Genomic DNA, 57,671 nt, shown 5'->3' on the forward strand with positions numbered 1-57,671 from the left:
ATCTGACGCATAAAGGCATCAGCAGTGCAAGCATTGGCAAACCTGGTGCTTCTTTAAATATTGGCAAAAAAGGCACCCGAACCAGCGTTGGTATTCCAGGCACAGGCCTATCCTATTCCAAGCACCACACCTATAAGAACAGAGCTGGCAACCAAGAGAATCCTATTCAGGAGCAACAACCGTTCTATACATCAGATACCGAGCAACCCAAATCGAATGTCTGGATTTGGGTAATTTTTGGATTATTTTGTTTTATTGTCGGAGCAATTATTTTTTGAATTTAGCCATTCTTTGTATCCCATAATATCCACTGCTAGGCAAAATTTAATTCATTCATTACTATGGACGGATGTTAAATACAATAAAGGCTGCCGCTAATGTCTGATAATGACAATACTCTGGAATATGATGAAAATGATTTAATCGATTCTCCCTTATCTCAAATTTTACAAGAGGATAATGAGCAAATTGAAGTTCTAATTTATCGATTACCTGATAGTGACTGGACACTGGAAGTGGTAAACCAAAATGGTACTTCTACGGTATGGGATGAAACATTCCTGTCAGATCAGGAAGCTCTATCTGTCGCTTTAGATGGAATTAAAGCCGCAGGCGGTATTCAGGCCTTTTCAGAGCTCAGTGACCTTGAAGCAAAGAACAATATTTTTCCTGAATTCCTTACTCGCCATTAAAAATGAAGCTGCTGGCTTGGATCTGAGTCAGTATTTTCTGGATTCTTAGAACCTGTCGCGATGATAGGTTCACTTCAACCCAAACCCATCTAGTGTTGAAGGGTCAAAATTTTCATCAAACATAAACTCATCTGCTCGCTCTTTTATTAATGTCGCCAAGGCATAAAAGAAACATTTCTCACATAACTGCAATTCATATCTTTCCCCGTCATGCTTGGAACCATAGCCTCAATGCGCCGATAAAGTTCCAAACTCCAGTTTCGTTGATTGGTTGCATACATCACATACAACATCTGTAACGACTTCTACCTGTTTCAGTTGTTTAATTTCCATATACGGCTCCCGATATCAATCATGTTAAATTTGTCTACATACTTATCAAAAATTGACTCCTGTTGGGTTTTAATTACCATTAAAAAAGATCAAATTTGAGCATTGTTATTGTAATAATCAACTGTACCCATCCCTACTGTATTCATTGTAATCTGCTATGTGAACATCATAATAGAAACATGATATTTTTTGCCAACTCACAAATATAGCTAACTAATAGTGAGTATCTAATCGAGGAGGAAAATTTGAAACTTTCAATAATAAATAAACTTTAAAAACAAGAAAAAAATGATTCCTCCTGCCATTTTCAAAAGCTCCAAATATACGTAAGTATTACTGTATTATTTTTATTCAATAACACACATGGATTTGACATCTGAACTACTTTTAAAGTTTCCAGCAACACAGATAATTACTCTAAAAAATTTCAAAAAAAGCAGAATCACCATTCATCCACAGGCGTATGGTTTCAACTTATGCTACTTAAATATGTTTAAAAATCTCACTGCAGATTTAGATATTTCTAATCGCATAAAAGAACTCCATGTGTGGAAAACTTCAGAATTTGATGGCTACTCCATTTTCAATAATATTCACTTATATCTTAGCTATTTAAAGCAAGATATTAATGAAGTCACTTTAATTATTCACAATCAACAATCTTTTTCAGATGATGAGTTAGCATTTCTGATGGAGTTGTGCAGTCGTGAATTTATTCAATTCATCAAATCTACAAAATTTGATATTCGGTCGTTAAATCCACGAAAAACATTGCATTTAATTAACACACATCTTTCACGTCAAACACTATTAACTCTTAACAAAAAATCATCTTTGAAGCCACACCATCAAATGAGTCTGGAACTACTTGCACAACTACTCTCATGTTCTCGAAACCAACTCAATCAGCGCATTAAAAATATCAAACAACAGCGTACACAAATTATTAATGAATTATCACTACACAGCAGTTGTGTAAAAGAACTTATCGATCGCCCTGATAGCTGCATAACTACAGAAAAAATTTGGAGATCATAATGTTGAATGATCTAAATGAACATATTGATTTACCTATCATTTCGCTCCAAAAAACAATTGAAAAATTATTTGGTGATGAGCAATTTGAACGTGCACAACACATCAACTTTGTAATTAAACTATTGTCTTTGCAACAGGCTGACAACTTTCTAGATGGTCTCAATCTCGATTGCTTTGACATCGATGTAGAATTTCAGTCAAATCTGCCCAAACCTTCAGTAATCTCTTTTTCTAAAAAAGTTAAGATCAGCAATCTACCGATCACTTCATATATCAATTCAGTTGCGCAATTATCTGAGTCACAAACTCATGCGCAACATTGGAATATTCTAGTTTTAAAAGCGGCAATTTATTTAATTGCTCTTCCTGAGCTCAAGCCAGATCTTTTTAAACAAGCACACACAGAACACTTCAATACCGTAAAGCGCTTATTCCAACGCTTTAGGACTGCAAATAAAAATTTAGATACTGAAAAAAAATATCAAAATACAGAAGAGTATCAACGTCTCTGGAGTACCTATCTTCAAGATCCAACACAGAGCTTAGAACAATTTATTCAACATCTGATCACATTAGATACGGATGAATTGCCTGAGTTTGATCGCAATCTACTCAATGATATTCGGATTACTTTTAACTACATTTTAAAAAACAAAGCGAAGATTGCACGTGCAAGTATCGATACGCAGCTTCAACATCAGTTTCTTGATGAAGAACAATTCATTGAAGAAAGTATCGAAATAAAAAAAGGGGCCTCGCCTAAGGCACTGAGTATAGAAACCTTAATCGATAAGCCGATTAATCGGCAAATTGTTGTCAATCCAACTGACGTCACACCACTCGCAGCACATTCAGAAACAAGTCAAAACTATGTTCTACCGCTTGTTGCAAAACATATTCAACGCAAAGAACATTTACTTACGTCGAGTAGTTTTTTTCCGAATCCATCTAGCGTGAACCATCTACTGAAAAGACTTCATGTGGACTACTCTGAACATCAAAATAAAAGTGCTTTAATCCTGATGCTCGCATTTTTGACAGGCAACAGTGTGAATGAGTGGCTATATATACAAAGCAAGCGAGCTAAAAGCTTAAATAACCGCCAAAAATTGATCCATAAAAATGATCAATTCTTCTTAAGCAGTAAATTTAATGTATTTGAGAACCGTGATTTTGAGTATTCAACAAGCTTACTTAATCAGACGATCTATTTAGACATTCCAATCCCGAATCTATTCATTGAGGATCTCCGCAAAATGGATTCGGTTAGTTTCGATGATATACAGCAATATTTACGCAAATTAAGACAAGAATTATTGATTCCAAAACTGTCTGTCGTAAAGGTAAGTTCTCTACTGCATCATACGGTTCTTGCAAAAACAGGGAATAAACAACTCGCAGATTTAATCACAGGGATTGATGCCAATCAGTCATCTTCTATTTCTTATTGTCATCAGAATATTCCACGATTACATGCACAATATGTTGATATTCTAAAATCACTTTGTGCAGATATAGCAAGCACATATGAAAGCTGTGTACGTTCGCTCCCTGATTCAATAACTCATTTTGGTAGTCGTAAAGCTCCAAAACCACAGGTCATTACAGAGATTTTTGCTGTATTGAAATTTAATATTTTTTCACAAGCCGAAGATGATCTAATTTCAATCTTTAATCATTATAATATCTGGCTATGGCATATCCTTCTTCTTTTTACAGCAGCACGCCCCGTTGCTGAATTCCCTGGATTTCTTAAAAACTTTAATTTAAAACGCCAAATTTTGATGGTTTCAGACAAAGAAGTAGGCGGCCGTAATGGATTTGGACGCCTCATTCCACTTTGCCCATTTTTAGTTGAAGAGATAAAAAAATTCCTTAAATTTTTAAAATATTTTTCGATTCAAATCGCGATGAATTACCCACTTTTAAATGATGTCATACAACAAATAGAAACAAGTAAGTTACCCTTGCTTGGAATCATTCAAAATAACAAGTGGACACCACTAAGACCTTATACAGTCAAAAATTTCCATCCTGAATTAGGACTTGCTCATGAAAATTGGCATCGCCACACAGCTCGTGCATTTTTGACTCATAGATTTTCTGAACCTGAAATTTTAGCTCTATTTGGGCATGAGCTCATGCAACAAGAAGCAGCACATCCATTTTCCAGTTTATCGCTCTCACAATTTTCTAAAATTGCAGATGTTTTAGAGCAAATGAAAACATATTTTAAAATTACAGGTGTTGAAGCTCATGTCATCACGCAATAAAAAAATCTCAGAAAAACGCTATGCTGAAGACAGACGTCAATTCAAACGAGATGAGCCTAAAAAGGACATACGAGCTAATGCAGAACAAGAGCTCCGACAATACTTTGATGAACAAAAATTCTCAAATGAAGACTTAATTCAAGCTTATCCTGCAATTTATGAGTTTATTAAACGTAAAGCACCGAATCTTGCCTGGAAAAAATATGCTCATGAATTCTTCCGAACATATATCAAAGACCTCAATAAAAGTAATAACCTAGACCTCCCACTACCTTATCTCACCTTTGAGATGAAACGCGATGAACCAATTTTCACCCTAGATTGGATCCAAGCAGGTCATGAAATTGACATCATCCTCGAAAAGCTGTGGGATTACTGGATTCTTGCTCAAGATAGTTCCGCTTTTTCTGATGATGAAATTATTGGGAATATTCTGCTTTGCTCAATGTTATACGGTGGATTAAATCAAACAGCTTCATTAAAGGCTTTGCTCGAACATTTAAAAAACCCTGAAAAAATCCAAAAAATTTGCGATTTTAATATCATCTTTTTAGAGCCACTTTCTCCAAGCTATGGCGATCTATTTGTTGATGAAAAAACAATACGAAAATCACGTAATTTTGTTCCAGATCAACTCACACGACTCTGGCTCATTCACTTCAATACAAGACAAATTCGTGACATCAGTCTAGACGTGAATGCGTATCTGCACATCATTTTTCAAAAAGTTAAACATCAATACACCAAAAAGACTTTTAAGTTTTTACGTGACTACGCCAATTTTAATTGGCTACAACTGCAGAATGCAGATGTTGATCCTGCCCTTTCACAATGTTTGTTAGAAAACACACTCACGTGTGGTTTATCAGAACATGAGTTTGAAAACTTTGCATTCCCAAAATTTAAAACTCAATTAAGTGATGAAATCGAACGAAATGTCTCTTCTACAGCCAAAGTCCTACCAGATCTCAATACGTCTGAAGCAGTAGAGAATGTGATATTTATTCATAAAAACTTGCTCAAAATAATTCGCACATCATCAACGGACCAACCTATTGCTGAACTCATTATTGATTTTTGCCTGCGTCACCAAGAGCAGTTTAATGAGTTTTCTAAACGTATTATTTTGTGGCTCATCAGTCTCTATCGACCAAGTTCAGAGCAAATAAAAAAATTATCAACCACCTTTGATTTTGATACTACTCAGTACACGAAGGCATTTCAAGACAATCAAAAACTCGCAGATAGTTCAATCTATACATATTACACCCGGATCGCAGAACCGTTTTTAACTCATGCCTTACAATACTGCGATGCCGACGATGACATTAATGATCTGCTGAACAAAATCTATCAACAAATCATTAGCAATACACGACTTGCTGATGAAGCAGATCGACCTGAGTTTAAAAAATCTAAAGACCAAACAATCCGCATGTTGAAACGCTTTCACACCTTTCAACAAATTGTTTTTCAAGCAGAAGATTTTGAACTTGAATTTATTGCATCGCAAAGTCGACCACGGGCACGCATCATAGGTCACACAGCCTTCCAAGTCATATTAAAGAAGTTAAATCAGCTCTTACATGACCAATCCATCTCAGACCATCACTATAAATTATTAAAAATTATTTATATTTTGGCTTACCGTACTGGTATGCGTATTAACGAAATACTCGGGTTACGTGTAAAAGATATCGAGGGTTTAAATCAATTTTCAATCTGGGTTCAACCTTATGGTTCAAAAAAGCAAGGGAATCAACATCTGCTCAAAACTGATAGTGCGGAACGGATTGTGCCTGCCTACGCTTTGCTAAAAGATGATGAGTACCAATTCTTTAGCGATTTTGTTGTTGAAAAACGTTTAGAGAATAAGAAAAGTTTATATTTATTCAGCAACTTGAATGAAAATAAAAAACTGAATAAACACACTGTCACCGTACCCCTAAAACTGATATTAAATCAGGTCTTTAAAGGGCATCATTACTCCTTTCACTCTTTTCGTCACACTGCAGCGAATCATTTATCGCTTTTACTGAACTGTGAATATGCACCACTTGTGCAAAAGCTAACCGACTATAGCGAAAACGAATATCAAAAAATTCGAGCTGAGCTACTTCAAAATCAACATGGACAAAACCATTGGTTTGTTATTGCACATCTCTTAGGACATATAGAGCCAGTTGAAACATTCAAAAGCTATATTCATTTAAGTTATCTAATTGCTGGTCAAAAACTACTAAAACATCATCCAGATATGCCTAATGAATTGGCTAAAAAAATTATGGGCCACAATGCAACGTTTAAAAATTTGCAAATAACAAATGATGAAAAAGACTTTAATTTTGAAAAAAACCAGGCCGCTCTATCAACTATATTATTGAACGATCAAACAAAATGGCTTCAAAGTAATGCTACTGACATTTTAGATGAACTGTCGTTACAAATAGATCAATCCCATGATTTTTTTGATTTCTTTGTTGGAACAGAAGATTCTAAAATTTCACTTCAACGCTTCTATGAAACGCTCAATATATTGGAGACTACTAAAGATCCTAAAAGTACAGCTCAACGTATGTGCTTGCCAGAAGAACTCGTCAATTATTGGTATGAAAATGCTCTAAATTTAGCAAACATTAAATCAAAAAAAGGGAATCCACGTTTATTTAGTATTGATAGCTCAACCCACTTAAAACCAGCAATGCTTGATAGCGCTGAAGAGCTTCATGCGGTGACTTATTTTTTTGAACATCTACAGAAAATAGCTCGTAAAAATCCAATACAAATTGCATGCGTCCTGAATATATTTTTGAATCGAGTGACCGCATCACACACAGGTATCCATTATCGCTGGAAGGATATCGATCAACTCGAACATTTTTACTCCCAAGTTAAGGCTTTATTTCCTGCCAAATTTTGGCACTTACTTGGACAAGATTTACAAACAAAGTTAGATGCTAAACAACAGCCTCAACTTTTCAAATTAGCAAAAGCATCAACAGATAAACATCCATCGACTCTAGAGGAGTTTCCTCGTCTACAACTCTACTCAGTAAAAGATGGTCATGCTCTTGCTGCATTTAAATTTTGCTTACATCTAGCATGTATTGGTCGCCCACGATCTGTTCAGCTTAATGGATTAGATTACATGTCACCTGATACCGTACATAAGCCTACAACTGTATTCCACCAAGAGGAACTTATTGAAACTGATTAAATCGCCGACTGGACTGCTACAAGTATCCTAGACACGAGACAGCCTCATTTTGAAGCTGCCTCAAATGCTTCTGGGCTCATTCCTTAACTGACCAGCATTGTGGTAGGTATCGGGCTTTCATCATTTAATTTAGGAAGTGAGCAAATTACGCAGGACATAGTGCAAGATCCCACAGACCTTAAAGTATTCCACCTCATTCAAGGTATCAATACGACACAACACTTGAAAACGGTTAAATGTACCATCGATATGTTGTACTTCTACATCCAGTATTTGATGCGGATGAATATCATCTGACAAACCTAGAATTGAAAGGAGGTAATCGCTGAAATCACCACATCACCATGCTGCAACGGATATTTTTTACCCTCAATCATACAAAAAACATTTTCATGTGACAGGTTGGCGTGTTTTGCTTCAACAGCCGCACCTCCCCTCCTTCATTTTCCAGACGCTCTTTCTTCTTTGACCGGTTTCAAGATCAGATCCATCAAAGCATCAAAGGTATTCGGCACTTGCGACAATAGCACACGATCCTGCGGACGTTTCGGACCTGCCAGACTGGCTTCTACCGTCGACATATCTAAAGCCAGCGTATCTGTAAAGACGGGTTCATCCCTCGGATTGCACTAGGCAGCTAAATGCAGGGCTGCGAGGAAATTTTGCTAGAGAGTTGCCAACAATTCAGATCTGGCTGCCAATTCCGTAAGGAGATTAAGGTAAATTGAACCGCGTATTTTAACTGTATTTTCAGAGTGATTTCAGATCACTACGTAGCAAGGGCTTTTACAGATCGAAATGATAAAGTCATAAATTGCTTTTCAAAAAAAAGAAACTAATATGTTTCTTACAGGACCTAAAAGCAATAAATTTATCTACAATGAATAAGTCTTTACTTCAGCAAGGCTTTGTTGCATAAATATGTAAGCAACTGATTTAAATAAATTTAATTTTGGATTAAAAAATAATCAAAACTTTTAAAATCATATAGTTATGAAATCTTCGTGCAACAAAGCCCTTTCAAAGCATTACAAAAGAAAAAGCCAACTAACAATGTCTAAATTAGTTGGCAAAAGCACAAACCTATTTTTTTTCTAAGTTTTATTTAGTTTATTTTTCTTCTTTCTTAAACTCCTTAAAATCTGCTTTACGAATCATCGCGTGAATTCCTTTGGTTTTATCGACCACTTGAGACACCTCAAAATCCGTTGCAGCACTTAAGTACGCATACGCAATTTCTTCTGAAATCCCGTATTCATCTACAAGAAAACGTACTGCTTCACGAGTCGACTTACGCATCGCTTCATCAAGGTCTTCATCTAAACCCGGCGTAATCCAAAATTCATCATTTTCACCCAAAGGCTGCTTTAATGACTTACCTGGTATTTTGTCACTCCCCGCTTTTAATACCGTAATTTTAAAGGTCGCACGTGCAGAACCTTCAAGTGCGGTCAATGCAACCTCACCATCACCTTGAACAAAATGACTATCACCCGTATAGAACAACGCACCCGGTACTTGAACTGGATAGTAAGCCGTTGCACCTGCGGTTAAATCATTAATATCAATGTTACCGCCATAGAACGATGGTGGCACAGAATGCACAGGGGCGCTCGTATTTGGTGCAACGCCCATCGTGCCCATAAATGGATTCAATGGGAAACGAATTGCTTTGCCTGACTCGGTTTTTAAAACGCCTTCCCAAATACTCTCTTTATTCTTTTCAATTGGAGTAAAGATGGAAACATTGCCATAGGCTTCTGGGTTTGCAGGCGATGCATGATCATGCTTTTGACGCTTAGGAAACTCAGGCAATGTGCCTTTACCATGACGGTTTGAAATCACACCATAGGGCACACGTGGCTCAACTTTTAAAATCTCGACTTTTAAAATATCACCTGGCATTGCATCTTTGACATAGACAGGTCCGGTAATAATATGTGGACCATCTTTATGGAAATCGTGCTTTAACTTAGAACCTGTAATCAGTTTCGCTTCAGGCAAAATATGCTGAGGTTTCACACCTTTAGAGGTGAAATACTTTTCAGCATCACGCCCTTGGTCTTCAAGCAAGCCTTCATGCGAAACTGTATCAAAAGTAATAGTGCTGCCTGATGGAATGGTCAACACAGGTTTGGCATCTTTGTTAGGTAAATAGCCCCAAGTGATTGTATTCAAGGTGCTTGGAACATAATAATTCCCTTTATATTCCCCACTTTTGAGTAAGGTTGGTTGACTTTCAAGCTGTTTTAAAATTTTAAAATCTTCAGTTGCCGCATGTGCAGAAATAAAAGAAAAGCTTGATGCAACAACAAGAGACAAAGCTAAAGGTTTTAACATATGTTCAAATTCCATGAAAAATCAATGCAAGCTAACTTCATGCAATCCCAATGCCAATCTAGTACATACCCCACCATAAATATTCAAAATTTAATCATTTGATCGATCTCCACTTCTTTAAATAAATTTCAATAGGCTTTGTTGCATAAAGATTTTAAAGATAGAGCTTTCCTAAGTTGTTCGAATTTAAGTGACAACTTGGGTGTGAGGTCGGCCTAGCTCCGTAAACTTATTTAAGATAGCCACACGTGCATGAATCTCGTTGACTTGGCTATCAAAATTTCGAGCACTGAGCTTATCGCCTAATAATTTGATGCAGTGCATCTTGGTTTCTACCAGACTTCGCTGATGGTAGCCCGACCATTTTTTCCATAGTGTCCTGCCTAAATGTTTAACAGTGCGAAGTAATTTATTTCGCTCTAGCGAATGAACTTTTGTACCTTTCCAAGGCTTCGCATTTTTTCTAGGTGGAATAATCGCATGGGCATTTCGATCTGTGATCAACTGGCGACACCGCTTCGTGTCATAAGCACCATCGGTATAAACGGAGTCAATATGCTCATCTTGAGGAATCTGTTCGAGTAAATCACCAAGTACTTGTGAATCACTGACATTATTTGTCGTAAGCTGAACGGCACGTATTTTCAGTATTTCAGCATCTATACCAATATGCAGTTTACGCCATTGCCGACGGTATTCAGGCTGATGTTTCTTACGCTTCCATTCGCCTTCACCTAAAAATTTTAAACCCGTAGAGTCGACGAGTAGGTGTAACCCATCACGACTTTTCTGGTAGCTAATTTGAATATCAATATACTTTTGTCTTCTACAAAGCGTCGTGAAGTCTGGTGCTGTCCAATCTAATCCACAAAGTTTAATTAAGCTCTGAACAAAACCAGCAACCATGCGTAAAGTGAGTCTAAATAGAGATTTGATCATCAAAAGCATTGGATAGCAGCATCAGAATAGGTTTGATTTCGCCCTTGTTTGCCTTGAGGTTCTGCATACCATTGTGTTTTTGGATCGAATCAAATGGCAATATTCCCACGATTAATGAGAGCTCAGTTATATGCGGGCCAATTGGTTGTGCGGTAGATTTTGTGTGTAGGCTTCTTCATTTGGAAATTATATTGCCGAAGAAGCTCTTCAGAACAGCTTTGTGCAACAAAGCCGGTGAGAGTTATCGTTTGAAGGATAAAAGAATAGGGATTCAGCCACAGGTTAAAACTTAATACGAGGTCAAAGGGGTCAATTTTACTTTGCCATTTGTAAGGTAAAAGGGGGCAATTTAAGAATGCCGTTGACAATGATTACTACGGTGGCTTTGAAGGCTTAAGTCGCAAAATTGAAATTACATGTTTTTGCATAGACCCAAGTGTTAAATCATCAATACGATTCTTGCGTACCACACCATGGGCACATGAAAAAGTAGAAAGCTTATATTTGTACGTCTTACGCCAAAAGGCAAAACAGAAACCGTAGCCTCAGGCAACACCCCTTTCATTATAAAATTATACCAGTCAGTAAAATACTCTTAGATTAAGCATATGTATGTTGGTTATTATTGTTGATTATCACAATAAATTAGTGACCAAAAATCAAAGTACCCCACCACACCCTAAATTACATCACACAAAATAAAAACTCTATATAACTGTTATATATAGAGTTTATTAAAGTACCAATTACATTATTTAGTGTATTTTATGTCGGTGACTCTTGCCAAGGTTGGGGTCGCGAGTTCGAGTCTCGTTTCCCGCTCCAAATTCAAAAAAACCCTCATCGAAAGATGGGGGCTTTTTTATTGATTTTATATTATGTTATCCCCAATCATACTTTCTTTATTATCTTTTATTTCACAGTTTCGGGCCCCAAATACGACATATTCGTAGGTAGTTGCAAAAAATAAATGCATTAAAATCATTAGATTTCTTTAATCCAATAGAATCTCATCAGCCAATCAAGCATCTCATTATCGACCAACTGGCATAATTTCATAAATCCATTTTTTTGTGTTTTAATGGTGATATCACAATGTAAAACACAATATTATGGATTTAATATTCAAAAAACCTGAAGAAGTTGTTGCTTTATTATGTGAGAGGCTTCGTAAAGAACGTCTTTATCTGGAAATGACTCAGGCAGATGTTGCTGCGCGTGCGGGTATTGGTGTGAATACTGTATCTAATCTAGAAGCTGGTCGAAATGTTTCATTTGAAAATTTAGTACGTGTTGCCATGGTGCTCGGCCGATTAAAAGAATTAGAGGAACTTTTCAAACCACATTTAAATAGTGTAGATGACATGCTCCGCTATGAGAGTAATACGGCTCGCCAACGTATCAAAAGGAAATGAATCCATGCTCAAAAAACTTGATGTTTACTACAATGGATGGGGCGAATATTGGCTTTGGGGCACACTAGTTTCCTCAACTGCAATCACAGGTCGACCATTGATTGCTTTTGAATACAGCGCAGAAGCAATTAGTAAAGGTTTAGAGCTTTCATCTTACCTACTTCCGCTAAAAGGTGACCCATTAAGAAAGAACTTTCCTGCACATCAAATGGGATTACCAGGCCCTATATACGATGCCTTACCCGATGGCTGGGGCATGCTCCTGATGGATCGCTTATTTAAAAAAAATGGACTTAATCCAGCACGAGTTGGGCCTTTAGAACGCCTCACGTATATTAGTACACATGCAATGGGGGCATTATCCTTTGAACCTTCAGCATCCGAGTTAACATTAGCTGAAAATATTCCATTGCTAAGACTCGCTCAAGAAGTTCAGGAAGTTCTCAAAGGAGAAGGTGCCGAATTTTTACAGCATTTATTAATTATGGGCGGGTCTCCACAAGGTGCAAGGCCAAAAGCACTTGTTTATCGTGATCCTGTCACTAATGAATTCTCAACAGTTCACTCACATCAACATGAAGCTTGGCTGATCAAATTTCCCGCTCAGCAAGAGCATCCTGAAGTTTGTGCAATTGAAACTGTTTATGCAGAATGTTTGCGTCATTGTCATATTGACACCCCAGACACCCAATACTTCACTCTTCCGAATGGCCTAACTGCATTTGCCTCAAAAAGATTTGACCGCTGCGATGGCATGCGCATCCCTATGCAAAGTTTAGCTGCCTTTACAGGGGCTGATTTTAAATCACCTGGGAGTTTAGACTACAGCAACTTTCTTCGTGCTACACACTTTTGTACCAATGATATTCGCGAAAAAGCGATTGCATTCAAGCGCGCTGTTTTCAATGTGGTGTTCAATAATCGAGATGATCATTGCAAAAACTTTTCGTTTTTAATGTCTCAAAATGGACAATGGAAACTCGCCCCAGCCTACGACGTTACTTTCTGTGAAGGCCCAGGTGGATATCATCAAATGGATATTATGGGTGAAGCACTGGATATTACTCGGTCTGCCATTGTCAAACTGGGCATTCAGGAAGCAGAGCTTTCTATTCAAGAGGTTGATGAAATGATTAACTCAATTTGCGAAGTTGCCAGCCGATTTACGAAGATTGCTCATGATCTATTACCTGAACAAATTAGATCTGAAACTCTCCAAATGATCCAAAATAGGATTGAGCATAATATTCATTTATTGAATTGAATATAAACCATCCGATTTAATCAAAAGCAATCTGGAAATACATATAAAATTTAATCAATAACAGATCAGTGATAAACCCCGAACCCAAGATGGTATATCCACTGCGGGCTTTGGTCATTATAAACAGACAAAGACAACTTACATCCCTCTTGCACTGCAAGCCCATACTCTAATGTTAGCTCCTTGAGTTGCGCAGGTGATAAACTCAACCAAGCATTATCAGGAGCTGGTTCAATATTAAAAGTGACACTTTTAACAGCTTGCTCATATTTTCCAGTCTGAATATTCAGTTCTACGGAATCTGGAAAATGCTGATAAATAGATAATTCATCATCCTCAACATCAAAGCTATATACTTCCTGATTTTGCATATCTCTTAGACATGTATCTTTATATAACTGTTCCGTTAGCAAAGCTGCATTCACCTGAATATTAGAAAAGAGTTGTTCACCTTCTGAAGCAAAAAAGTCCTGATTAAACTTTTGAATTTGTTCATCATCATATTTTGTAAAGTCGCAGGTATTGGCATTGAATCTAAGTCTGGCATCAACCACCAGTTCATTATTAGACCAAGGCAAAAGTTGCGATAAATCTTGCGATTTATATTGTTTTTTGGTGTCCACATAACCTTCATAACCAGGCCGATTAAATACCGCCTGCTTTTTTGGCTGAGTTCTATCTTTATTTGCACAGTATTTATAGTTAAATTGTGGAATTACAATGTTGGGATGTTGCACAATATTTAAGCGATGTCGATTAACACGCCCTGCTGTCTGAACTATCGACTGCACACTTGAAGCATCAATAATCGCCCAGTCAAAATCATGATCGCGCCCAACTTCTTCTACAGGCGTCGCAATCACAATCAATGGAATATCTATAGCGTTAGAGGTCTGAACGATATTTAATATCTCTTCATCCGTATAAATATGTTCATTTCCCGTTGGGCGTTTTGTGCCATTTTTATGCCGCGTGAGCAAAAAGTCGAGTCGTTTTTCTTTGTGGAATCGTGAAATTAGCCAATCATGAGCATGGTAACAAGCAATCTGTGCATGTGGTAGTCGGCCTGATAAATGCTTTGCTAAATCAATAGCATGTTTGATATTTGCCACACGGATTAAACCAAATGAAAGTTTTTTGTCCTGTTTTTTAAGTGACCATCGATGTTGTTGATGTAGAGCTTCTGTCTGCTCCAAAATCGTCCTTTTCCATTGATCAACAGAAGGATTTTCAATACTGGCTAAACGTGCCAAACGATATGGCTGTTCTGCTTTAACCGTAAGAACGTGCTGCAACTCATCTAAATGCTGTTGATAAACCTGATTAAATACTGATGGTTCATGGCTTTTTTGTACCAGTATTTTAGGCTTCAATTCATTGTCTGCAATCGCTGCAATAAATTTTTGTGGTTCCTTATATAAGGCTGCGCGAAGCTCGACTCCTGATTCAAAAGCGCGGTAAATGCTATCTGCGACTGTTGCTGAAAGCGTTGCAGATGAACAAATGACATGACGACCATACATTGCAGCCAATTGGACTAAACGCAATACAGCGATTAATGATTTAGGTTCATAACCATCAATTTCATCTAAAATCAGATCACTGCTCATTATTCTGAGCAATGCTTTAACATGATGCCCTTGTCGATGTGGCTCGCCTGCCGCGATTAAATAATCAATCGTGGATACCAATAAAGGCGAGGCTAAAACATTTTGAGCAACTTTATCTACTCCCCTTTTTCCTTTGACTATTTTAGTAAATAGAGGATGCAACCACTGTGGTAAGTCTTGATCCTGTGCATAAGCATCAAATACAGGTTCTGGTAAATTTTCATCTTCATCAGCCACAGACGCATTTGCACGACTTTCATTAAATAACTTTTGGCTGACATGATCACCAATAATCACGGCAATTTCATCATCCGACAGATTCATGGAGCTTTTAAGTGCATCACCAGTCTGTAACGTTAATGAGCGAAGATTCAGTGCAATGGCAAGGCGTGGATCATTCGGTCTTAATATACATGCTGCACGCAGGTTCATTCTGGTTTTACCACTCCCCGTTCCTGCAATATTCAGCAATAAGCAAGGGGTATCTGGCATTTTATTGATTTGCTTTTGTAAGGCATGAGCAACCAAATTTTGCCACTGAAATCTGGGTAAAGTAGAAGGCTGACAGATAAACTCAACCGTTTGTTCACTTAAACCAGCAAGATTCAAATCTGTCATCATTTTTGTGGCGATATACGCAGCACGATCTCCAACCTGCTGCAAATGCCAATCCAGAGGTTGATCTTGCATTCGCTCCTTTTTGCCTTGTGGACTATTTTTTATCTTTGTATTGGCAAATAGGCTGACATTTTCAGGTTTTGTTTCAGAAAACTGTTCCGCAGAAACGGTATGGTCTGCATGAATGAGTGCTGCGCGGCTATGTAGTGCTAAAGCTTTCCAATATAACTGTTGATCTTCCGTTGCTTGGGTCATTTTCGCTAAGCGGGCCATACGGTTTTGGTGACTTTTAAATATGCTGTCATTTAAATCACCCGCACAGGTGAATTGTTCTACACGAGGATGTTTTTCCCTGACATGCAAATCCGCATTTGGATACCAGTTGTTATCTCCCAATAAGCCATGATGCGTCACCACCAAATAATCCACGGCTTCTAATTCATTCAGCAAAAATTGTTTTCTTATCTTAGTACGTTCGCCCAGGGTTAAATCTGTTAAGTTACGATCAATATTTTTCCATGCTTCTGGCCAATTCCAGTTATTTTTACGCATTTGCTGCAATAGTTTCATCGACAACCATTCATGTCGTACATCATCTTTGAGCATCTGCCCTGCCATCGCAGGACTTAATTTGCTTTGAAAGTGCTGAGAAGCCTTACCAATGTCATGTACATCACCTGCAGCACCTGCAAGTAAACTTGCTGCTCGAACCCATTCAGGCACTTGCAGCTGCTTTTGTTGTTTACATGTCGAAGCAACTGGATAAGCACCCTCTAAATTAAAACGATGCTTAGAACCTACGACCCAAACCAATTTCATTCTGCGCATACCATAATTCACATAAGCTGCTACAGCAGTTTGACGTGTTGCTGTTTTTTTCAGTGCACTGCGAATTTCTTTAAGTCCTTCCATGGTCATAGGTGCCTGCCATGAACTTTGCCCAGTGCGAATTGCATAGCTATCTAAAACAGCTCTGGTCTTTTTTAAAGCGCGTTTTTCACAAGCGGATATAAAAATTGTATGCATATTGGATGGATATAATTATTCATTGGATTTAATCGCATCTCTGCGACACATCATGTCGTTTAACTAAAAATAGCATTTGATAATAAATATTTCATCCGCTATTAATACTCTAAACAAATATATTTTAATAACTTAGGATGCATTATGACAAAAGATACAGAGGAAAATCCTTATCAGCAAGCCTTGGCTGAATCTGTTCATTACAGCCTAAAAACCGTTAACTCAAATATTGAAAAAGGCGGTATCCGCCTTGCGCAAAGCCATGCATTAAACTTACCTTATATTTCAGCACGAACATTACTTGCTGATGATTTTCTTGTTCCAACCGACTACCAAGCAAATGCAGGTAAAACTGCAACTTTATTTAAAGTCGTCAAAGCAGCTCAATTAGATGAAGAGCTGTCCGAAGCAGATGAAGAATTTAAGCAAAACGTGGCCTTGCTTAAACCACATTTAAACAAGATATTTGAACAACCATTTACTGCAGGGTTGGATATTATTGATATTCGCATGCGTCAATTACTCATTCCTAAAAATAATGAGTATCTATCCATCAGCCCACTTTCAGCAGCAGGTCTGAATTTACTGATTAATACTGAAGTTGATGCACTTAAAGAACAACGTAAAGCAGAAGGTAAAAATACAAAACTGAAGAATATTAAGACAGTTGTATTTGGTATTGGCGGATCAAATCCGCAAAACGTCGGAAGTCTAGTCCGATCCATGCAACGTCCTCTTGTTCTTGACTCACCTACTCAAGATCCTGAAACACGCCTTGCTTTTCAGTATTTTTATAAAGGCTTTGATTACCAAATTTCAAATGCCTATATCAATCGAGCGATGTATCAGGAATTGACTGAATATGCAAAATCCTTGATTGAACAACAAAAACTAAGTTTAAAGGTGGGCTTCCATGAACATGGCATACACGCCCCTTTTTCAAATATGCAAACACGTGCAGCAGAATTAACCACTATTCAGAAAGTTGTCGATGATGTTCTGCAACAAGGGCAAGACATCCTCCAAATTTTAAAGTCTGTTGCAAATGATTTGCCTAGTTTAAAAGTGTTGGAGAGAAAATCGAGGTGGAGCCATCCGCGTGTATCTCTGATCGCTCAAGGCTTAATTAATCCTGAACTGCAACAATTTGAAGATTGGCAACAGTTTTTTGCAGATGATTTAGCAAGACGAATCACGAAACACAGTTACTGGAAAAAAGAGATTAAAAATACGGTTGATATTAGCCTATCGGAAGCTGATGCCAAAAGCTTCCTCTCACGTCGTATTCAGGAGCTTTTAAAATGAGTTGCTTCGTCGTTATTCCATACATTAAAGTGCAAGCAGCAAATTTTCAGAGCAATGGCTTAATCATGGGTGGCGCTCCACTGATGGCTGCTGCCATGTTTAGCCATCACCTTGCGCGTCAAATTGATGAAAAAGATCTCGGCTTTTATTATGTGCACCATGATATACAACCACTTGGTGGAGAAGCTTATGGTCGCTTCACTCCAGCACAACGACGCGGTGCTACTTTTATTGGTAAGACAGATTATGCTAGAGGAACTAAAAATTTATCACTTCAACCCACTGCAAGCTGTCATTTGCTGTTCAGTTTAGTAATTGAATTTGACGCTAGACGTCCAGATCTAAACACATTAGTTCAAACTATCAAAAGAAGTAAATTTGCAGGCGGTCATATTCTCGAGTTTGGGAAAATTCAAGATTTTAATGATGCTGAAGATGCCTTGGCTCAGATTAGCTCTGGCTTTTTAATTCATGATAGGAATGATTTATTAACCGCCTATCAAAAAGCATATCAAGTAAATCGTTTACAAGCCTTTAGCCAACTTTTAGCACATCGTCCGCAAGCTAAAAATAGTGATATACCTATTTTAGAACATTTACCGAATGAAAACTTAGCATGGCTTTCTGCAACAACTTTAGGTTATGCCTTACTCGAACAACCAACTGCTGATCGTGCTGGGATTCGCCATGCCGATGATCAGGATGAAACACAACATGCCTATGCAGAACCTTTAACAGGCTTGATTCAGTATCACTCACTTAATTCAATCTTGAATGAAATCCGCCTTGAAACATCAATTTATCCCGATGGCTATTTAGAACAAATCCAATGGTCGTATCACTGGATTCAAGACGACGTTTTTTTATTGCAACAAAATCAACAGATCGACAACTAATTGACATTTATAAGGAATAAACATCATGTCTACATCTGAAAATTTCAAAAAATTACCAGGCAGCCTTTCTTTACAACGCGGAACATTAATCAGTGATGCTGCTTTCTACCATTTGCATGCTGATGGCAAAGAAGAGGCGCTACATGTGATGTATCATGGTATTCGTGGTACTCAAAACGTGGCAGGCAATAAAGACAAAGGTGCTGCTTCAGGTAACACTGTCGCTCGTGAAGTTTCTAATATTCAAATGACAGAATCGGCGAAACTTTTGCCTGATGCTAAGCTTCTAGTCAAATGGAGTTTACGTTTCATCGACTTAGATCATATTTTATTTGCTTCAGCATCCAAAGCAGGTGCAGATAAACAAGAGGAAAAAGACTTTCGCGCAAGTTTCAAGGATTTTATTGAAAAGGCTAAAAATAGCGAAGGGATTGAAGAAGTTGCTCGTCGCTATGTTCGCAATATTGTGAATGGGCGTTGGTTATGGCGTAATCGCAGCGTTGCAGAACATATTTCGATTAAAGTCAGCGAAATTATTGAACATGATCAAAGTCAGACGACTAAAAGCTATAAATTAATTGCTGAATTTAATGCTTTGGATTACAGCCTAAAATCATTTGATGATGTTTCTGAAAGTGAAAATAAAATTGCCAATATCTTAGTCAGAGGCATGCAAGGTGATGTCAATTCAGGATTACATATTGAAGCGATTGTAGATTTTGGCATGGGCGGTGTTGAAGTCTTTCCATCACAAAACTATCTTGAAGAAAAACCAAAAGGTTTTTCGCGCTCACTGTATCAACTCAATCCTATCCGCCCTGAACGTCAAGCCAAAGACAATCAGTTTTTAGGACAAGCAGCGATTCGTGACCAAAAAATTGGTAATGCCTTACGCACCATTGATACTTGGTATGACAAATTTTTAGAAAATGATAGTAAACCAATTCCTGTAGAGCCAAATGGCGCAAGCCTAGACGCACAGGACTTTTTCCGTGTAGACAAAAAGAAAAAAGATTCTGCTTTTGATATTTTAAAAGAAATTCGCAGTTTAGACCCAAATAGCGATAAAGGTATGTTCTTAATAGCCTGCTTAGTTCGTGGCGGCGTTTACTCTGAGGGAGAGTAATATGCAACCCAACTATTATCTTGATATTCGTATTTTAGACAGTGCGGATGATGGTGAGCTTACCCTCACCCATCTGCGCAATCAAATTTACAGTATTGTGCATGGTGCTTTTCGAAAAATGCCAGAAAAATTTGCCTTAGCTTTAGAAATTTCACCACGCCAGCAACGAAAAATGCTGACCAAAGAAGCAAAATATAATTATCCCATAACACCAAATTATGATGTTTTACGTATTTTTGCATCGGAACAAGATGATTTAGATCAATTGGTTGAGCGCATTAAAGGTCATTGGAAAATCAGGGACTATGCTTTACTCAATCATCCTGTTGCTGTACCTATAGCAAAGGTGACGGGTTGGCGCTGTTATTTTCGTTTTCGATTACCAACCTTAAAAGCTGAACCCAATTTTTTAAAAGATTATCCTGAACGAGAAAGTTTACACACCAAACGCCTTAATAAAGCCAAGAAACTTCCTTACTTTAAGGTCATTAGTCAAAGTACTGGGCAAAGTTTTACGGTTCCTATTGAGATTTTTGATATTAATTTTGAGGAAGAAAATTTTGGACTTCCTGAAAATTACAAGGATGTTAACGTGTTAAAAAGTGGTTTACCTGATGGGTATGGCCTAGCACGAAAACAACACGCTTTCGCATTACCTGTGTTTGAGGTATAAAATGAGTGATTTCCGTCAGCAACGCAGTCGTGCTCTGATGTTATCTAAACGAGCCTGTGTATTTTACCTTGAGCGGGTACGTGTCATGCTCAAAGATGATCGGATTGTGTATCTGACGGATAACCTTCAACCGATGGAACATTTTTATAATATTCCTGAAAAAAATACGGCGTTCTTATTGCTCGGTAAAGGCAGCTCCTTAACCGATGCTGCCGCCCGTCGTTTGGCAGAATCTAATGTTATGGTTGGATTTTGTGGTTCAGGCGGTTCTCCTCTCTTTTCATCACTTGATCTCACTTTCCTCGCACCACAAAGTGAATATCGCCCAACCGAATATATGCAAACGTGGATGAGAGCTTGGCTTGAAGATGATGCTCGCTTACTGATGGCTAAAGTTTTACTAAGCGAACGTGTGTCTATTACTGAAAAAGCATGGAAAAAGAATATCAACTTAATACAACACGGTATATCGCTTGACCCCATTGCTATGACACGTTTTCTACAAGATATTGATTTGGCAAACAATCAAACAGAATTATTAGCAGCCGAAGGCCGTTGGGCAAAAAGTCTCTATAAACAACTTGCATCGGGTTTAAATTTTGAATTTAGCCGTGAGGAAGGAAAAGGGTCGCATGAGTCCTTACGTGATATTGCCAATAGTTATCTAGATCATGGTAATTACATTGCTTATGGTTATGCTTCTGTCACACTAAATGGTATGGGAATAAGTTTTGCCTTACCTATTTTGCACGGTAAGACACGTCGTGGTGGTTTAGTTTTCGATATTGCAGATTTAGTAAAAGATGCTTTTGTTATGCCACAAGCGTTTATTTCTGCCAAAAATGGACATAATCAAAAAGAGTTTAGAATGCAACTGATTGAATCCTGCCAAGATCAGGATGTCTTAGACTATATGTTTAACTTCATTTCTGAGCTATGCAATAAAATCAAATGATTTCAAAAGTTTATTGATTTTTGTTTTTTTGATCTATTTTCACTCTTTAAAAACCTATATCATTATTATCTAGAGCTTTTTATGATAAAAGTTCTAGTTTGCCATCGCCCAGATGGTTTAGAAGATTAACCAAGTAAAAGCAAGTAAGATCTTTAAGTTTGCCATCGCCCAGATGGTTTAGAAGTTAAACTTTTTATCTAATTCTGATTTTAAAGTGTTTGCCATCGCCCAGATGGTTTAGAAGTGTTGAATTTCCTGCTTTCTGTGATTGGTCTGGTTTGCCATCGCCCAGATGGTTTAGAAGTTAGCCAAACGAGCTAAAGTAGACTGCATAACGTTTGCCATCGCCCAGATGGTTTAGAAGCCAAGAAGCCATTTCTTCATCGTACCGTTCCCGTTTGCCATCGCCCAGATGGTTTAGAAGTTTCAGTAGGTATCGCGCTTGTAGCTCTATATGTTTGCCATCGCCCAGATGGTTTAGAAGTTTCTTTTGCAAGATTAGTCCAAGTCTATATCGTTTGCCATCGCCCAGATGGTTTAGAAGTACATATACCACCCTATATGATATTCATGAATGTTTGCCATCGCCCAGATGGTTTAGAAGTGCTGCTGCGTTCTGACCCAGCGCAGTCATGCGTTTGCCATCGCCCAGATGGTTTAGAAGACAGTCAGAATGGTCAGCCATTTTCTCTAAAAGTTTGCCATCGCCCAGATGGTTTAGAAGAAGCGACACAGCTGTACGTTTTGCAGCAGTAAGTTTGCCATCGCCCAGATGGTTTAGAAGATCATCAATTGCCACAGGAATGACAGCCAAACGTTTGCCATCGCCCAGATGGTTTAGAAGAGATAGCCATGTTCTTGTTTTCAAAAATATGAGTTTGCCATCGCCCAGATGGTTTAGAAGGTTCTGAGGTGGCGTGATGATTGGATCCAAAAGTTTGCCATCGCCCAGATGGTTTAGAAGATCAAAACGCCATTCTTCACACTCAGGATTGTGTTTGCCATCGCCCAGATGGTTTAGAAGATTGTGACAGTCGCGCTAAAAGAACAGTTCTAGTTTGCCATCGCCCAGATGGTTTAGAAGAAGCATGAGTAATGATTTTTGAGTCTAAGTATGTTTGCCATCGCCCAGATGGTTTAGAAGATCCGCGGTGGCAATTGGAACAATGCTGCCAAGTTTGCCATCGCCCAGATGGTTTAGAAGTGTCACCTTCGCCATATCGGCAATAATATTGTGTTTGCCATCGCCCAGATGGTTTAGAAGACAGGTTGATCGCTTTCCATAACAAGATAAACGTTTGCCATCGCCCAGATGGTTTAGAAGATAAAGGCGCCGACTCATTTTTATGGGATTCAGTTTGCCATCGCCCAGATGGTTTAGAAGTTGGCGTTGTTCTTGGCGAATGATGGTACGGAGTTTGCCATCGCCCAGATGGTTTAGAAGTGAGTGAGTTTGGATAATTCTTTATTTTGAAAGTTTGCCATCGCCCAGATGGTTTAGAAGTCACGGATTGCCTTTACACGGGCATGAACAATGTTTGCCATCGCCCAGATGGTTTAGAAGTACACCGACCCAATTACAGGTACGGTTTTCCCGTTTGCCATCGCCCAGATGGTTTAGAAGACCAAAAGAACCGCCAGCAGCAAAAACAGAACGTTTGCCATCGCCCAGATGGTTTAGAAGTGTCCAATTTCCTGAATTTTGTGATTGGTCTAGTTTGCCATCGCCCAGATGGTTTAGAAGATTTTGGGTGTCTCTCTAAATCTTTAGGTGTAGTTTGCCATCGCCCAGATGGTTTAGAAGTTTTTGGAAACGCTCTCTAACGCCACCAAAATGTTTGCCATCGCCCAGATGGTTTAGAAGAAAGAGCAAATATTAAGTGTATATGACAACTTGTTTGCCATCGCCCAGATGGTTTAGAAGAAAGCTGTATATGCTTATTTTGTCTATCTTACGTTTGCCATCGCCCAGATGGTTTAGAAGGGATTCCCTGTTGGAGCATTTAAGTCAGTACCGTTTGCCATCGCCCAGATGGTTTAGAAGGCTCTCGCATTACGCTCGCATTCTCGATGAGAGTTTGCCATCGCCCAGATGGTTTAGAAGTCATAGTTCTGCTTGGACCTCAATTATTGTGAGTTTGCCATCGCCCAGATGGTTTAGAAGTATATGATATTCATGAATTAGAGAGTCAAAAAGTTTGCCATCGCCCAGATGGTTTAGAAGTATCGAATTCGAAACCTTTAAAACCACTCCAAGTTTGCCATCGCCCAGATGGTTTAGAAGTATATGATATTCATGAATTAGAGAGTCAAAAAGTTTGCCATCGCCCAGATGGTTTAGAAGAACCTGTAATATCAACATTAGGGTTTGCAGTAGTTTGCCATCGCCCAGATGGTTTAGAAGATCGAACGCAAATGGTCGTTTTCTTGTTTGATGTTTGCCATCGCCCAGATGGTTTAGAAGAGATGGCAACGGTACAACGACTGGTACGGTGAGTTTGCCATCGCCCAGATGGTTTAGAAGAGCCGAGATCATATAATCACGATTCATCATACGTTTGCCATCGCCCAGATGGTTTAGAAGTTGTGACCAATCATTCTAGCCAAGTCCAAAACGTTTGCCATCGCCCAGATGGTTTAGAAGAGTATTGAGCGCAAGCAAGATAAAATCATGTAGTTTGCCATCGCCCAGATGGTTTAGAAGTAAGTCTGCACGTTGAGCAGCACATTGAAAACGTTTGCCATCGCCCAGATGGTTTAGAAGGACAAGTTTACTCAGACATTGAGGGTCTAAACGTTTGCCATCGCCCAGATGGTTTAGAAGTTAACGCTTAGTTATGCGCCTTTGTGTCAAATGTTTGCCATCGCCCAGATGGTTTAGAAGAAGCTCAGCCACTTTTAAAGCCAAAGCATCAAGTTTGCCATCGCCCAGATGGTTTAGAAGTCCTTGAGCCGTGCGCAGATCTGCAACAACTAGTTTGCCATCGCCCAGATGGTTTAGAAGAGCTCCTGGAGTCATGCCAGTTGAACAGATTCGTTTGCCATCGCCTAGATGGTTTAGAAGCTGCTGCAACCTTTGTGCCAAGGTGGCTAAACGTTTGCCATCGCCTAGATGGTTTAGAAGTTTTCCGATTTCTCTTTCTCCATGCGCTGTTCGTTTGCCATCGCCTAGATGGTTTAGAAGTTTGCTGATAGCATCCTGTACCAAAGTTGCAAGTTTGCCATCGCCTAGATGGTTTAGAAGTCGCCAGTCATCAGTCTTTGGCTCGCACCATGGTTTGCCATCGCCTAGATGGTTTAGAAGAAAACGACTAAAGCGGCATCGAATTTTCAATTGTTTGCCATCGCCTAGATGGTTTAAACATTACACCCCTTATTATCAATCAAATTAATTTTCAAAGTAACTCTAAATAACGATGCACCCAATCAACCGAAATGCGCTCTTGCTCTAAACGCCTATTTTTAAATGTCTGTGCACGCAAATCATGAAATAATTTTAACTCGTCAGCAGTGAGATATTGTGGCTCACTAAAAATAGAGTCTGGTTCATCCACCATATGATTTTGGAACTGTAACACTGTGGCTTCATCCATCATTAAAGCAATCACGTGTGGAATTTTTTGCCGAACCATACTTAAAATATTTAAACCTTCAGAGTCGATATCTCCCCAATAAAAAACCTGTTTATACTGTAACCACTTGGCCTTCATCCATGTAATATTTTTACCCCCACCACAAACCACAATACTATTTTCCAAGTAAGGGCACGCTAAACCTGACTGAATATTTTCAACTACAATTATTCGTTCCGCAGGTAACTCAAATTGATCTAGCACCTCTGTGGACAATTGAAAAACGGGGAGTCCTCCCAATTTTTCCTGCACATTTGGGCAGACGGGTTTGATCGTCAACCAACCTTTGGGGCTATCTAAGCAATCTAGCCATGCCAACAACCCTCCAGCCAGTACGATCTCATCATCATAAAGTACATTGCAAATTGCCTCCGTCAGCAATAAGTTCTGCTCAAGAAACTTCGTGTTTACAGCGCTTAATGGCAAGGCCCTTAAATAAAGCCCTGCCCCCATATTCGGTTTCAGCTGTTCAATCAGCTGAATCAACCATTGCCATTCTTGTTGGCTATAGCGTTCTATCTGCTCTAAATGATGAATTAAAGTTTGAAATAAACGGTGCTGATGACGATCATGCACAAAAGACTGCTTCAAAAAGCTGGATATTTTATCCAACCAGTTTTCAAGTTGTTGCTCTGTTCCTAAAAGCTCAGTAAGCTGCTGTAAAGAAAAAATTCGTAACTTTACTGGAACACGTTGTTCTGAAAGTTGTCGATACTGCCGTTCTTGCCATTCAACCAGTTCAGGATAAGCAAAATCTGTCCACGCTTTAAAAAAAGCATGAAAATGACCCAAATTATCTCTAGCTTGTTGGTCTGTGGGCACTTTCAGTGAAATTTCGATTGGAAAAGGACGTTGATTTAACAACCGCTGCTTTAAATTTCGACGATTTTCCCATTCTTTTTTATGCAAAATACCCAAAACGGTATTTGGAAGTAATCCCCACTTCTCAATTTTAGGCATCTAACTGCACCCCAAACTGTTGTGCCTCTCTATGCAGTTGCTGTTGTTTTTGCGCCATTTTTTCATCAATTTCCTGCCAAGTAATTTCACATAAATGACTTTCATGTTTCTCAATATCACGCTCGGCAATTAATAAAGAACGTGCTGACTCACGCGCTAAATTCAAGTTTTTATAAGGTGTGATTAAATTGACATGAATTTTCAACGCCTTAAATACTTTGAGTACTCGACGACTAACCGCTTCAGCTGTGTTTGAAAAAGCTTCATCTAAAAACACTGTACTGTAGATTGGATAATCATAGCCGTCTGGTGTTAATACATAAGCCAAACTCGCTGCCACAATGGTTCCAGCAAATGATTCTTTTTCTCCGCCAGATTTACCACTCGATGACTCCAAAACATCTCGTATTTCTTCTGTAGCCAAATCGACTTCTTCTGCATAGAAAGACATTTGATGACGAGGATCAAGTAAACGCTGGCTTTCAAAAGTATGCGCTGTAACCGAGTTACTCGCTTTTTCTAAAATAGAAATTAATTCAGCTAACTTTTTAAAACGTTGTTCATATTCAATACTATTAATACTAGATACGACCCATTTTAGTTTTTGCTCAAAATCTATGACGTGTGGATACTTTTCCTTTTTGTATCCTAGTCTTAGATAGCTGCCAGACTTAAATTCTGTACGCCGTAAAACCTGATTAATTATGGCAATACGGTCAGTAATTTCTTCTCTATCTGCCTCAAGGCGATTCTGAATCACACTTAAAGACTGCATGGTATGTTTTTGCAGACGCTGTTCAAACTGTTCAACTAAGGCAGGCAAACCTTCCTTTTCTAGTTCATGAAAATAGGCAACGCAATCATCCAATGCGGCCAAACCAACTGCCCATTCACGTTGTAATGCAATATGTGACCATTTATCCTTGCCACGAAACTGACCAATAATGTACGTTGCGCTATTTTTTGCTGAGGTATTTTGGTTGCTGGTATGTTCAATTAAACGCTCTAGCTCTTTTTCCACAGCAGTAAGATAAGCATCCTCCAACCGAGGTGTTTCTCCTATACGCTGTAGCAACAGTTCTCTGGCTTGTTCTGGGACACCTTGGTTTGCTGCCTTTTGCGCTTGTTGTTGTTGTTTTTCTGCATCACTGAGTTTCTGTTTGAGTTGCCCCCAAGTGTGTTGTAACTGCCCTTTCTGTTCCTGTAGTTGTTTTAATTCCTCTTTTGCAAGCTCCCAACGTTGTCGAGCTTGTTCAATATTGGTATCTGCCTGTTGTAAATGCTGCAAGTCATTGCTGGTCTGTTGCTGGCGCTCTGTCCAATAAGGAATATTTATCATATCCCATTGGTAACGTAACATTCGCTCCCACAAACTCTTATGCTGTGTTACCTGATCTAACACCTTACGCGATTGTGCAACACTCAAGGCATACTGTTCCAACTGTACCTCAAGTTGTTTCGCTTCATGCTTTAATAAATTTAAACGTGAAGTATTGGAAAATCCCAAACACCAAATTTTTCGATCATCAATCCGCTGTTGATCTTTTTTCTCAAAACGACCTTGCTCACGATGAATTAAGCCCTGTTGTGTCATAGAAAAAGGCGTTGTATTCATGATTGTTGTATCTGCCACACATTGCAGATCAAAGCGAAGCAGATGTTGTTTTAACCAATCACGATATGGATGCTCTCGCCAAACCAATTTCCGCAGAAAACCATTTTCTTTAAAATACACACTTTCTGTAGCATCAAGATGGATCACCTGTAAACGCACATGGGTTTTATTATGACGCGCATTCACCCATTGAGTGACCATCGAATAACGATCTTTCGGCACCAATAACGTTGTTTTTAAACCACCTAATGCTCGTTCAATTGCGCCTTGCCAGATTTTTTCAGCCTCTTTTACATCAATGAGCTCACCAATAAACATTAATTCATGTTCATCAAAATCTAAGTGCTGTCTAAGCTCATCTCTTAAACGCAATAAATGTACATCATGAATATTACTATTAGGTCTGGTTTCTATTTCCTGAATATCGCTTTGAGTTTCTTTCAGTTGCTGTTGCGTTTGTGCGTATTTGCTACTGACTTGAGCAAACTCATCTTGTCGTTGGGTTTTCTCTTGCCCAATATTTAGAAGCTGCTCATGGGCTATTTTTTGGTTATCAATTAAATTTTGCTCGGTTAAATCATCTTGCAATTGTAATTGCTGAGCATCTTCCTGATAGCGCGATGCCTCTATGGTTAATTGCTTTAACTGACGCTGTATCAGTTCTAGCTCTTTTTGTAAGTTTTCAATCCGATTACCGCCTACTTGTAAATAGTCTTCATGGCAGCGCTCTTGTCGTTTTTCCGCATCATGTTCTTGTTGTTCTAATTGCTTAAACTGCGTATGTAATCGCTGTATCTCTTGCTCCAGCTGATGTATTTTTTCAGTCCAAAACTGAACATACAATTCACCTAAATATGCAGGAAAAGCTTGTTTTTCGAGCTGTAGATTATTCAGTTGCAGAGTTAACGCTGTTATTTGAACAGCTAACTCAGGTAATTTCTGTAAATGTAGGACTTGTTCACGCGCATCTACCAAATGCTTATAGTTTGCCTCTAAGTCAGCAAACTCATTTACTGCAGTCTGTGCCAAAGCACGAACCTGGCTTGGTTCTAAAACCAACTCGCGAATTAATTTAGTCAAATCATCAATTTTCTTTAAGCCTAAAGCACGTGATAACAACGCAGGTGCATTTTTATTATCCATAAATAAATATTTACGATACATCTCCTGATAGTCTTCAAATTTGCTATCAAAATAATGCACGCGTGCATCTGTTTTAGGATTAAAATGTTGTTTTAGCTGGCGAGTATTACCGTCTGCAAATTTTTCTAACACTTCAGTCAGTTGCACATTACGACTTGCAATCATATATAAACGATTCACTTCACTCAGCGAATGTTGACCTTGTCCAACCCAAAACAATCCAATTAAAGTAATCATCGAACCGTCATCAGCGGTATATAGCGCTCTTAATGCTGTTGTCACTGCTTTTTCACGCTTATTTTTTACTCGCGTTCCAGCCCCATCATGTTCTGAACCAAAACTACCACGCATATAAGAGAGTAATGTACGGTCTGAGCGATCGCCCTGCGCAGCTGCTACGTTAAAACTAGCTTTACTTGCAGGTTGTAACAATGCCATTAAACCATCAATAAAGGTAGATTTACCTGCACCATTATCTCCCGTAATAAGTGTCCCTTCAGGATCAATACGTGCTGTATGCAAGTTATGGAAGGAGCCCCAGTTAAATACTGAAATTTCTGACAAGCGAATTTGGCCTTGTGCAAATAAAGTTGAGAGGGTCATTTCTTGCATGATGATTCTCCATATTCTTGTTCGGATTGCTGCAACTTGGCCTTTGCTGCTAATTGTTGATATTCAGATAATAAACTTTGTAAAAACTCGGCATTCACGACATAGCGGATAATTGGCGTAATTTCATAACGCCCTTCTTCACCACGCAGTCCCGTTAATACTTTTTTCTCAATAAATTTTTCTAATGCTGCATTTAGCTTTTTACGATCTTTGCTGTCATGATTCGTTAAAGGAATAAATGGAATTAAACTGCTCTTGATTCGCTCAACATCAATAATAATTTTTTGCTCACCCGCAGTTTCCCGCTCCTGATAATACTTCCGCAAAATAAGTAAAATTAAGGTGTCATATACAGTCAAAGTTCGTTTTCGTATCAGTACAGGAAAATCATCTAAAGGCTGGTTCTCATCTTCCTGTTCATCCTCAATACTTTCGAGATTGATGATATAAGCTACACCTTTCTTGGCATCCAAAACCAACTGGATATAAACCTCTGCCAAATGTCTACGAATTTCCGCTTCATATCGGCACAATAAATCAAAAAGTTTTAAGTTTTCTGCTGCAAGAATAACCCCTTGACGCATGAGATAGACCAATACGCGTCGGGCTGCATGTGGCATAAGCGCATCTGTATCACGATCCTGAGCATGCTCCATCTCTGTTTGATTATCTGCATGTTGTTCCTCTGCCCCAGTTGTAGGAAACGAATCTTCTACAGGCTGATTAGCTTGGATTTCTATATTTTTCTCTGAATTTGAAGATGGTCTGCGTACCATTTCAAAGAAGTTGTCATGCTGTTGTATCTTATTTTCTGATTGCATCTCGATCTCCTTAAAGTGCCAGCTCATCTATATTTTTGGGAAATAAATCTGCACTCAAGTAATACACTGGAATACTGGCCTGCAAATGCACACCTGAACGATCCTTAAGTTCAACTTGCTCGGTATGCTGCATTTGTGGTGCTTTAATGGCTTTTGCTATACGCAAATAAGCAACAAGTTCTTCAAGCCCCGCTTGTAAAGGATGTTCATGTGTTAAGTGGGCAATACTCATCACCCCTTTCTGTGCGAGCGTTTGATATACTTTTTCAGCAACAGCACGAACCCGTACATTGTCTAAGTACTTCAGCATCTGATCACTAGGTTCAGTCTTGTTTTGTTGCTCTTCGACCTCACGTGTATCCATATGTTCTGTGGGACTTTTTAAAGCAAGACTTTCAGGCGAATTCAGCTGGATGGAACCCACGGCTAAATCCACTTGTACTTCTGTTTTTAAATCACACTCTGATTGCAACAACGCCACTGCATTTTTTTCTAATTCCGACAGAAACTGATCAATCAAACGGTTTTCCAATGCTGCACCACTTTCAATATAAGCTCTCAAACCTTCTTCTGTACGACGTCGGACTTGGAAAACTCGGCTACTTTCGCGTCCTAACTCACGCATTAACTGACCTAAATATTTACGTTGAGATTCGCTTAATTGTTGTGCAATAGGATGATTCAAAATACTGCGTAACTGCTCTCTAAACTCAGTAGAACGATCTTGATCCTGAAGTAATTGACAAAACCCATCAAAAGCACTGCCTGCATCACTTTGGGCAAGCAACTGCTCTTTTTCCATTAAGCTCAGCAATACTTCTCCACGTGAATAAGCACCACTAATCATATCTAGACGCAACTCTTTATCTCTTAGACGAATCTCATCTTCGACCCGTCTAAAATCGCCTGTAAGAATGGAAGCAAGTTGATAAATTTCTCGTATTCTTTCTTTTTGTTCTGATTCTTCTAATTGTGTAACAACACCCGCCAACAAAGCATCTATTTCATTTTGAATCACTAATTTTTTTTGTTCGAGCAACTCCACTCGTTCTTCAATATTTTCACTCAATGCGACCACAAAATCACGAACCGCATCCTGCACAATTCTTAAATGTGATGCTGTGGTATGGGTTGCTCGCTCATCCAAGCCCTGACAAAAACGTAATACGGTTTCGCTAATATCCGTTTTACTCAGCTTGCCATCTATTTCTCTGAGCCAGCCTGAATGAATCCAATGATTTAAATAATGCGCTGCATTATTTTCTGTCTGCCAAATACCCTGCTCACGACTAGATTTAATCAACTCATCCAAGACATTTCTTGCACGGCCATAAGGGACTTCATTTTGTTCTGCAAATAAGTCAACAATGAACGCTAAAATATGTGGTGCGTTATCTGCTCTTAATAATTTCCAAATTGAGTTTTCATGATATAAACGCCGATACTTGGCCTGTAACCCTAGAATATTCATGCCATTCCACATCATCTGTATGATGGTTATTTATTCTACAGTTATTTTTTAATCACCCAAGCAAATTACCAAGCAAGACGACACGAGTTGTCGCATAAAGTAAGATGATATAAACAATCACCTTACTTCATCGAAAAAAATAAAAAAACAAACCTTATCTAACTTCTTTGTGTACAGTGACAGTAACCTTAACCTACCTCTCCCCATACACCGTTGCAATCAAATGCTCCACCACTTGCGGCTCAGCCAAAGTCGAAGTATCTCCTAAACTATCCAATTCATTCGCTGCAATTTTCCGCAAAATACGGCGCATGATTTTACCTGAGCGGGTTTTAGGTAAAGCAGGTGCCCAATGCAGCGCATCAGGCGTTGCCACAGGCCCCAAAATTTTGCGAACCCAATTGACTAATTCTTCACGCAATTCCTCTGACTCGGGTGTACCAACTTGCAAAGTTACAAAGGTGCAAATCCCCTGTCCTTTAATCTCATGGGGCATACCCACCACTGCCGCTTCAGCCACAGCTTCATGCGCTACTAGGGCACTTTCAATTTCCGCAGTACCTAAACGGTGCCCCGAAATATTCAAGACATCATCCACACGCCCTGTAATCCAGTAATAGCCATCTTCATCACGGCGTGCACCATCTCCTGTAAAATACGCACCCGGATAGGTCGAAAAATACGCTTCAATAAAACGTGCAGGGTCGCCCCAAATACCGCGCATTTGCCCTGGCCATGAATCTTTCATAATTAAATTGCCTTCGGTCGCGCCTTCCAGTTCATTACCTTCGGCATCGACAATAGCAGGTTGCACGCCAAATAATGGGCGGGTTGCCGAACCGGGTTTCAGTGGCGTTGCACCCGGCAATGCTGAAATTAATATGCCCCCAGTTTCGGTTTGCCACCATGTATCTACAATTGGGCAACGTCCTTCACCTACTACGTTGTAATACCAGTTCCATGCTTCAGGATTAATTGGCTCACCGACTGAACCAAGTAAACGCAAGCTGCTGCGGTCACTTTCACGTACAAAACGATCTCCCTCTCGCATCATGGCGCGAATGGCAGTCGGCGCGGTATATAAAATGGTGATGTTGTGTTTATCAACAATATGCCCTGTGCGCGCCCAGCTTGGATAGTTCGGCACCCCTTCAAACATCACGGTAGATGTACCATTCGACAATGGCCCGTATAAGACATAAGAATGCCCTGTAATCCAGCCTACATCTGCGGTACACCAAAACACATCATCCTGTTTCAGGTCAAAGACTTCTCGGAACGTGCTATTCACATAGGTCAAATAACCGCCTGTGGTATGCAAAACACCTTTGGGTTTTCCAGTCGAACCCGAAGTATATAAAATGAATAATGGGTCTTCGGCATTCATCGGCTCGGGTGGGCAGATGTCATTGACCGACATAATTTCCATGTGATACCACACGTCGCGTTCAGGTAACATCTCAATAGGATTTCCTGTACGGTGCACCACAATCACATTTTGCACACAGTCGGTACCTGCTACTTTTAGAGCAGCATCAACATTGGCTTTTAAATAAATTGGCTTGCCACCACGCATGGCCGAGTCTGCAGTGACAATTAACTTGGCCTGACAGTCTTCAATTCGGCTAGCCAAAGCATCGGGAGAAAAACCACCAAAAACCACACAATGCACTGCACCAATCCGCGCGCAGGCTAGCATGGCAATCGCAGCTTCGGAAACCATTGGCATGTACAGCACCACCCGATCACCTTTTTGCACCCCGTTCTTTTTCAGCACGTTGGCAAAACGACAGGTTTCATCATGCAAAGAAGCAAAAGAAACCACTTTATGCCGAGATGGATGATCTCCTTCCCAAATAATTGCAGGTTTATGCGGATGTTCTTTTAAATGACGGTCTAAGCAATTGGCACTGACATTCAGTTGCCCATCGGCAAACCATTCAATTTTAAAATGCTCGGGGTCAAAGTTGGTATTTTTGACTTGGGTAAAAGGTTTAATCCAATCTAAGCGTTGGGCCTGCTCTGCCCAATAAGTATCAGGGTCATCTATAGATTGTTGATAGCGTTGAAAATATTCTGCCTCAGTGGTGCGGGCAGTCTTTTTAAATTCATCTGGAACAGGATATACGTCTTTCATCTGCTACTTCCTTGATGTTCTTGCATCTCATCACGAGATGTATGCCACGTTATTGATTATTATTTCTGCATATTCACAGTATGAACTTTCTTTTTTATGGCTCACCATTCGGCTTTAGTCGCATAAATTTTATACAAACAATAGCATGCCAAAGCGTTGATCGAATGCCATATTCTTGCATTCATACTTTCAGGTTTACATTCCACTGTACTGCGCATTGCATTATTTTTAAAGAAAATATCGTCTAATAACCGTGAGTATTAACATTTTTTTACGCAGCCAATCATTCATACCTGCGACCCTGTCTTACAGATAAAACCACATACAACTCGCAGTTTAAATGCTACAAAATAGTACGCTCATCACTTCTATCCAAGTTGTCTAAAATACTGGCAAGTAAGCATTGCTCATTAACCAAATTGAGTTTTTCAGGCAAAATAGTCGCTTCATTTTGAATTCGGAATTATCGTGGCAGAATCCAAACCCTCACTCAGTGAAGTTTCTGAAAACACCAGTCAGCTGTTGCAGGAAGCCACTGAAAAAACCACGCAAACCGTGATCAATCATACGGCCAAGTACAATGACGCCTACTCCACCATCGACAAAATTATGGAAGGATTTTGGGAACGTGTGCCGTATTTGATGATTGCAGCCGTGGTGCTGATTCTGTTTTGGCTGCTTGCCCGACTGTTTAAATGGTTTATTCGCAAGACCCTGAACAATCGTTCCTATACCCGACAAAATTTGGTTTTGGTGCTGAATCGGGTCGGTAGCTCTGCAATTATTTTCTTTGGTTTTCTAATTGCGATGGTGATTGCAATTCCAGGTTTTACCCCAAGCCAACTGATGAGTGCTTTAGGTCTAGGCTCCGTGGCAATTGGTTTTGCTTTTAAAGATATTTTCCAGAATTTATTATCGGGTGTGCTCATTTTGATTGGAGAACCATTTAAAATTGGTGATGACATCATCGTGAATAATATGGAAGGTACGGTAGAAGATATTCAGATTCGTGCCACCTTCCTGCGCTCTCCCGATGGGCGTCGAATCGTGATTCCAAATGCTACGGTGTATACCAGTGCCGTAACGGTCAATACGGCTTATACCCGTCGTCGTTGCGAGTTTGTGGTCGGTATTGGTTATGAAGATGACGTACAAAAAGCCAAAGATATTATTTTGGCCATTTTAGACCGTGACATAAAAATCTTGAGCCAACCTGCATTTAGCGTCAATGTCACTGCCTTGGCCGATTTTTCGATTAATTTAAATGTGCGTTGGTGGGTAAATACGACGGAAACCACCACTTCAGCATCCATCAGTGAAGTGCAGGAACGGGTGATTGCCGCGTTTGCCGAACATCACATTTCGATTCCTTATCCTGTGCAGGAAGTGAAAGTTTATCGTGGTGATGCAGCAGTCAATGAAGATGATTCAGCCCGCACTAAACAAACGCCCTAAAACATAAGCAATCACAGTTTCAGTACGAATAATACGGTTGCCCAAGTGCCGCGCTTGGCAGCCGTTTTTTTCGAGCAAATCAATTTCGTAGGGAATAAATCCACCTTCTGGGCCAATCACAATACTGCATGGATGTTGGATGGCATGTGGCATAGCTTGATCGGTATAAGGATGCGCCACATAAGCAGAACAATCGGCAGAAATCAAACCGGGCAAAACATCTTCCACAAAGGGTTTAAAGCGTTTATAAAGTTGGATCTCAGGTGCAATGGTATCGCCTGCTTGCTCCAAACCCAACGTCACATATTGATCCAACTGCTGTAAAAAAGGCGTTTGCCAATAGCTTTTATCGACTCGATAGCTGTGCAGTAAAATAATTTTTTCCACACCTAGCGTCACGCTATCCATAATTAAACGACGTAATACTTTAGGGCGTGGTAAAGCCACAATCAGGGTCACAGGCAGTTTTTTCGGTACAGCTTCTTCATACAGGGCTTTGACTTGAATCCGCTGCTCACTAACGTCCACCACTTCGGTCAAATAACGCTTGCCACCGCGAATCCCGACTTTCAAGGTGTCACCGACTTGTACACCGACATGCGTGTGTAAATGCTGCACTTGGCGCTGGGCGCTAATAGACCACACTTCATTTGTGGTCTGCCGAGGGTCAAGCAAAACGATATTCATATTTAAAGATACTGATTAATCACGTGAATATGCTCAGTCAAAGAGCCACGATTTTTATACATAATCACTTGAGCATTTTGATTCAGCTGAGCACGCAACGCAGGTTCAAACAACAATTGCGTTAACGTATTTACAGCTTGTTCAGCATCTTCGACCACATACACGGCTTCTGCTGCAACAAACTCATCCACAATACTTTGAAAGTTAAAATAATTTTTGCCCAATACCGTGGCGACATTTAAGGCCAAAGGCTCTAAAATATTATGCCCACCGCCAGGTTCATTCAGCGAACCACCAACATAACAGGCCTGACTTAAGGCGTACCACAACCACATTTCACCCATGCTATCGGCTAAATACACTTGTGTTTCGGGTTGAATCGCTTCAGCCAAACTACGGCGCTGCATATTGAGTTGCAGTTTTTTCACCTGCACAGCCACTTCATCAAAACGCTCTGGATGGCGCGGCACAACAATACATAACAGTTCAGGATGCTGTGCGAAATAAGGTTTCAAAGCAGTCAATAATTGCTGTTCTTCAGGCGCATGGGTACTGGCAAGGGTGATAATTTTGCGATGTGCCAATTGCCAAGTCTGTTGCAACTGCGCGGCTTGCTCTACAAAATCTTCTGGCGCAGTAATATCAAATTTAATATTACCCACCACGTTTGTACGCTCGGCAGGCATCCCCAATGCGATAAAACGCTGCTGTGTGGCAGAGTCTTGCGCCAAAAGTTGCTGCAAATTTTGCAACATGCCGCGAGTTAATCCTTTAACTTTGGCATAACCTTTGGCCGATTTTTCCGAAAGCCGCGCATTAATCAACAAACACGGGACTTGAAAATGCTGCGCCTGATCAATCAAATTAGGCCACAATTCTGTTTCGACCAGTGCCAATAATTTAGGCTGATATTTCTGATAAAACTCACGAATTAAATGCACCTGATCGGCAGGTAAATACACGGCTTGAAATAAATCTAAATACGGTGCTTTTAAAAATAATGATTTGGCGCGTGCCTGCCCCGTTTTGGTGGTATTGGTGACTAAAACGGGATGTCCCACTTTTAAATAATGTTCAATTAAAGGTTGTGCGGCATTAGTTTCCCCCACCGACACCACATGAAACCAAATGGCATGTAAATTTTTAGCAGGCTGAAATGGGCCAAAACGCTCAAGCAGTTCTTGTTGTAATTGCTCAGGATATTCGGCACGTTTACGAATACGTGACTGATAAATCGGTTTTAACAGCGCCAAGGCTGCGTTATACCAAAATGGAGTAGCCAAAAGATGCGCCCCAAAGAAAGATTATCGGCAAAATATAACAGAGCCACACGCGCATGTTAATTGCATGTGGCGCTATACTGGCTTTTATTCTACAGCGTGTTGTGTTTCCGCCAAAGTTGGATAATCGATATAGCCTTCTGCAACGGCTGTACCAATCATGTTTTCCAGCTTGAGTTCGTTTAAAGGTACATCTGCCAATAAACGCTCATACAAGTCTGGATTGGCAATATACGCCTTACCAAATGACACCGCATCGGCCTTGCCCGAAGCCAATAATTCCACGGCATCAGCACGACTTAAACGCATGTTCGCGATATATGGCACACCGCCTGAACGTACTTTCATTTCTTGGGAAATGCTGTCTTCGGCTAAATATTCGCGGGTAAAGAAAAAGGCGATTTTACGCTGCCCCAATTGCTGCATGACATAGCCGAAGGTTTCACGTGGATCATCATCTCCCATGTCGTGCTCATCGCCACGTGGTGCTAAATGCACACCGACTCGACCTGCGCCCCAGACTTCAATTAAGGCGTCCATCACTTCTAACAAGAAACGCGCACGATTTTCAACCGAACCACCGTATTCATCGTCACGTTGGTTGGTTTTGCTTTGCAGGAATTGATCAATCAAATAACCATTGGCTGCATGCAACTCTACCCCATCAAATCCTGCTTCTTTGGCACGGATGGCGGCTTGTTTATATTGCTCGGTAATGGTGTGGATTTCTGCAATTTCTAAGGCACGTGGCAACACATATTCACGTTTAGGACGCAACAAACTGACATAACCCGCTTGTTGTACCGCACTTGCCGATACTGGTGTTGCGCCATTGAGTAAATTTGGATGTGAAACACGACCTACATGCCACAGTTGCGCCACAATCAAACCACCTTTGGCATGCACGGCATCGGTAACGAGTTTCCAACCCTGCACTTGAGCATCGGTAAACAATCCTGGGGTATTTAAATAACCATTGGCTTCTTCAGAAATTACCGTTGCTTCTGAAAGAATCAAACCTGCACTGGCACGCTGTGCATAATATTCTGCCATCATTGGCGTTGGAACACGGTCATCGCTGGCGCGGCTACGGGTTAAAGGTGCCATCACCACACGGTTTTTTAGATGCAGATCACCCAAAACTAAAGGAGAGTCTAATTCAGCCATTTTTGCCTCTAATCTCACAGTTAAAGTGAGTGTTTTAAATATTCGACATATTGCTGAATGAGTGCTTCATTACGAGAAAAATACGACCATTGTCCATATTTTTCTGCACGAATAAGACCTGCCTGTTGCAGTACCGATAAATGATTTGACATGGTCGATTGCGACACGTTGCCCAAACGCTCAATGTGTCCTGCACATACGCCACGCTTAAAGTCGCCACACTCATCTACCGACAAAAATTGTTCTGGTGCTTTTAACCATTCTAAAATTTGCCGACGGGTAGGATTGGCTAAGGCTTTAAAGATTAAATCGACATCCATCATTCAGACACATATTCGTAAATATAAGCCCAATTCAGCAGCTGCTTTTAATATATCGTATTTTTTCGATATTAATATCGTTTTTTTACGATTTATATGAATTTTTAAGCAACTTCACTGAATTGGGCAGACTCATTAGGATCTTACAGACCGTAACTTATAGACCCTGCTTTAAACTGGCTTCAATAAACTTGTCTAAATCACCATCTAAAACCGCACCTGTATTTGAAGTTTCCACGCCTGTACGCAAGTCTTTAATACGTGAATCATCCAATACATAAGAGCGAATTTGGCTTCCCCAACCAATATCAGACTTCGAGTCTTCCAGTGCTTGAGCCGCCTCATTACGTTTACTCATTTCCAGTTCATACAACTTGGCACGTAACTGTTTCCACGCATGGTCACGGTTGGCGTGTTGCGAACGTTGGTTCTGACAAGCAACCACAATACCTGTAGGTGCGTGGGTTAAACGTACCGCAGAGTCGGTTTTATTAATGTGCTGACCACCCGCACCCGATGCACGATACGTATCGGTACGAACATCGGCAGGGTTAATATCAATTTCAATATTGTCATCCACTTCTGGTGAAACAAACACTGCAGAAAATGACGTATGACGACGGTTACCTGAGTCAAATGGCGATTTACGCACTAAACGATGCACACCCGATTCAGTGCGCAACCAACCATAGGCATATTCGCCTTCTACGCGAATGGTCGCAGATTTAATCCCTGCCACATCACCATCCGATTCTTCCATCAATTCTGCTTTAAAGCCGTGACGTTCAATCCAGCGCATATACATACGCAACAGCATCGATGCCCAGTCTTGCGCTTCTGTACCACCCGAACCTGCCTGAATTTCGACATAGCATGGGTTTGGATCCATTGGATTGCTGAACATACGGCGGAATTCTAATTTCGCCAGTTCTTCTTCTGCAGAAGTCAATTCAGACTGCACATCCACCAATAAATCTTCATCATCGGCTTCAACGGCTAAATCCAGCATGGCTTGGGCATCTTCTAACTGGGTCGCCAAACCTTCTAGGACATGAATCACGTTTTCAAGCTCGCCCTTTTCTTTGGCCATGGCTTGCGCTCGACTTTGATCATTCCAGATTGCAGGATCTTCTAACTCGCGGAGAACCTCTTCTAAACGCTCTTTTTTCAGATCGTAGTCAAAGATACCCCCGTAGTGTTTGACCACGTTCGTTCAAGTCTTTTAATTGGTTTAGATAAGGATTAATTTCCACGTAAATTCTCTCAATTAACAATGAAGCTTATTAACTGATAATTGTAGCACAGACATGTTCTGGCATTTCTATCCTGCTGTAAATTCCAGCATAACTTTTCAGCTTTTATAAGTTGAATGCTAAATGTGGTTAAAAATAAAGATCGCTTTAAACTTTTAAAGTGAAAGCCTGATGATATCCAACCTAAAATAGCATGCACGATTAACACGGATATTTATCTTAATGGCCGATCTATCGCCCTGATTTTTTGCCTGACACATTCAGCTGAAAACATGCTTAAAAAGTGGTGTATGGTAATTGCTTCAACCCGCCAAATAAAACAAAGATGAAACAAGTTTGATGATTTAATGATCAAATTTAGTAAAATTCACAAAACCTACATAGTTTTAATAAAACAAAACATTTAATTATTTCATTTTTATTTCAATCACTTAAATAAAAAAAATTACACAAACTTACGCTTGAAACAATGCGGTAACTTTCCTGTGATTGACGCTGATTTTTTTTCGCCTAGACTGAAAGTTGTAACAAAAAGTTTAACTGTTAACCAGATTTCAGAGGGGTACTTTCCATGAAAAAATTAGCAATCGCATCCGCCCTACTTTCAGCTTTGGCTATCACTGGTACTGCGAACGCATACCAAGCTGAAATTGGTGCATCAGCAGGACTGATTGATCCAGACAACGACAGTTCAAGCGGTTCATTCGGTGTTGATGGTACTTATTACTTTAACCCTGTACAAACCCGTAATGCACCTTTGGCAGAAGCAGCGTTCCTTGATCGTGCTAGCAACGTAAATGCCAAATACCAATATGACGAAGTCGGTAATGATGAACGTCATCGTTACGGCGTAGGTGCTGAAGTTTACATTCCTAACTCAGATTTCTATGTGAGTGGTAATGTTGGTCGCGACGATATGAAATTTGACCGCGGTGGCGATTTTGATGAGACTGTTTATGGCGCTGAAGTCGGTTATTTACCCGCACCAGGTTTATTAATTGCTGCAGGTCTAAAAGGCTACGACAACGATTATGACGACGGTGTCGATCCTACGCTTCGCGCTAAATATGTCACTTCTCTAAGCAATGGTAAAGATATCAACTTAGAAGCAGGCGCAGGTTTTGGTGATTTAGACGAATATAACCTTGCGGCAGATTACTTCATCGATAAAACCTTAAGTCTAGGTGTAGACTACTACAGTAAAGATCGTGACTACGGTGATACTAACGAATTTGGTATCAATGCACGTAAATTCTTTACCCCGCAAATCAGCCTCGAAGGCCGTGTTGGCTTTGGTGAAGTTGGCAACAATGACTATAACCGCTTTGGTGTCGCTGCAAAATATCGCTTCTGAGTTTAGCCTAATTAGATATTCAAACAGCACTCTTCTTCGGAAGGGTGCTTTTTTATGCCTCAAAATAAAGCAGTTAGGTAGAAATAGTGCATTGACTGTATGTTTATTTTCCGTACAATCAGCAACAACTGTAACAAAACAGTCATATTTCTACAACAGAGGGAATCTCAATAATGTTTAAAAAACTTGCGCTTGCAACTGCTCTTCTTGCTGGTTTAAGTACTGCTCATGCGTATCAATTTGAAATCAATGGTGGGTATGAAAACACTGATTTTGATAATAATTTAGGTGGTGTAGAACTTGAGTCTGATGGCGACTTATTCTTTATTAATGGTAAATATTACCTAAATGGTGTTCAAGTCAAAAATGTACCTTTAGCTGAAGCTGCTTTTTTAGCTAAAGCGAGCAATATTGGCTTAGGATATCTTAATGCCCAAAATGAACTCAACATAGGTAACGTCAAGGCAGAAGAAGAATATGACATTGTTGGTATTAACGGTGAGTTTTATATCCCTAATACCCAATTTTATATTGGTGGTAGCTTAAACCGTTTGGACTATACAGGTTCGGTAACTACCCCTGGACTTCATGAAGAAGAGTCTGAAGATAATACTGGTTACTCTTTAGAAGCAGGTTATCTACCTACAAATGGTCTACTATTAGCGGTTGGTGTCGCAAAAGACAGCTTCGATCCAATGTTAGCTTCTAAAATTGGATTTGCAAGCACACTTGGTTATGGGGTGGCTGTAGTTGATGAAACAGCTGTTTCTTTACGCGCAAAATATGTATCTCAAATAGGTAACTATTATACGAATTTTGAGGGTGTTTCTTATTTCGGCGATGAAACAGTATATCGTCTAGGTGCAGACCTTTATATCGACCCAACTCTAAGTGTTGGTGTTGCTTTTGCTGATTCAACAGAAGATGACTCTGATACTATCTTTAATGTCCGTGCACAAAAATTCTTTACCCCTGCATTTGCTGTAGGTGTGAATTACACGACAACTGATGGTGCGGACTCTTACGGCATCAATGGTACATTCCGCTTCTAATCCCTTACATTAAAAGCAAAAAAATCCGCTCAAATGTGAGCGGATTTTTATTTGGGCTACTGCTCCAAATGCACAATCTGCAGTTGTAAACTGACATTGCTATTAAACACATTGCGTTCTAATTCATAAACCAAACGCACATGATCCAGCATTGGGTTAAAGTCAAATTTATCTTTGGCACCAAAGGCAATCGCATCCAGCACTTGGCCATTCTGCAACACCAGACGCAGTTTTAAATGCGTCTCTTTAAGCCATCTAAAATCGACCACTTTAAAACGCCCTTCAAATACAGGTTGCGGAAATTTATGTCCCCACGGTGCCAAATGCTGCAGCATCTCTACCGTGTGTAAATGAAAAGCCTCTTGCGGCAATTCACCATCTGTCCACAGCACAGCATGAAATAAATCTGCATCCATTTGCGCAATGATCTGTTCAAAGACCTGTTTAAATTCTGCAAAGTGCGCCTTTTTAATGGTCAAACCTGCCGCAGCTGCATGCCCACCAAAATGACTAACCAAATGTGGATATTGTTCTGCAACCAATTCTATAGTGTCACGTATGTGAATCCCCTCAATTGAACGGGCAGAGCCTTTAATATGCTCACCATCTTCATCGGCAGCAAATACAATCGCAGGGCGATGGAACTGCTCTTTTAAACGTCCTGCGACAATTCCAATCACGCCTTGATGCCAATGTTCTTCAAACATAATCAAAGCATGCGGTAAATCGCTTTGATCTAACTGCAACTTTTCCAATTCTGCCAGCGCATCTTGTTTAATTTGTGCTTCAACCTGACGACGTTCCTGATTCAAAGCATTTAACTGACGTGCCAAAGCATAGGCACTTTGCATATCCGTTGCCAATAAACACTCGATTCCAATATCCATCGTTTCCATGCGCCCTGCAGCATTAATACGTGGCCCTAAGACAAAACCTAAATCCTGCGCTTTAAGCTGTGTGGGTTCACGCCCTGCCAAGTCTAGCAATGCGCTAATCCCAGGACGACATAAATTCTGCTGTATCCGTTTTAAGCCTGCATCCACCAAAATACGGTTGTTATAATCCAGACTGGCTACATCGGCATAGGTGCCCAAAGCCACCAAATCTAAATATTGCGTTAAATTTGCAGCAGATTTGCCCTGTTTTTTACGCTGACTGGATAAGTTCGCCAACACATAAAATGCCACACCCACACCTGCCAAGGCTTTACTTGGGAAATCACAACCCAATTGGTTTGGATTGACCACAGCCTCTGCATTTGGGGTGGCTTTCGTTGTGAGGTGATGATCGGTAATGATGACCTGCATCCCCAAAGCTTGCGCACGTTCCACGCCTGCATGACTGGAAATTCCGTTATCTACCGTAATTAATAGATCAGGCGCATAACGTTCAAAAGCCAAATCGGCAATGGCGGGGGTTAAGCCATAACCATATTTAAAACGGTCAGGTACTAAATACTGCACGTGTGCGCCCATTTCGCGCAGTGCCAAAATCATAAGTGTGGTACTGGTCGCGCCATCGGCATCGTAATCGCCCACAATTACAATTTTTTTCTGCTGATCAATCGCCTGATCCATCAGCTGAATTGCTTCTGGTAGACCTTTCATGCTTGGAGCAAGTAAGTGCTTCAGTTTAAGTTCTAGTTCCTGCTCAGACGCAACGCCACGGCGCGCTAAAATTTGAGCAACAAATGTAGAGACGCCCTGAAAGTTTTCAGGGCGTGTAAGTAAAGGTCTTTGTTTTATTAGAATTTTTGACATAGTTTCCAGTCATTTAAGGCATCAAGCGTTGTAGTTTCCAGTCACCTTCAATTTTTTCATAAGCTAAGCGGTCATGCAAACGGTTCGGACGACCTTGCCAAAATTCGTAATAATCAGGCTGCAAGCGGTAACCGCCCCAAAATACAGGTTTTTGCAATTCAGATTGATCGCCCACTTGGGCATGCAAGTCTTGGAAACGCGCCTGTAGTTCTTCACGGCTGGCAATCACACCACTTTGCGGAGTGCTAATATGCGCAGCGATTTGGTTGTCACGTGGGCGTTTGTGATAATACGCTGTCGATTCTTGCTCATCAATTTTTTCGACATAACCGCTGACACGAATCTGACGTTCCAGTTCAGGCCAGTAAAATAACAATTCAGCATAAGGATTGGCCGCTAAATCCAACCCTTTTTGACTGTCATAATTGGTATAAAAGTCATAGCCTGCTTCGGTGGCTCCACGCAGCAACACAGTACGCACATGCGGACGACCTTGCGCATTGGCAGTCGCCAATGACATCGCATACGGTTCATGCAGCTTGGCTTCTAAGGCATGGTTAAACCAATTCAAAAACTGAATATGCGGATTGGCACTGACCTGTGCTTCTAGCAATTCACCTTTTTGGTAACTTAAACGCAGCTCACTTAAATCTTTAATTAAATCACTCACGATTTACCCCCCTTTTAGACGGCATGACGACGTACAGCATCTGCTAAATCTTTCGCCATTGCCTTCACTTCAGCCAAATCATCACCTTCCACCATGACACGAATCACAGGTTCAGTGCCCGATTTACGAATCAATAAGCGTCCACGACCTTTCAGCTGTTCCGTAGCACGGTCAAACTCTTCCACCAAGGCAGGAACGGTATACGGATCAAACATATTTGCTAAGCGCACGTTTTCCAGCACATTTGGCAACAGTTTAAAATCTGCCACCAATTCATGTAGGGCTTTATTTTGTTCGACCATCACCGTTAACACTTGCAAGGCAGCAATAATTGCATCACCTGTGGTGCTCTTGTCCAAAGTCAAAATATGCCCCGATGGCTCACCACCAATAACCCAGCCATTTTCTTCCAGACCTTGTAGCACGTAACGGTCACCGACATTGGCACGGAGTAATGGTACTTGGGCTTTTTCTAACGCCAATTCCAGCGCCATATTGCTCATTAACGTCCCAACAATACCTGCAGGTTTTTTCGAGCCTTGTGTGGCAAGAATATATAAAATGTGGTCACCATCAATTTGCTTGCCTTGACTATCCACCAAAATCACACGGTCTGCATCACCATCAAATGCAACACCCAAATCCGCCTGATGCTCAAGCACTGCTTTTTGCAAACTTTCAGGATGGGTTGAGCCGCAATTTTCGTTGATGTTTAAACCATTTGGCTCATTGTGAATGGCAATCACTTTCGCACCTAATTCACGGAATACCGCAGGGCCAACATTGTAGGCAGCACCATTGGCGCAATCGACCACAATGGTGAGGTCATTTAAATCTAAATGATATGGAAAGGTCGATTTACAAAACTCGATGTAACGCCCATTGGCATCTTTAACACGAACGCTTTTACCCAAGTTGGCCGTATCATCAATTTTTAATTCTTGCTGCAATTCTTGGTTAATTTCTTCTTGCAAGGCATCTGGCAGCTTTTTCCCTTCGCCCGAGAAAAATTTAATCCCGTTATCAAAATACGGATTATGCGATGCTGAAATCACAATGCCTAAACTGGCATGCAAAGCGCGGGTTAAGTGCGCAATAGCGGGCGTCGGCAATGGGCCGAGCAAATGCACATAGACACCTGCGGCATTTAAACCCGCTTGTAATGCTGCTTCTAAAATATAGCCTGAAAGACGTGTATCTTTACCTAATACCACAATAGGTTTATTTTTTTTGGTGTGTTTTTTTAAAACTTTACCTGCTGCAAAACCTAGTTTTAATGCAAAATCAGGTGTAATTGGTAACTCTCCAAACTTCCCTCGAATGCCGTCTGTACCAAAATAACTCATATTGTTCTCACTTCTTAGGGGTGATCTTTATCATCACTTTTTTACTGCGAGTTACTTTACACCAAAAATGAAAAAGCCGTCACATTGATGACGGCTTTTATTTGAAAATGCTACTAAATATCAACCAACGCGATAGTTCATATTAACCAACGCGATAGTTCGGCGCTTCTTTAGTAATCGTCACATCATGCACGTGAGATTCCTGCATACCTGCTGCAGTAATTTTCACGAATTTAGCATTTTGGCGTAGATCTTCAATAGTTGAAGAACCTGTATAACCCATAGATGAACGTAAACCACCCATCATTTGATGCACGATGTTGCCCATTGGGCCTTTGTACGGTACACGACCTTCAATACCTTCTGGTACAAGTTTTTCTGCACCTGCTTTCGAGTCTTGGAAATAACGGTCTGCAGAACCTGTTGCACCTGCCATTGCACCCAATGAACCCATACCACGGTATGCTTTGTAGTAACGACCTTGGAAGAATTCAACTTCGCCCGGTGCTTCTTCAGTACCTGCAAGCAATGAACCGACCATAATGGTACTTGCACCTGAACCAATTGCTTTGGCCATATCACCAGAGAAGCGAATACCACCATCGGCAATTAATGGAATCTGTTCTTTCAATGCATTGGCAACAGCGTCAATTGCAGAGATTTGCGGCATACCAATACCTGCCACAATACGTGTGGTACAGATTGAACCCGGGCCAATCCCCACTTTCACTGCATCTGCACCTGCATCTAACAATGCCAAAGCAGCATCGCCAGTTGCAATGTTACCGCCAATCACTTGAACTTGTGGATAGTTGGCTTTTACCCAACGTACACGCTCAATTACGCCTGCAGAGTGACCGTGTGCAGTATCAACCACAATCGCATCGACACCTGCTTCAACCAATGCTTCTACACGGCTTGGTGTTTCTGCGCCTGTACCCACTGCAGCACCCACACGTAAACGACCTAAGTCATCTTTACAGCTGTTTGGATACAATTCTGCTTTACGGAAATCGGTCACCGTAATTAAGCCCTTAAGCTCTTGATTTTCATTAACAACCAACACTTTTTCAATGCGGTGTTGTTGCAATAAAGCTTGAATATTTTCTTTAGATTCGTCTTCGCGTACAGTCACTAAACGATCTTGGCCAGTCATGATGTTGCTGACAGGTTGTTCAAGGTTTGTTTCAAAACGTGTGTCACGTCCTGTCACAATACCCACTACTTTGCCATCTTTCACCACAGGCACACCGCTAATATTATTGGCTTGAGTCAGCGCAATCAATTCACGTACTGTAGTTTCTGGCGTTACGGTAATCGGGTCTTTCACCATACCCGCTTCAAATTTTTTCACACGGCGCACTTCGGCTGCTTGCGCAACGATGTCCATGTTTTTATGCAAAATACCAATACCACCGTTTTGCGCCATCGCAATTGCCATACGAGATTCAGTCACCGTATCCATTGCTGCTGAAACCAAAGGAATATTCAGGTCAATGCCGCGCGTAAAACGTGTCTTTAAGGAGACATCTTTTGGGAGAACAGTAGAATAGGCAGGGAGTAATAAGACATCATCGAAGGTTAACGCTTCTTGAACGATGGTCAGCATAACAGTCTCACTGGTAATTTCCGTGAGCCATTATAAACAAATCTGGGCACAAATTTCATTTGTTCTCTAAGAAATATTTTTTATTCTGCCCTTCTGGGGGATGCGACATGAAAAAATCGGTAATTTTCATCTAAAAATTGAAGTTTTCATCCTTAGTTTGCTTTTTAGCCGTGCAGGTTTAAAACTTGCGATGTTTCATTTTTCAGGCAGATAAAGCCGCTTCAATGTGAACCATGATTGGCTATTTATCCAAAATTAGCCGTAAAAAAAAGCAAAGCCGCAGCTTTGCTTTTTCAATCTGGATTGCGATCAACAACTTAAAGCACCATTAAACCACTTGATCGAAGTCATCATCATTCACAGAAATGGCTGGATCGACTTGCACAAATGGAATCATGTTATGCGCACGACGTGCTTTATTGCATTGATCATCGGCAATTTGCACTTCTTTACAAGAGCTGCTGCGTAATTCATAAATCCCGCAGCTCACTTGCTGTCCAACTTCACCTTCTAAAGCGACACAACGCGGCTGACTCTGATTGGTACCACACATGCATGAATAGACTGCTGTTACTGGTTCCGTGTAGTGCTCAGGCATATTCATGCCTTCAGCCCAATAAAATGAAACACGGAAATAAGCGCAACACGCGCCGCAGCTTAAGCAGGCATCTGCTGTAGGTACTTGAGACAACATTCGTTAAGTTCTCGTCATCAAAAAAATCGTTTTTGGGCGAAAATCTTAAAAAAAGTTGTTTTTGCACTCAAGTTTTTTTTACAGTTTTTTCAGCTTTTTTTGTCGCTTATTCAGGGCAGCTAAAAACGTGTTCGTCCATCAAATCGACGCCACATTCCAGTGTTTCAATCCAGTCTAAGAATTGATTCACCTGTTCTTTGCCCACAAATGGCGTACCGTGTTGCGGCACAATCATTTCAACGTCCATGGTGCGTACCATATTCACCCAGAGGCGAATCACTTTATTGGAACACATATAGCGCTGATGGAAGCCTTTCATCGCAGGAATATGCGCAGCAAAATCAGTCAATGGAATTGAAGCATCTTCCACCATTGACGCACCCATATCACCAGAAAATAAAATTTTGGCGATAGGATCATAAAACTGGAAATTACCAACAGAGTGCAAGAAGTGCGCAGGCACAGCAATAATTTTAGACTCGCCCAAAGGAATTGCCTGACCTTCATCTGGCAGTTCCACCAAACGATCTAGCCAGTTGCCTTTCATACGATCACTCATAAAAGATGAGCTTAAGTGCGGCAAGAAACGCGCCCACAATTTTGATGCTACGATTTTTGCTTCGGTATAGACCAACCAACGTGGCATTGAAGTGATGATGTCTGGGTCTTGGTGCGATGCCATGACATAGTCAAGATTGGTCAAACGGGTATATTTGTTTAATTCCATGGTCAGTGGTACATAGGTCAGGTCGCCACCCGGGTCTAGCACTGCGGCACGGTTATTATCAATGATCAGAAATTGGTTGGCCTGAACACCTTCACCTTTGACCAAACTGGTAAAACTAATACATTTATGTGTCCCATTATCAAATAAGACCTGCGATGTTGTACGGTCAAATGCCATAACCAATCCCCAATTTTTTCATTTTAAAAATAGATTTTCTATCATTGAATAACATATAGCTATTTATGGAAAGTTACAATAAATAAAATGGCTCAGATTATCTGAAATATCAGTGAATTGCAGTACCATTCACATAAATAAATCCCGAGCAGTTTGCTCAGGATTTATGCATTTTAATGAATAATTTAGAATAAATAATGTTGCGCCAAAGTCGACACACCAATAATTAGGAAAATCAGTGCACCAATTTTATGAATTAAAGCAATTGGCAATCGGGTCGCTAATTTATTGCCAATAAATACCGCAGGTGCATTGGCCAGCATCATCCCCAAAGTGGTTCCAAGCATGACCCAAAACACGCTGTCATAACGTGCGGCTAAAGCCACTGTGGCAATTTGAGTTTTATCGCCAATTTCTGCCAAAAAGAACAATACAAAGGTCGCGCCAAATACACCGTATTTTTGCCACTTGTTGATGCTTTCAGTTTCATCATCTAGCTGGTCTGGAATAAGCATCCAAATCGCCATGCCAATAAAACCTAAAGACAAAATCCACAATAAAATTTCTGGGCTAAGTACCGTGGTAATCCACTGCCCTAAAACTGCAGAAAGTCCGTGGTTAATGAGTGTTGCCAGTAAAATAGCAACCAAGATTGGAGCAGGTTTACGAAAACGTGCCGCGAGTAATAAAGCCAATAGTTGGGTTTTATCACCCATTTCGGCTAAGGCGACAATGGCAGTCGAGATGAGGAATTCATACATGATGTTTTTCTCTGGCTAGCACACATACCAATGACCTATCCCTCCTGCTAGCCAAAATCTGCAGAGTGATAAATCAAAGGTCTTGCCAACAAAAGAAAGCTTGAAAAAGCAGACTTGGTTCTTTGCTATGATGACCATGTTCTGTGGAACAAATATGTTGACCATCACCTTTTTACTGCATTCAGTTGAAACAGAAATTAGTAAAAAGCGGCTACTCCCCAATGAAGTACAGCTATTCTAAACGGAATACTGCGGTTAAGCAAATTTAGCCGAATAACGGCAGTGACAAAAAACCCTGCCGCAGCAGGGTTTTATAAAGCTTTTCTGAGTTTAGAGCAGCAAGCTACGAATATCTGCCAACAACTGGGTCAGTTTATGGGTAAAACGTGCTGCATCTGCGCCATTAATTACCCGATGGTCATACGACAATGACAATGGCAACATCAAGCGCGGATCAAAGCCTTCACCATTCCAGACAGGCTGCATGGTCGCTGGTGAAATACCCAAAATCGCAACCTGCGGCCAGTTCACCAACGGCGTAAATGCCGTACCGCCAATCGAACCTAAACTGGTGATGGTAAAGTTTGCACCTTGTAAATCTTTAGGCGACAACTTTTTATCACGCGCTTTTTGACTCAACTCACCCAGTTCAATCGCAATTTGTTTAATCGATTTCTGATCTGGATTACGTAGTACAGGCACGGTTAAACCATCGGGGGTTGCCACCGCAATGCCCATGTGGATTTCTTTACGCAGCAGCACAGACTTTTGATCGTCTGCCAGATGCGCAGCGAAATATGGCTCATCTTTCAGCAAATGCGCTACTGCTTTGGCAATGAACGCCAAAATGGTCAGGCTGACACCTTCTTTTTTGAAGTTGGCTTTCAATTCACCGCGCCACGCTTCTAGCTCGGTAATATCGGCCAAATCAAATTGCGTGACTTGTGGGATGTAATTGTTCAGGGACAATTGCGGAATTGACACTTGTTGTAAGCGCGTCAAATCTTTTTCTTCCACACCACCAAATGCACTAAAGTCAGGTAGCTTTGGCAAACCTGTAACTTGCTGTGTTGTAGCAGCGACAGGAACAGTCTGCGGCGCAGTAAGACGCGCTTTGACATAAGCCTTCAAGTCTTCTTTGAGTACACGCGCATGTGGGCCAGTGGCGTTTACATCTGCTAAAACAACACCCAACTCACGTGCCAGTTTACGCACAGCAGGGCCTGCATACACTTTTGCATTGGCTTCATGTTGCGCCTTACTCAATTTGTCTACATTCGTATGCGCGCTTGCTGCAACTGTCGTGCTTTGTGCTGTAGATGCAGCACTGACTGCTGGCGATGTACTTGGTGCAGAGGCAACTTGAGCTGCTGCAACTGCTGTTGGTGCAGCTGCGCTTGCAGTTACTATCGTCACTAATGCATTGCCCTGCGCAACACTTTGTCCTAATTCTACATGAATCGCTTGAATCACGCCTGCAGTAGTACTTGGCACTTCTACCGTAGCCTTGTCTGATTCCACCACAATCAAACTTTGGTCAGCAGCAACCGTATCGCCCACTTGTACCAAAATTTCTGCCACTGTGGCTTTATCGACCCCTAAATCAGGCACTGCGACTTCAACCTGTGCTGATGCTGTTGTTTGTGGTGCCGATGCAGTTGCTGCGCTCGCTGTTGCAGCAGCCGCTTCTGCTGATGCCACTTGAGGTGTTTCCACCTGTGTGACTGCAGCAGCGGCGGTTTTCACTTTCAGAATCACCACACCTTCTTTTACGGTATCACCCGTATTGATTTGGATAGCGGTAACTGTACCCGACACCGTACTCGGCACTTCTACTGTGGCTTTGTCCGACTCCACCACAATAATGCTTTGATCAACATCAATCGCATCGCCGACTTGTACTAAAATTTCCCCAACAACGGCTTTTTCCACGCCAATGTCAGGTACTTGTACATCTACTTCTTGCGCAGTGTTTGATGTCGCTGAGCTTGGTTCTGCAGCGATCACTGGTTCAGCATCTTGCTTCGGTGCAGCATCTACTTGGGCTTGCGGTGCAGCAACTTCTGTAGCAGCTGCCGTTTGAGCTTCAGTTTCCAACTCAATCAGCACCGCACCTTCAGTCACTTCATCGCCTTGTTGTACCAAAATACTTTTCACCACCCCTGCAACGGTGCTGGGTACTTCAACAGAGGCTTTGTCTGATTCCAATAGGACAATGCTGTCATCAACTGCAATCGTGTCGCCAACTTTGACAAGAATATCTGCAACAGTGGCTTTATCGACACCAATATCAGGCGTTTGAATTTGCATGATCAGTGCTCCTCTTTGTAGTCAGCAACCGCTTGTACTTCAGGAACCGCTTGCGGTGCCCACGCGACAGGACGATCTGTATCTAACTCAAATGTCGAGATTGCATCTTTGACCAAACGCGCATCGACTTCGCCTTCATCAGCCAGTTTTTTCAAGGTGGCTACCACAATGTGTGCAGCATCGACCCCAAAGTAGCTACGCAAGTTACCGCGGGTATCGGAACGACCATAACCATCGGTACCTAAGGCAACAAATGGACGATTGTCTGGCAAGTAACCGCGAATTTGCTCGCTATAGGCGCGCATGTGATCGGTAGCAGACACGACAATGCCATCTTTGCCACGTAACTGTTGTGAGATCCACGGCTCTTTGCTTTCTTCAGCCAATGGATGCAAACGGTTGTATTCTTCACACGCCATACCATCACGCGCCAATTCATTAAAACTGGTCACACTGTAGACATTCGAGTGGATTTGATACTCTTCACGCAAGATTTTCGCCGCTTTGATGACTTCACGCAAAATCACACCTGAACCTAGCAATTGAACCGTGGCTTTTTCATCTTCCTGCAGTAAATACATGCCGCGCTTAATGCCTTCTTCCACACCTTGTGGCATTTCAGGATGCTCGTAGTTTTCATTCATTACGGTGAGGTAATAGAACACGCGCTCCTGATTGACATACATGCGTTGCAAACCATCATGCACAATCACGGCAAGCTCATAACCAAAGCATGGGTCATAGGACACACAGTTTGGAATAGTATTGGCTAAAATATGCGAGTGACCATCTTGGTGTTGCAAGCCTTCACCATTGAGTGTGGTACGTCCTGCAGTGGCACCCAACAAGAAACCTTGCGCCTGTGCATCACCTGCCGCCCATGCAATATCCCCAATACGTTGGAAACCAAACATGGAGTAATACATATACATTGGGATCATTGGTAAGTTATTGGTCGAATAACTGGTACCCAAAGCTGCCCAAGCACTCATTGCACCTGCTTCGTTAATGCCTTCTTGCAGCATGTGACCGTCTTTGGCTTCACGATAATGCATCAATTGTTCTTGGTCTTCAGGGGTGTATTTTTGCCCATGTGCGGCATAAATACCCAGTTGACGGAACATGCCTTCTAAACCGAAAGTACGTGCTTCATCGGGTACAATGGGTACCACACGGTCTTTAATGGCTTTTTCTTTGAGCAGGGCAGAAATCAAACGCACCATCACCATAGTGGTCGATTGTTCTTTGCCACCTGAACCTGCCAAGACTGAATCGAAAACTGATAATTCAGGAATTTGTAAAGCTTCGCTGTCTTTACGACGCGCAGGCAAATAACCACCCAACGCTTCGCGACGCGCTTTCATATATTTCAATTCAGGCGAATTTTCACTTGGACGATAGAACGGCACTTCTTCAAGTTGCTCATCGCTAAATGGCAAGTTGAAGCGGTCACGTACATATTTTAAAGAATCCAACTGCATTTTTTTGATTTGGTGGGTTTTGTTCACCGCTTCAATTTCATCAGACAAACCATAACCTTTGACAGTTTTGGCTAAAATGACCGTTGGCTGACCTTTGGCCTTACATGCTTCAGCATACGCCGCAAATACTTTGTACGGATCGTGACCACCACGGTTCAGGTTATCAATATCTTCATCGCTTAAATCTTTGACCAATTCTTTGGCTTCAGGATATTTACCAAAGAATTTCTCACGAGCGTATGCACCACCTTTCACTTGCAAGCGCTGATAATCACCATCCACCGCTTCTTCCATAATGGCTCTTAATGCACCTGTGTCGTCTTTGTCTAATAAAGCATCCCAATGACGCCCCCAGACCACTTTAATCACGCGCCAACCTGCGCCACGGAATAACGACTCAAGTTCTTGAATGATTTTACCGTTACCGCGTACAGGGCCATCTAAACGCTGTAAGTTACAGTTCACCACCCAAATCAGGTTATCTAGCTTTTCACGACCTGCCAGTGAAATTGCACCCAAACTTTCTGGCTCATCCATTTCACCATCGCCTAGATATGCCCAGACTTTACGGTCTTCTTCTTTAATTAAACCGCGGTTCATTAAGTATTTTTGAATATGTGCCTGATAAATTGACATGATTGGACCCAGACCCATCGACACCGTTGGGAACTGCCAATAGTCAGGCATTAAATAAGGATGTGGATAGCTAGGTAAACCGTTACCGCCCACTTCACGGCGGAAATTATTCAATTGATCTTCGGTTAAACGCCCTTCTAAAAATGAACGGGCATAAATACCGGGTGCACAGTGACCTTGGTAGTAGATCATATCACCGCCAAAATGATCACTATTGGCACGGAAGAAATGGTTAAAACCAACATCATACAATGTTGCTGAAGATGCGAAACTTGCAAGGTGACCACCTAAATCATCACCTGTTTTATTGGCACGCAATACCATTGCCAACGCATTCCAGCGAATCAGGGCGCGAATACGACGCTCCATATCCTGATCGCCCGGCATGGCAGGTTGTTCTTCCACTGAAATGGTATTGAGGTAAGGAGTATTTAATCGCTGAATGGGTACATGCTTTGCAATTGCACGTTGGTACAGTTTTTCGAGTAAAAATGCTGCCCGTTCAGTACCCATATGTTGTAACACAGCATCAAAGGCGTCTTGCCATTCTTGGGTTTCTTGTGAGTCCGTATCACCGTAAAACGCCATAATTCACTATTCCTAAGCCTAATCGTATGCTTTATATGTATCATAATTTAGACTTTAGTAGATATGGCTAATCTTAAATGCATATCCTGCATACTATTTAGAAAATAAATAGTCATTGACACATTCTTACAGCAAATAACAAAAAACCGCCAATTTAGGCGGTTTTTTATACAATAAAGCAGATACTGCGTGTTATTATTTTTTTAGGTGATAAGTTGATGTCTGAAATGTCTCACTAGATTTCGCTAAAAGCTAAAACGTGAGTATAAAGAAAAGCGACCTTTGCCGCTTTAATTTCATGTTTTAATTTGTAGTTCGCGTGTAGTTTACAGTGAGTGTGGCTAGAGCATGAATTTCTAGCCAAAACATTACGGCAACATTGCTAAATAGGTAGAAGGGTTCTTACGTTGACCATCTTTCACTACTTCATAATGTAAGTGAGGACCTGTACAACGACCTGTACAACCCACGTTGGCAATATGTTCGCCTGCATCTACACGGTCACCCACACGTGCAATTAAACGTGAAGCGTGTGCGTAGCGCGTGATATAACCATTACCGTGGTTAATTTCTACATATTGACCATAACCTGTGCCCCAGCCTGACTTGGTCACAATACCTGGGCCAGTCGCATAAATTGGAGTACCGCTTGGTGCAGCAAGGTCTAAGCCAGAATGGTTTTCAGCACGACCACTCATGACACGACCGCCATAGTTCGAGCTAATACGTGCATTTGGTAATGGATGTGACACTAACCAAGCATAAGGATTTGAAGAAGCAAAACGGGTGCTGGTATTGGTACCGTATTTTTTTGCTAAAGACGCATTGTTTAATTCTGTAGTCTTTTCACGAAGCTTAACGGTCATCTGCGTTTGTGCAGGAACATCAATGTCTTGTGTTTCTGTATAAGAACCTTGTGACAAGGTGCGGGTTAATTGCTCAATACGATCAGTCGATGAATTTTGAGAATCTAACTCAACTAAATCAGCAAATGCGACAGATGCTGCCGAAGCTGCCAGTGAAAACGCTAATAAAATACGGCGCGAATGCATAAAAAAACCTCTTAACTGTTCTTACTTGAAGTTCCTTGTGATCTCTTCCTTGATATCTACTGAAAGGAGCGCATAAGATTAGGGCATAAACATGAAGGAATGATGTATGTCCGAACCTGTGAATCTCTTTCAACAAACAAGAAAACACATAAAAACAGGAAACCTAACGTTTCTCTCAACCCAAGTTGCTGCATGGCAGAAACTTGGCAAACTTATTCAACCTTTACTGCCGCAACCAGAGCAATGGCAGGTGGTTTGTTATCAACAAGGTGTCTTAACCATTACTGGAACGAATCAAGCGATGGTCAGTCAACTTGCTTATTTGCAAAAGCAATACATTACTCAACTGTCACAACTGCATGAACTGAAAGACATACAAAAAATTCAAGTTCGTTTAAGAGTTGAATCTCAAACGCCCCCAAAAAGCGAAAAGCCTTTAAGAACACTTAGTCCAGAAACTCAAGATATGTTACGAGGTGCTGCTGACTTTGTGAGCGACCCTAAGCTTAGCCAAGCTTTGTTACGTTTGGCAAGCAATAAAAAATAATTGTTTGCAGAAAACACCAAAAACTCGTGCTCAAATTTGTGATGAAATTCACATATTATTGTTGTTACATTATAACGTAGTAAGAAAAGACAATGACTTATGTCACATGCACAAAAGTGATCGGGCAAGAATTTATGTCATCAAATGTTACAATTTCATAACTGCTTGGATCGCTCTGAACATTGCGTAATAACTGATTATTTAAGGCATGTCCTGATTTATAACCATCAAACTTGGCAATAATTTGATGTCCAAGCAAGTACAAATCCCCCACAGCATCTAAAATTTTATGCCGTACAAACTCGTCCGAGAAGCGCAAACCTTCTTCATTGACCACGCCTGTATCATCTACCCCAATGGCATTATCTAAACTCGCACCCAAAGCCAAATTATTGGCTTTTAAATAGTCCAAATCTTTCATAAAGCCAAAAGTACGTGCGCCACTGACTTCATAGACAAAGGTTTCTGTAGAAAAATCGATGGTGGCAGACTGATATTCTTTTTTAAAGGCAGGATGATCAAAGTCGATGGTGAAATTGAGCTGAAAACCTTCATGCGGACTGAACACCGCACGTTTATCGTCAATTAAAGCTTCTACAGGTTTTAAAATTTTGATGAACTTTTTCGCAGCATC

General features: G+C 40.8%; 40 protein-coding genes, 4 pseudogenes, 1 CRISPR repeat array and 1 riboswitch (1 of these 46 running past the window's edge). Of the genes and pseudogenes, 17 read left to right on the forward strand and 27 right to left on the reverse strand.

Features of this window, described 5'->3' with window-relative positions:
- Positions 1 to 2 precede the first annotated feature (2 nt).
- Positions 3 to 278: a DUF4236 domain-containing protein gene (locus FTT71_RS06465; protein WP_257229828.1), complete on the forward strand. Its 276-nt coding sequence runs from the start codon at positions 3 to 5 to the stop codon at positions 276 to 278.
- Positions 279 to 377: 99 nt separating this feature from the next.
- Complete coding sequence (locus FTT71_RS06470) at positions 378 to 692, forward strand: hypothetical protein (RefSeq protein ID WP_180160819.1); 315 nt, start codon at positions 378 to 380, stop codon at positions 690 to 692.
- Between the two features lie 69 nt (positions 693 to 761).
- Here the strand turns inward: FTT71_RS06470 and FTT71_RS13320 are convergent.
- Positions 762 to 1,025: pseudogene (locus FTT71_RS13320) on the reverse strand (hypothetical protein).
- A gap of 363 nt (positions 1,026 to 1,388) precedes the next feature.
- Between FTT71_RS13320 and FTT71_RS06475 the strand changes: the two are divergent.
- The 3 genes from FTT71_RS06475 to FTT71_RS06485 are packed head-to-tail and all read left to right on the forward strand — an operon-like array spanning position 1,389 to position 7,553.
- A complete protein-coding gene (locus tag FTT71_RS06475; protein WP_180160820.1) occupies positions 1,389 to 2,063 on the forward strand; it encodes a hypothetical protein in 675 nt (224 codons plus the stop codon).
- Positions 2,063 to 4,336: a hypothetical protein gene (locus FTT71_RS06480; protein WP_180160821.1), complete on the forward strand. Its 2,274-nt coding sequence runs from the start codon at positions 2,063 to 2,065 to the stop codon at positions 4,334 to 4,336. Before FTT71_RS06475 ends, FTT71_RS06480 begins: the two co-directional genes overlap by 1 nt.
- Positions 4,320 to 7,553, forward strand: a complete 3,234-nt coding sequence (locus tag FTT71_RS06485; protein ID WP_180160822.1) for a site-specific integrase — start codon at positions 4,320 to 4,322, stop codon at positions 7,551 to 7,553. The genes FTT71_RS06480 and FTT71_RS06485 overlap by 17 nt, the downstream gene beginning before the upstream one ends.
- 129 nt (positions 7,554 to 7,682) lie before the next feature.
- On the opposite strand, the gene FTT71_RS06490 is transcribed toward FTT71_RS06485, so the two are convergent.
- From FTT71_RS06490 to FTT71_RS06505, 4 genes and pseudogenes are all read right to left on the reverse strand, one after another.
- Positions 7,683 to 7,853 (reverse strand): hypothetical protein, encoded by a 171-nt coding sequence (locus FTT71_RS06490; RefSeq protein WP_160241757.1) that lies wholly within the window; start codon positions 7,851 to 7,853, stop codon positions 7,683 to 7,685.
- Between the two features lie 14 nt (positions 7,854 to 7,867).
- Positions 7,868 to 8,179 (reverse strand): annotated as a pseudogene (locus FTT71_RS06495) (aconitase family protein); the annotation flags it as partial.
- 484 nt (positions 8,180 to 8,663) lie between these two features.
- Positions 8,664 to 9,893: an acetamidase/formamidase family protein gene (locus FTT71_RS06500; RefSeq protein WP_180160835.1), complete on the reverse strand. Its 1,230-nt coding sequence runs from the start codon at positions 9,891 to 9,893 to the stop codon at positions 8,664 to 8,666.
- Positions 9,894 to 10,079: 186 nt separating this feature from the next.
- Positions 10,080 to 11,011, reverse strand: a pseudogene (locus tag FTT71_RS06505) (IS5 family transposase).
- A gap of 190 nt (positions 11,012 to 11,201) precedes the next feature.
- Between FTT71_RS06505 and FTT71_RS06510 the strand changes: the two are divergent.
- The 3 genes and pseudogenes from FTT71_RS06510 to FTT71_RS06520 all read left to right on the forward strand — a co-directional run.
- Positions 11,202 to 11,375: pseudogene (locus FTT71_RS06510) on the forward strand (VF530 family DNA-binding protein); the annotation flags it as partial.
- 569 nt (positions 11,376 to 11,944) lie between these two features.
- Entirely contained in the window at positions 11,945 to 12,247 is a 303-nt protein-coding gene (locus FTT71_RS06515) for a helix-turn-helix transcriptional regulator (protein ID WP_070153706.1), read from the forward strand.
- Between the two features lie 4 nt (positions 12,248 to 12,251).
- Positions 12,252 to 13,511, forward strand: coding sequence for a type II toxin-antitoxin system HipA family toxin (locus FTT71_RS06520; protein ID WP_131261189.1), 1,260 nt, complete (start codon positions 12,252 to 12,254; stop codon positions 13,509 to 13,511).
- Positions 13,512 to 13,576: 65 nt separating this feature from the next.
- Here the strand turns inward: FTT71_RS06520 and cas3f are convergent, their stop codons facing one another.
- Entirely contained in the window at positions 13,577 to 16,765 is a 3,189-nt protein-coding gene (gene cas3f / locus FTT71_RS06525; RefSeq protein ID WP_180073088.1) for a type I-F CRISPR-associated helicase Cas3f, read from the reverse strand.
- A 144-nt stretch (positions 16,766 to 16,909) separates the two neighbouring features.
- Here cas3f and FTT71_RS06530 point away from each other — a divergent pair, with 144 nt between their 5' ends.
- Genes FTT71_RS06530 through cas1f form a run of 5 tightly spaced genes read left to right on the forward strand, consistent with a single transcriptional unit; the run spans position 16,910 to position 21,720 of the window.
- Positions 16,910 to 18,070, forward strand: a complete 1,161-nt coding sequence (locus tag FTT71_RS06530; protein WP_180160823.1) for a type I-F CRISPR-associated protein Csy1 — start codon at positions 16,910 to 16,912, stop codon at positions 18,068 to 18,070.
- Positions 18,067 to 18,966, forward strand: a complete 900-nt coding sequence (csy2, locus tag FTT71_RS06535) for a type I-F CRISPR-associated protein Csy2 (protein WP_180160824.1) — start codon at positions 18,067 to 18,069, stop codon at positions 18,964 to 18,966. Before FTT71_RS06530 ends, csy2 begins: the two co-directional genes overlap by 4 nt.
- Before the next feature lie 25 nt (positions 18,967 to 18,991).
- The gene (csy3, locus tag FTT71_RS06540) at positions 18,992 to 20,092 is read left to right on the forward strand and encodes a type I-F CRISPR-associated protein Csy3 (RefSeq protein WP_180073092.1); all 1,101 of its coding nucleotides are present in this window, start codon (positions 18,992 to 18,994) and stop codon (positions 20,090 to 20,092) included.
- A 1-nt stretch (position 20,093) separates the two neighbouring features.
- Positions 20,094 to 20,765 (forward strand): type I-F CRISPR-associated endoribonuclease Cas6/Csy4, encoded by a 672-nt coding sequence (locus tag FTT71_RS06545; protein WP_180073095.1) that lies wholly within the window; start codon positions 20,094 to 20,096, stop codon positions 20,763 to 20,765.
- 1 nt (position 20,766) lies between these two features.
- On the forward strand, positions 20,767 to 21,720 hold the full coding sequence (cas1f, locus tag FTT71_RS06550) for a type I-F CRISPR-associated endonuclease Cas1f (RefSeq protein WP_070154190.1): 954 nt from the start codon (positions 20,767 to 20,769) through the stop codon (positions 21,718 to 21,720).
- A gap of 96 nt (positions 21,721 to 21,816) precedes the next feature.
- A CRISPR array of direct repeats spans positions 21,817 to 25,084; the repeat unit is 28 nt; unit sequence GTTTGCCATCGCCCAGATGGTTTAGAAG.
- 31 nt (positions 25,085 to 25,115) lie between these two features.
- Here cas1f and FTT71_RS06555 read toward each other — a convergent pair.
- From FTT71_RS06555 to acs, 5 genes are all read right to left on the reverse strand, one after another.
- A complete protein-coding gene (locus FTT71_RS06555; protein ID WP_004974289.1) occupies positions 25,116 to 26,312 on the reverse strand; it encodes a Wadjet anti-phage system protein JetD domain-containing protein in 1,197 nt (398 codons plus the stop codon).
- Positions 26,305 to 29,682, reverse strand: a complete 3,378-nt coding sequence (locus FTT71_RS06560; protein ID WP_180043483.1) for an ATP-binding protein — start codon at positions 29,680 to 29,682, stop codon at positions 26,305 to 26,307. The genes FTT71_RS06555 and FTT71_RS06560 overlap by 8 nt, the downstream gene beginning before the upstream one ends.
- Positions 29,670 to 30,503: a DUF4194 domain-containing protein gene (locus tag FTT71_RS06565; protein ID WP_180160825.1), complete on the reverse strand. Its 834-nt coding sequence runs from the start codon at positions 30,501 to 30,503 to the stop codon at positions 29,670 to 29,672. Before FTT71_RS06565 ends, FTT71_RS06560 begins: the two co-directional genes overlap by 13 nt.
- A 10-nt stretch (positions 30,504 to 30,513) precedes the next feature.
- A complete protein-coding gene (locus FTT71_RS06570; protein WP_180160826.1) occupies positions 30,514 to 31,974 on the reverse strand; it encodes a DUF3375 domain-containing protein in 1,461 nt (486 codons plus the stop codon).
- Between the two features lie 193 nt (positions 31,975 to 32,167).
- The gene (gene acs, locus FTT71_RS06575) at positions 32,168 to 34,111 is read right to left on the reverse strand and encodes an acetate--CoA ligase (protein WP_131261198.1); all 1,944 of its coding nucleotides are present in this window, start codon (positions 34,109 to 34,111) and stop codon (positions 32,168 to 32,170) included.
- A 468-nt stretch (positions 34,112 to 34,579) separates the two neighbouring features.
- Between acs and FTT71_RS06580 the strand changes: the two genes are divergently transcribed.
- Positions 34,580 to 35,566, forward strand: a complete 987-nt coding sequence (locus FTT71_RS06580; RefSeq protein WP_131261199.1) for a mechanosensitive ion channel family protein — start codon at positions 34,580 to 34,582, stop codon at positions 35,564 to 35,566.
- Here the strand turns inward: FTT71_RS06580 and FTT71_RS06585 are convergent.
- From FTT71_RS06585 to prfB, 5 genes are all read right to left on the reverse strand, one after another.
- Complete coding sequence (locus tag FTT71_RS06585; protein ID WP_154320190.1) at positions 35,540 to 36,253, reverse strand: 16S rRNA (uracil(1498)-N(3))-methyltransferase; 714 nt, start codon at positions 36,251 to 36,253, stop codon at positions 35,540 to 35,542. The two genes, FTT71_RS06580 and FTT71_RS06585, sit on opposite strands and share 27 nt — an antisense overlap.
- Before the next feature lie 2 nt (positions 36,254 to 36,255).
- Entirely contained in the window at positions 36,256 to 37,536 is a 1,281-nt protein-coding gene (locus tag FTT71_RS06590) for a 3-deoxy-D-manno-octulosonic acid transferase (protein ID WP_179990252.1), read from the reverse strand.
- 84 nt (positions 37,537 to 37,620) lie between these two features.
- Positions 37,621 to 38,700, reverse strand: coding sequence for an alkene reductase (locus FTT71_RS06595; RefSeq protein WP_131261202.1), 1,080 nt, complete (start codon positions 38,698 to 38,700; stop codon positions 37,621 to 37,623).
- A 20-nt stretch (positions 38,701 to 38,720) separates the two neighbouring features.
- Entirely contained in the window at positions 38,721 to 39,020 is a 300-nt protein-coding gene (locus tag FTT71_RS06600; RefSeq protein WP_019837093.1) for a helix-turn-helix transcriptional regulator, read from the reverse strand.
- Between the two features lie 157 nt (positions 39,021 to 39,177).
- Positions 39,178 to 40,273 (reverse strand): peptide chain release factor 2 gene (prfB, locus tag FTT71_RS06605; protein WP_104852716.1). Its coding sequence is split into 2 segments (ribosomal slippage): positions 39,178 to 40,200 and positions 40,202 to 40,273, totalling 1,095 coding nucleotides; the frame shifts between segments, so codons are not numbered across the junction.
- 571 nt (positions 40,274 to 40,844) lie between these two features.
- On the opposite strand from prfB, the gene FTT71_RS06610 reads away from it, so the two are divergent.
- Together FTT71_RS06610 and FTT71_RS06615 are read left to right on the forward strand one after the other, a co-directional pair.
- Positions 40,845 to 41,627, forward strand: a complete 783-nt coding sequence (locus FTT71_RS06610) for a putative porin (protein ID WP_179990846.1) — start codon at positions 40,845 to 40,847, stop codon at positions 41,625 to 41,627.
- A gap of 173 nt (positions 41,628 to 41,800) precedes the next feature.
- Complete coding sequence (locus FTT71_RS06615; protein WP_179990847.1) at positions 41,801 to 42,679, forward strand: putative porin; 879 nt, start codon at positions 41,801 to 41,803, stop codon at positions 42,677 to 42,679.
- Positions 42,680 to 42,735: 56 nt separating this feature from the next.
- Here FTT71_RS06615 and recJ read toward each other — a convergent pair whose 3' ends face one another.
- The 10 genes from recJ to FTT71_RS06665 all read right to left on the reverse strand — a co-directional run bounded on the left by recJ (position 42,736) and on the right by FTT71_RS06665 (position 56,490).
- Entirely contained in the window at positions 42,736 to 44,439 is a 1,704-nt protein-coding gene (gene recJ / locus FTT71_RS06620; protein ID WP_180160827.1) for a single-stranded-DNA-specific exonuclease RecJ, read from the reverse strand.
- 13 nt (positions 44,440 to 44,452) lie between these two features.
- On the reverse strand, positions 44,453 to 45,109 hold the full coding sequence (gene pdxH / locus FTT71_RS06625; RefSeq protein WP_131261206.1) for a pyridoxamine 5'-phosphate oxidase: 657 nt from the start codon (positions 45,107 to 45,109) through the stop codon (positions 44,453 to 44,455).
- A gap of 14 nt (positions 45,110 to 45,123) precedes the next feature.
- Entirely contained in the window at positions 45,124 to 46,455 is a 1,332-nt protein-coding gene (gene glmM / locus FTT71_RS06630; RefSeq protein WP_131261207.1) for a phosphoglucosamine mutase, read from the reverse strand.
- Positions 46,456 to 46,597: 142 nt separating this feature from the next.
- On the reverse strand, positions 46,598 to 48,064 hold the full coding sequence (gene guaB / locus FTT71_RS06635) for an IMP dehydrogenase (protein WP_180160828.1): 1,467 nt from the start codon (positions 48,062 to 48,064) through the stop codon (positions 46,598 to 46,600).
- Positions 48,065 to 48,392: 328 nt separating this feature from the next.
- On the reverse strand, positions 48,393 to 48,758 hold the full coding sequence (locus FTT71_RS06640) for a YkgJ family cysteine cluster protein (RefSeq protein WP_004974255.1): 366 nt from the start codon (positions 48,756 to 48,758) through the stop codon (positions 48,393 to 48,395).
- A gap of 106 nt (positions 48,759 to 48,864) precedes the next feature.
- Positions 48,865 to 49,662 (reverse strand): MBL fold metallo-hydrolase, encoded by a 798-nt coding sequence (locus FTT71_RS06645; protein WP_004974253.1) that lies wholly within the window; start codon positions 49,660 to 49,662, stop codon positions 48,865 to 48,867.
- A gap of 185 nt (positions 49,663 to 49,847) precedes the next feature.
- Positions 49,848 to 50,423, reverse strand: coding sequence for a TMEM165/GDT1 family protein (locus FTT71_RS06650; RefSeq protein ID WP_004974251.1), 576 nt, complete (start codon positions 50,421 to 50,423; stop codon positions 49,848 to 49,850).
- A 72-nt stretch (positions 50,424 to 50,495) separates the two neighbouring features.
- Positions 50,496 to 50,655, reverse strand: a riboswitch (yybP-ykoY riboswitch).
- Between the two features lie 98 nt (positions 50,656 to 50,753).
- The gene (locus FTT71_RS06655) at positions 50,754 to 52,733 is read right to left on the reverse strand and encodes a 2-oxo acid dehydrogenase subunit E2 (RefSeq protein WP_179988751.1); all 1,980 of its coding nucleotides are present in this window, start codon (positions 52,731 to 52,733) and stop codon (positions 50,754 to 50,756) included.
- Between the two features lie 2 nt (positions 52,734 to 52,735).
- The gene (aceE, locus tag FTT71_RS06660; protein WP_096901655.1) at positions 52,736 to 55,438 is read right to left on the reverse strand and encodes a pyruvate dehydrogenase (acetyl-transferring), homodimeric type; all 2,703 of its coding nucleotides are present in this window, start codon (positions 55,436 to 55,438) and stop codon (positions 52,736 to 52,738) included.
- A gap of 368 nt (positions 55,439 to 55,806) precedes the next feature.
- Complete coding sequence (locus tag FTT71_RS06665) at positions 55,807 to 56,490, reverse strand: M23 family metallopeptidase (protein WP_004974246.1); 684 nt, start codon at positions 56,488 to 56,490, stop codon at positions 55,807 to 55,809.
- Between the two features lie 106 nt (positions 56,491 to 56,596).
- Between FTT71_RS06665 and FTT71_RS06670 the strand changes: the two genes are divergently transcribed.
- Positions 56,597 to 57,037: a DciA family protein gene (locus tag FTT71_RS06670; protein ID WP_004974242.1), complete on the forward strand. Its 441-nt coding sequence runs from the start codon at positions 56,597 to 56,599 to the stop codon at positions 57,035 to 57,037.
- Between the two features lie 97 nt (positions 57,038 to 57,134).
- On the opposite strand, the gene lpxC is transcribed toward FTT71_RS06670, so the two are convergent.
- Positions 57,135 to 57,671, reverse strand: the 3' portion of a protein-coding gene (gene lpxC, locus FTT71_RS06675) for a UDP-3-O-acyl-N-acetylglucosamine deacetylase (RefSeq protein WP_004974240.1). 366 nt of this gene lie beyond the right edge of the window; 537 of the gene's 903 nt are visible here — the last part of the coding sequence; its start codon lies off the right edge, out of view; its stop codon occupies positions 57,135 to 57,137.

This window comes from Acinetobacter sp. YH01004, from assembly GCF_013420455.1.
Lineage (GTDB): Bacteria > Pseudomonadota > Gammaproteobacteria > Pseudomonadales > Moraxellaceae > Acinetobacter > Acinetobacter towneri.

Excerpts from the sequence above, each read along its gene's own strand:
- FTT71_RS06470 (WP_180160819.1), top strand. The coding sequence starts at position 378 with ATGTCTGATAATGACAATACTCTGGAATATGATGAAAATGATTTAATC.
- FTT71_RS06475 (WP_180160820.1), top strand. The coding sequence starts at position 1,389 with ATGGATTTGACATCTGAACTACTTTTAAAGTTTCCAGCAACACAGATA.
- FTT71_RS06480 (WP_180160821.1), top strand. The coding sequence starts at position 2,063 with ATGTTGAATGATCTAAATGAACATATTGATTTACCTATCATTTCGCTC.
- FTT71_RS06485 (WP_180160822.1), top strand. The coding sequence starts at position 4,320 with ATGTCATCACGCAATAAAAAAATCTCAGAAAAACGCTATGCTGAAGAC.
- FTT71_RS06500 (WP_180160835.1), bottom strand. The coding sequence starts at position 9,893 with ATGTTAAAACCTTTAGCTTTGTCTCTTGTTGTTGCATCAAGCTTTTCT.
- FTT71_RS06515 (WP_070153706.1), top strand. The coding sequence starts at position 11,945 with ATGGATTTAATATTCAAAAAACCTGAAGAAGTTGTTGCTTTATTATGT.
- FTT71_RS06520 (WP_131261189.1), top strand. The coding sequence starts at position 12,252 with ATGCTCAAAAAACTTGATGTTTACTACAATGGATGGGGCGAATATTGG.
- cas3f (WP_180073088.1), bottom strand. The coding sequence starts at position 16,765 with ATGCATACAATTTTTATATCCGCTTGTGAAAAACGCGCTTTAAAAAAG.
- FTT71_RS06530 (WP_180160823.1), top strand. The coding sequence starts at position 16,910 with ATGACAAAAGATACAGAGGAAAATCCTTATCAGCAAGCCTTGGCTGAA.
- csy2 (WP_180160824.1), top strand. The coding sequence starts at position 18,067 with ATGAGTTGCTTCGTCGTTATTCCATACATTAAAGTGCAAGCAGCAAAT.
- csy3 (WP_180073092.1), top strand. The coding sequence starts at position 18,992 with ATGTCTACATCTGAAAATTTCAAAAAATTACCAGGCAGCCTTTCTTTA.
- FTT71_RS06545 (WP_180073095.1), top strand. The coding sequence starts at position 20,094 with ATGCAACCCAACTATTATCTTGATATTCGTATTTTAGACAGTGCGGAT.
- cas1f (WP_070154190.1), top strand. The coding sequence starts at position 20,767 with ATGAGTGATTTCCGTCAGCAACGCAGTCGTGCTCTGATGTTATCTAAA.
- FTT71_RS06555 (WP_004974289.1), bottom strand. The coding sequence starts at position 26,312 with ATGCCTAAAATTGAGAAGTGGGGATTACTTCCAAATACCGTTTTGGGT.
- FTT71_RS06560 (WP_180043483.1), bottom strand. The coding sequence starts at position 29,682 with ATGCAAGAAATGACCCTCTCAACTTTATTTGCACAAGGCCAAATTCGC.
- FTT71_RS06565 (WP_180160825.1), bottom strand. The coding sequence starts at position 30,503 with ATGCAATCAGAAAATAAGATACAACAGCATGACAACTTCTTTGAAATG.
- FTT71_RS06570 (WP_180160826.1), bottom strand. The coding sequence starts at position 31,974 with ATGAATATTCTAGGGTTACAGGCCAAGTATCGGCGTTTATATCATGAA.
- acs (WP_131261198.1), bottom strand. The coding sequence starts at position 34,111 with ATGAAAGACGTATATCCTGTTCCAGATGAATTTAAAAAGACTGCCCGC.
- FTT71_RS06585 (WP_154320190.1), bottom strand. The coding sequence starts at position 36,253 with ATGAATATCGTTTTGCTTGACCCTCGGCAGACCACAAATGAAGTGTGG.
- FTT71_RS06595 (WP_131261202.1), bottom strand. The coding sequence starts at position 38,700 with ATGGCTGAATTAGACTCTCCTTTAGTTTTGGGTGATCTGCATCTAAAA.
- FTT71_RS06600 (WP_019837093.1), bottom strand. The coding sequence starts at position 39,020 with ATGGATGTCGATTTAATCTTTAAAGCCTTAGCCAATCCTACCCGTCGG.
- FTT71_RS06610 (WP_179990846.1), top strand. The coding sequence starts at position 40,845 with ATGAAAAAATTAGCAATCGCATCCGCCCTACTTTCAGCTTTGGCTATC.
- FTT71_RS06615 (WP_179990847.1), top strand. The coding sequence starts at position 41,801 with ATGTTTAAAAAACTTGCGCTTGCAACTGCTCTTCTTGCTGGTTTAAGT.
- recJ (WP_180160827.1), bottom strand. The coding sequence starts at position 44,439 with ATGTCAAAAATTCTAATAAAACAAAGACCTTTACTTACACGCCCTGAA.
- glmM (WP_131261207.1), bottom strand. The coding sequence starts at position 46,455 with ATGAGTTATTTTGGTACAGACGGCATTCGAGGGAAGTTTGGAGAGTTA.
- guaB (WP_180160828.1), bottom strand. The coding sequence starts at position 48,064 with ATGCTGACCATCGTTCAAGAAGCGTTAACCTTCGATGATGTCTTATTA.
- FTT71_RS06640 (WP_004974255.1), bottom strand. The coding sequence starts at position 48,758 with ATGTTGTCTCAAGTACCTACAGCAGATGCCTGCTTAAGCTGCGGCGCG.
- FTT71_RS06645 (WP_004974253.1), bottom strand. The coding sequence starts at position 49,662 with ATGGCATTTGACCGTACAACATCGCAGGTCTTATTTGATAATGGGACA.
- FTT71_RS06650 (WP_004974251.1), bottom strand. The coding sequence starts at position 50,423 with ATGTATGAATTCCTCATCTCGACTGCCATTGTCGCCTTAGCCGAAATG.
- FTT71_RS06655 (WP_179988751.1), bottom strand. The coding sequence starts at position 52,733 with ATGCAAATTCAAACGCCTGATATTGGTGTCGATAAAGCCACTGTTGCA.
- aceE (WP_096901655.1), bottom strand. The coding sequence starts at position 55,438 with ATGGCGTTTTACGGTGATACGGACTCACAAGAAACCCAAGAATGGCAA.
- FTT71_RS06665 (WP_004974246.1), bottom strand. The coding sequence starts at position 56,490 with ATGCATTCGCGCCGTATTTTATTAGCGTTTTCACTGGCAGCTTCGGCA.
- FTT71_RS06670 (WP_004974242.1), top strand. The coding sequence starts at position 56,597 with ATGTCCGAACCTGTGAATCTCTTTCAACAAACAAGAAAACACATAAAA.